Origin of the sequence: Micromonospora rosaria, from assembly GCF_001567585.1 — a bacterium.
Classification (GTDB): domain Bacteria; phylum Actinomycetota; class Actinomycetes; order Mycobacteriales; family Micromonosporaceae; genus Micromonospora; species Micromonospora rosaria.
In genome coordinates this window covers 1-54,435 of sequence record NZ_LRQV01000034.1, presented here as the reverse complement: position 1 = coordinate 54,435, position 54,435 = coordinate 1, and the positions used below count along the sequence as shown (strand labels likewise).

The following is a 54,435-nucleotide window of genomic DNA, read 5'->3' as shown; positions in this document are numbered from 1 at the left end:
GGCACCGGCCGCCTGGCGGGCGGCCGGGCGGGCGCGGAGGGCGGCGGCCACCGGCCCGGCGCGACCGGCAACGCCCCGGCACACCGCGCCGGCATGATGGGCGGCACCGCCAACCGGGGTGGCGTGCTCGGCGGCCGGGGCAGCGGCGACCAGGAGGACCCGGACGGCCGACTGACCTGGCTGACCGAGGACGAGATGGTGTGGCAGGACGCCCGGTCCACCGCCCCGGCGGTGCTCGACGGGAACTGACCCCTCACGACGTCACCGGCGGCGCTCCCGTGACCGGGGGCGCCGCCGGTCGTCGTCCGGCCTCCCCCGAACGTCCATGTCGGACAGTGGTACCGGTCACGTGATCCACTCCGTGCGTCCGGCTGCGGGGGTGGCGCCCGGGAGATAGGTTGGTCGGGTGCCGCCCATGACGTCCGCCCGCCCCCGTGGCCGGGCGGCGCTGCGCGCGTTGCGGGACCTCACCCGCCTGGCGGTCACCCTCCTGGTGCTCGCCATCGGTCTCAGCGGCGTGACCGCCGCGCTGGCCGGTGCGCCGTCCGCCGCCACGGCCACGGCCGCTCCCAGCGTGTCGACCGGGCGCGTCGCCGAGCTGCGGTCGGACACCTCGACGGTGGTGCGGGAGGCCGAGTCGGCCCCGCAGCCGTCGGCCCCTGCGGGCGACACCGTCTCCGCCCCGCCGGCCGCCGTCCGCGCGCCGTCCACCGTGACGGCCGCGGCCCCGCCCCCGGGTGTCCCCGGCCGGCGCGGCCCGCCCTCCGCCTGACCAGCCGCCGCCGCGCACGGCGGTACGCGCCGGCGCCGACGCGGACCCGCCGGGCACCGGGCACCGTCGCGGTGACCGTCGTCGCCGCCCCCGCGCCGGCCAGCCCTTCCCGCCGTCGGATCGACGGCCCCCGGCCCGCCACCGGGCCCCCCGACCGTCTTCCCCCTCCTTCGAGTCCGAGGTGCTGGTGATGCAGACCGTCCGCTCCGCCGTACTGATCGACGTCCCGCAGGCCGCCGTGATCTGGCTGGTCCTCCTCGCCGTGGTCGGGGTGACCGTCGCCGCGCTGGTCGTCGTCCGACCGGGCCGGCGTCGGCTCGACGTCGCCAGCCGGATCCGCGAGGCCGCCATGCCGGGCCGCCTGGAGGAGGCCGAGGAGGAGCGGGAGCGGCGACGGTACGCGCAGGAGGTGGCGGTGGCCGCCGAGCGCGCCGGCACCACCGCCCAACGGCGGCGTACCGAGTGGCTGGCCGCCCAGGAGGCGGTGGAGGCCGCCTGGCAGGCGTACCAGGAGGCGGAGGAGGACGTCCGCCGGTTGACCGCCGCCGCCGCGATGCCCCTGCCCCGGACCGCCCGCACCCCCGCCGAGTACGCCGACCGCGAGCGGTTCCTGCACCGGACGGCGATGGAGGCGTACCGGCGGCAGGAGCTGTCGGTGGAGCAGCTCGGCGACGCCTTCGCGTACCGCAACGGGTGGGACCCGCGCCGGCACCCGGTGGAGCAGGAGCTGTTCCTGCGCCGGGCGGTACGGGACAACCTGCTCGCCCGGCACGAGGCCGCCCGTGAGCAGGAGCAGGCCGCCTGGCGGGCCGCCGAGCTGGCCGTCGCCGCCGCGGGCAGCCTGCGTGCCGAGGCCTTCGCCGCCACCGAGCCGGCCCCGGCCACGGAGTCCTCGCTGCTGCCCGGCTCCGACACGGCGGAGTTCCCGGTCACCGTCCGGGAGAGCACGCCGCCCGCCCGGGGCGCCGCCGCCGTTCCCGTCTACTGACCGTCCCCGACACCGGGTCGCGCCGGTCCCGCCGTCGGGCCGGGTCGGGCGCTGGCCGGTATCCGACGGGTCCGGTGGACGCCTGATGTCGCCGGCTTCCGCTAGCGTGGGGAGCATGTCCCAGGAGACGTGGCTGCTGGTCGTGCTCGGCGGCATCGTGGCACTCGCCACCCTCGCCGGTGCGGTGGTGTTGGCGGTGCGGGTGGTCCGCACCCGGCGGATGCTCGGCAGCCTGGGGGCCAGCGGAAAGGTCGCCTTCTACGGCGCGCTGGCCTACACGGTCCTCCCGGTGGACCTGCTCCCCGACCCGATCTACCTGGACGACATCGGGGTGCTGGCCGCCGCGCTGATCTACCTGACCCGGCTGGCCCGGCGGCGCGGGGTCACCGACCGACCAGTCTCCGGCGTGCCGGACGCGGGCCGGGTGCACCGGCCCGTGCCATGATCGGGTCATGCCACGACGGGTCGACCACCGCCTGGAACCGCACGACGACCGGGTCACCCGGTTCTGCCGGGAACGTCACCTGGCCACGCTGACCACACCGCGCCCGGACGGCACCCCGCACGTCGTACCGGTCGGGGTCACCTACGACGCCGACGCCAACCTGGCCCGGGTGATCACCTCACGGAGTTCCCGCAAGGCCCGGCACGTGGCCGCGACGCCGGACGCCCCGGTGGCCGTCTGCCACGTCGACGGGCGACGTTGGCTGACCATCGAGGGCCGCGCGGTGGTCCGGGCCGAGCCGGACGCGGTGGCCGAGGCCGAGCGCCGGTACACCGAGCGGTACGGGACGCCCCGGCCGAACCCGGAACGGGTGGTCATCGAGATCACCGTCACCCGGCTCCTCGGCAACCTGTAGGTGTAAGGAAGGGCCCCCTGTTAACGCATTCCGGATAGCAGGGGCCCCTTCCAAACCGCTGTGTCTTCCGGACCGCTGGGCCCGAACGGCCGCTGGGCCTGACCGCGCGCCGGCTCAGGGCTCGGGTGCCACCTGGGCTCAGGGCTCGGGTGCCACCTGGACCCCGGTGACCACGTCGAACACCGTGATCGCTTCCATCGGGCAGGAGTCGGCCGCGTCCCGTACCGCCTCGTCCGGCTGGATCCGTTCGGCCAGCGGTTGGGACAGGCCGTCATCCAGCGCGAAGTGGGACGGCGCGGTGCTCGCGCAGATCCCGGCACCGATGCACAGGCTCCCGTCGACCCGTACCCGCCACCCGTTCTCCCCCATTCGGTACACCCCTCCTACCAGGACACCGGCAACGCGGTCAGCCCGCGTACCAGTAGGCCGGACTTCCAGGTCAACTCCGACTCCGGGACCGCCAACCGCAGCCCCGGGGTCCGCTCCAGCAACGTCTCCAGCACCACCTGAAGCTCCATCCGGGCGAGCTGCGCGCCGACGCAGTGGTGCGCCCCGTGCCCGAACCCCAGGTGCGGGTTGACCGCCCGGGCCAGGTCGAGGGTGTCCGGCTCGGTGAAGACGGTCTCGTCCCGGTTGGCCGAGGCGATCGAGACGAGCACCGGCTCCCCGGCCCGCACCAGCACCCCGCCCAGCTCCACGTCCTCCAGCGCGTACCGGGCGAAGCCGGCGGTCGCGCCCAGCGGCACGTACCGCATCAGCTCCTCGACCGCGCTCGGCACCAGGCCCGGGTCGGCACACAGCCGTGCCCAGCCCTGCTCGGCGGTGAGCAGCACGTACACGAAGTTGGGGATCTGGGTCACGGTGGTCTCGTGGCCGGCGGCGAGCAACCCGGCGGCGAGCTGGATGACCTCGTCCTCGGTGAGCCGGTCGGCGTCGGCGTCCCGGGCCTGCACCATCGCGGTGAGCAGGTCGTCGGCCGGCTCCCGCCGGCGCTGTTCGATCAGGCCGGTCATGTACCCGAAGAGGTTGTCCAGGTACCGCTGGACCTGCTCGCCGCTGAGCGAGGTGGTCGAGACGATCGCCTCCGACCAGGTGTGGAACTTGTCCTGGTCGGTCACGGGGACGCCGAGCAGGTCGCAGATCACCCGGATCGGCAACGGGGTGGCGACGTGCGCCACCAGGTCCGCCGGGGGGCCGGCGGCGAGCAGCCCGTCGACGAGTTCGTGCGCGGTCGCCCGGGTCTGGCCGCGGAGCTGCTCGACCCGGCGGGCGGTGAACGCCTTGGCGACCAGTCGGCGCAGCCGGGTGTGCTCGGGCGGGTCCATGCCGAGGATGCCGTTGTCCTGTCGCCGTTCGGTGTTGCGCGGCTCGTCTCGGCCGGCGGCTACGGCCCGGCTGAACCGGGCGTCGCCGAGCACCGTCCGCACGTCGGCGTGCCGGGTGGCCAGCCAGACCGGCTCGCCGTACGGCAGGCGGACCCGGACCAGCGGCTCCTCCCGGCGCAGCCGGGCGTACCGGGGGTCGAGGTCGAGGCGCTCGGGGGGACTGAAGGGGTAGCTGGGCGGGGTCGCCACGTGGGATGCACCGGTCAACGAGGACTCCCTGTCGTCTCCGGCACCGCACGACGGTGGCGCCGGTCCGTCGTCATGACTCGACGGCGAGTCATGCCCCGACTGCGCATGGTAGCGACCCGCGTCGATCCTGACCAGGCCCCGCACCATGGCGCGACCGCACGGTCACCGAACGGAAACCTCCGGCGGGTGCCCGAACCGGGCCGACCGGGTGTCGGACCGGCACGGGCCGGGTAACCACCCCGCCGGACATCGAGGAGGTTCGGCGTGACGCAGGACGACTCTCCCCGCCGTACGCCCGAGCCGGTGGCGGACGGGGCGGGGCCCCGGCAGACCTGGGCGGCCCTGCCCTGGCTGGTCCGGACGGCGGTGGTGTGGAGCGCGTGCCTGGTGGTCGTGGCGGCCGGGCTCTACCTGCTGGGGAAGATCGCGGTCCTGCTGGCGCCGCTGGCGATCGCGCTGGCCGCCACCGTCTTCCTCACCGCCCTGCTCGACCCGGTGCAGTTGCTGCTGCGCCGGCTGCGGCTGCCGGCCGCGCTCGCCGCCCTGCTCACGGTGCTGTTCCTGTTCGGCATCCTGGTCGGCGTCGGCACGCTGGTCTGGAACCTGACCGCGAGCCAGTTCGGCGAGCTGAGCCGGGAACTGGGGCAGGGTCTGCAACGGTCCCGGGACTTCGTGACCTCCACCCTGCCGGTCACCGACGAGCAACTGGACCGGCTGATCGAGCAGGGCAGCCAGGCGTTCGGCCAGGGCACGGTGGACCCGCTCGCCGGGGCGCGGACCGTCGGCGAGGTGCTCGGCGCCGCGCTGCTCGCCCTGGTGCTGCTCTTCTTCCTGCTCAAGGACGGGCGGTCGATGTGGCAGTGGGTGCTGCGCCGCACGACCGGCCCGAACCGGGAGGTCGCCGCCGAGGCGGGCCGGACGGGCTGGCGGACGCTGGGCGCGTACAGCCGGGGCACGATGATGATCGCCGCGATCGACGCCGTCGGCATCGGGCTGGCCCTGGTGCTGCTCGGGGTGCCGCTGGCCCTCCCGCTGGCGTTGATCACGTTCTTCGGCGCGTTCGTCCCGATCATCGGGGCCACCGTGGCCGGGGCCGTCGCGGTCCTCGTCGCGCTCGCCGCCAACGGACCGACCAGCGCGCTGCTCACCCTGGGCGCGGTCATCCTGGTCCAGCAGACCGAGGGGAACCTGCTGGAGCCGCTGATCATGAAGCGCCAGGTCCGGCTGCATCCGGCGGTGATCCTGGTGGTGGTCACCGGCGGCACCCTGCTCGGCGGGATCGCCGGGGCGTTCGTCTCGGTGCCGATCGCGGCGGTGGCCTACCGGGTCGTCGACACCGTGCAGCGCCACCGGGCGGAGGCCGCCCGCGCCGAACCGGGCCGGTCCGATTCGAGCGGCACCCAGCCGGGCCGGTCCGAGGCGGGCCGCGCCCAGCCCGGCGGGTCCGAGGCGAGCCGCGCTCAGCCGGACGGCCGCGCTCAGCCGAGCTGACCGGCGAACCAGTCGGCCGCGTGGTCGGCGACCTGCTCCAGGGTGCCGGGCTCGGCGAACAGGTGGGTCGCGCCGGGGACCACCCGCAGCTCACCCACCCCCTCGGGGAGCAGCGCCAGCGCCTCCTCGTTGAGCGTCCGCACCTGCTCGTCGAACCCGCCGACCAGCAGCAACGTCCGGGCCCGCACCTGGGACAGGGCGGGGCCGGCCAGGTCCGGCCGGCCACCCCGGGAGACCACCGCGGCCACCCGGTCGGACCGGTTCGCCGCGGCGACCAGCGCGGCGGCGGCACCGGTACTGGCGCCGAAGAGCCCCACCGGGAGCCGGGTGAGGGTCGGCTCGGCCCGCATCCAGTCCACGATCGCGGTCAGCCGGTCGCCGAGCAGGCCGATGTCGAACCGCAGCTCGGCGGTGCGCTCGTCCACCCGCTCCTCCTCGGGGGTGAGCAGGTCGACCAGGACGGTGCCGAGCGACCGCCCGTTGAGCACCCGGGCGACGGCCGTGTTGCGCGGGCTGTGCCGGGAGCTGCCGCTACCGTGCGCGAACAACACCACACCGGTGGCGTCGGCGGGGACCACCAGGTCGGCCGGCAGACCGGCACCGGCCACCGGGATCGTCACCGCGCTGCTGAGCGTGTCCATCTGCGTCCTCCCGACCGCCGGTCCCGAGCCCGGCTGTGGCTGGGCTTACCCGCCCGGAGCACCGGATTCACCCGTTGCCTTGACGCCGACGACAAGGTCTAGCGTGGCGAAGGAGCACTGCTGAGGGAGGATCGGATGCGGATCGGCGAACTGGCTGAACGCGCCGGTACGAGCACCCGCGCGCTGCGCTACTACGAGGCGCACGGGCTGGTCCGGGCGGAGCGGGGCGCCAACGGCTACCGCCGGTACGACGAGGCGGAGCTGCGGGTGGTCCGCGAGATCCGGGCCCTGCTGGCCGTGGGGTTCGGCCTCGACGACATCCGTCCGTTCGTGGCCTGCCTGCGTGCGGGCAACCCGTCCGGGGACGTCTGCCCCGATTCGGTGGCCGTGCTGCGGCGCAAGCTCGCCGAGGTGGACGCGTACCTCGACCGGCTCGGCACGGTCCGGCGGCAGTTGCAGACCCAGCTCACCGAGGCGATCGCACACCGGGAGGAACAATGTCCGCACCGCCGACCCCAGCCCTGCTCGCGGTAACCGACGACACCTTCGCCACCGCCGTGCTGGCCAGCGACCGACCGGTGGTGGTCGACTTCTGGGCGCAGTGGTGCCCGCCCTGCCACGCGATCTCCCGCAGCCTCGCCGAACTCGCCGAGGAGTTCGCCGGCCGGCTGCGGGTGGTCACCCTGAACACCGACGACAACCCGGACTGCACCCGGGCCTACCGGGTGCTGTCCCTGCCGACCCTGCTGGTCTTCGACCGGGGCGAGGTGGTCGGCTCGGTCGTCGGCTCCCGCCCGAAGCAGCACCTGCGGTCGGCGCTGAGCCGCCACCTGCCGCCCTTGGTGGGGTAGCCGGCGGGCGGGGCCGGTTTGCCCGGCAGCCGGCCGGGTAGCCGGCAGGCGTCCAGGGAGCGCAGCGAGCAGAGCGCGGGGGATCTTTCGATGGCGAAGCAACAGGGTAAGTCCAGGAAGCAGGACGACCGGGACCAGCGCGAGTCGGCCGAGAAGTCCGGCCGGGACTGGGCGGACGAGGCCGCGCAGGCGCGGACCGCCGACGATCCCCGGGCGGTGGCGCCCCACGACGCCGCCGGCCGCCCCTCCATCGGCAACCCCTGACCCGCCCCGGACGCCCCACCTGACGAGGGCGCCCGGTCGGGCACCGTGAGCCAGGCGCGCGGTCGGCCCCGGCGCGCTGTCGAGCCCAGCGGTTAAGAAGGGGCCCCTGCTCTACCGAATGCGTTAACAGGGGGCCCTTCCTTACACCACCTACATCGGGGTGGGGGGCGGGTGCAGCAGTGGCGCCCGGCCGGCGGGCTGCTCCGGAACCGGCGCGATCGGCTCGGCCGGCGGGTTGGGCAGGGTGATCGGCTGGTCGCAGGTGGCCGACACGGTCTGGCCGTGGTGCCGCAGCTCCAGCACGGAGTCCGGGCTGCCGGCCCGCAGCGCGTACGAGGTCTGGTCCGGGCGGACGTCCACCCGCAGCCGCAGGTGCCGCCACTGGAGGCTGAACTCCAGCCGGGTCAGCCGGCTGGGCAGCCGGGGCGCGAAGGAGAGCGTCCCGTCGTGGTCGCGCAGCCCGCCGAAGCCGGCGACCAGGGCGATCCAGGCGCCGGCCAGGGACGCCATGTGCACCCCGTCGCGGGTGTTCTCGTTGAGGTCGTGCAGGTCCATCAGGGCCGCCTCGCGCAGGTAGCTGTGGGCCAGCTCGGGGTGGCCGACCTCGGCGGCGAGGACCGCCTGGGTGCAGGCGGACAGGGACGAGTCCCGCACGGTACGCCGCTCGTAGTAGGCGAAGTTGCGCATCTTCTCCGGCCCGGTGAACGCGTCCCCGCGCCAGTGCATCGCCAGCACCAGGTCCGCCTGCTTCACCACCTGCTTGCGGTACAGGTCGAAGTACGGGTAGTGCAGCAGCAGCGGGTACTTCTCCGCCGGGGTGTGCTCGAAGTCCCACTCCTGCAACCGGGTGAAGCCCTCGACCTGCTGGTGCACCGCCGTCTCGTCGTCGTACGGAATGGTCATGGCCTGGGCGGCGTCCCGCCAGGAGGCGGCCTCCTCCTCGGTCACCCCGAGGGCGAGCGCCTCGTCGCGCAGCCGCATCGCCACCTCGGCGGCGGTGAGCAGGTTCCGCTGCGCCATCAGGTTGGTGTAGATGTTGTCGTTCTTCACCGCCGTGTACTCGTCGGGGCCGGTGACCCCGTCGAGGTGGAACCCGCCGCGCCGGTCGTGGTGGCCCAGCGACAGCCACAGCCGGGCGGTCTCCACCAGCAGCTCCAGCCCGATCTCGCGTTCCAGCTCGGTGTCCCCGGTGGCCAGGACGTACCGGCGCAGCGCGTCGGCGACGTCGGCGGCGATGTGGAAGGCCGCCGTCCCCGCCGGCCAGTACGCCGACGACTCGGGCCCCTCGATGGTGCGCCAGGGGAAGGCCGCCCCGTGCAGGTTCAGCGTCCGGGCCCGGTCCCGGGCCTGTTCGAGGGTGGAGTGCCGCCAGAACAGGGCGTCCCGGACCGCGTGCGGGTGGATGTAGGTGAGCACCGGCAGCACGAACATCTCGGTGTCCCAGAACGCGTGCCCGTCGTACCCGGGCCCGGTCAGGCCCTTGGCGGCGATCGGCCGGCGCTCGGCCCGCGCGCCGGCCTGGAGCACGTGGAACATGCCGAAGCGGACCGCCTGCTGCACCTCCGGGTCGCCCTCGACCACCACGTCGGCGGCGTCCCAGAACTCGTCGAGGTACTCCCGCTGGGCCTGGCGCAGGCCGTCCCAGCCGTCCAGCCGGGCCGCCGCGAGGGCCGCGCCGACCTGGTCGCGCAGCGCCGGCAGCGACCGTCGGCTGGACCAGCCGTAGGTCAGGTACTTCACCACCCGCAGCGTCTGGCCGGGGGCGAGCACGCAGCCGACCGTGGTCCGGACCCAGTCCTCGTACCCCTCGCTGTCGACGGTGGTGCGCTCCGGGCCCTCCACCTCGTGCGCCATGGCGGCGGCCACCCGCAGGCCGGAGACCTTGGTGCGGTGGATCAGCAGGCCGCCGTCGGCGGTGGTCAGCTCCTCCTCGGCCTGCAACGGCGATTCGAGTACGGCCGCCACCCGGGGGTCGCGGCTCTGCGCCGGCAGCGCCTCGTTCGCCACCAGTTCGGACTGGAGGATCAGCCGCAGCGGGCGCTCCACCGCCTCCACCTCGTAGCTGATCGCGGCGACCGAGCGCTGGGTGAACGAGACCAGCCGGGTGCTGCGCACCTTCACCTCGCGGCCGGCCGGGGAACGCCAGTGCAGCCGCCGCTGCAGGGTGCCGGCGCGCAGGTCGAGGACCCGCTCGTGGTCGAGGAGTTCGCCGTACCGCACGTCGAGCGGTTCGTCGTCGACGAGCAGCCGGATCAGCTTGCCGTTGGTGACGTTGACGATGGTCTGCCCGGACTCGGGGAACCCGAACCCCGCCTCGGCGTACGGCAGCGGGCGCAGTTCGTAGAAGGAGTTGAGGTACGTGCCGGGCAGGCCGTGCGGCTCCCCCTCGTCCAGGTTGCCGCGCAGCCCGACGTGCCCGTTGGAGAGCGCGAAGACCGACTCGGACTGGGCGAGCACGTCCATGTCCAGCCGGACCTCCCGGACGTGCCACGGCTCGACCGGATACGCCCGTTCGCGGATCATGCGCTGGTCCCCCCGTCCACCGGGGCCGCGACCTCGCCGCCCAGCAGGTCCGCGAGGTCGTCGACGACGACGTCCGCGCCGTGCGCCCGCAGTTCGTCGGCCTGGCCGGCCCGGTCCACCCCGATCACGTACCCGAATCCGCCGGCCCGCCCGGCGGCGACCCCGGCCTGCGCGTCCTCGAAGACGGCGGCGTGGGCCGGCTCGACCCCGAGCAGTTCGGCGGCGCGCAGGAAGGTGTCCGGGTGGGGCTTGCCGCGCAGCCCCTCGGCCCGCGCGACGAGGCCGTCCACCCGTACCTCCAGCAGCGGCGCCAGGCCGGCGGCGGCGACCACCTCCCGGCAGTTGGCGCTGGCCGAGACGACCGCCCGGCGCAGCCCGGCGGCGGCCACCCGCTCCAGGTACGTCACCGAGCCCGGGTAGACGTCGACCCCGTCGCTGCGCAGCCGGTCGAGCAGCACGACGTTCTTCTGGTTGCCGACGCCGTGCACGGTCGCCGCGTCCGGCGGGTCGTCCGGCTCCCCCTCGGGCAGCACGATCCCCCGGGAGGCGAGGAAGGCGCGCACCCCGTCGGCGCGCGGCCGGCCGTCGACGTACCGGTGGTAGTCCGGACCGGGGTCGAACGGCCGGAACGGCTCGCCGGTGGCCTCCGCGCGGGCGCGCAGCACCCCGTCGAAGGTCTGCTTCCAGGCCGCGTTGTGCACCCGGGCGGTCTGCGTCAGCACACCGTCGAGATCGAAGAGACAGGCGGTCACGTGAGCGGGTAGACCCAGCACCTCTCGACACTATCCATCCGGATCACCCGCCAAACGCCGATCGCGGGTAAGGAAGGGCCCCTTGTTAACGCTTACGGTAGAGAAGGGCACCCCTCTCACACCCCGCACGGCAGGACCTGCCGGGCGGTCGGCGGGTGGTCACCGCCAGCCGACGTCGATCCGGTCGCCGCGCTCGTCGAAGAAGTGCACCGCGTCCATCCGTACCGAGACGGCCAGCGGGTGCCCGCCGGCCACCGCCGGGTACGGGGCCAGCCGGACGGCCAGTTCCGCCGGGCGGCGGTGGTGCCGGCCGGGGTCGCTGAGCACGCTGCCCCGGCCCCCGTCACCGGCGGTGGGGACCGTCGCCGTACCCACCGACCGGCCGGCGAGCCGCTGCACGACCTGTCCGAACCGGCGCAGTCCCCGCTCGCCGGGCAGGCCGGTGGCGACCGGACCGGCCATCTCGTCCACCACGATCGCGGTGGCCCCGATGTCGAGGTACGCCAGCGACTCGTGCCCGTGGTGCTCCAGGTAGCGGATGCGGCCCCGGAGCACCTCGCCGGGGGCGTCCGGCGCGACCGGGGTCAGCGCCTCGGCCCGCATCCCGACCACGATCCGCTCCCCGTGGTAGTGCGCGACGGTCCGGCTGCGGATGTCCGACCAGGGCAGGTACAGCGACTGCTCACCGAGCTTGAGCTGGACGTACCGGTCCAGGTGCACGTAGACGGAGGCCTCCAGCAGGTTCATCCGGGGGCTGCCGAGGAAGGCCGCGACGTAGAGGGTGGCCGGTCGGCCGTACACCTGGGTGGGGGTGCCGACGTCCTGGAGGACGCCGCGCCGCATGATCGCCACCCGGTCGGCCATGGTCAACGCCTCGGCCTGGTCGTGCGTGACGTAGATGGTGGTGACGCCCAACTGCCGGGTGAGCGCGGAGATCTCGGCGCGCAGCTCGGCGCGGAGCCCACTGTCCAGGTTGGACAACGGCTCGTCCATCAGGAACAGGCCGGGCCGGCGGACGATCGCCCGGCCCATCGCCACCCGCTGCCGCTGGCCGCCGGAGAGCTGGCTCGGCCTGCGGCCCAGCACGTCACCGATGCCCAGCGCGCTGGCCACGTCGGCGACCCGCTCGTCGCGCGGGTTCGGCTCGATCCCGGCCAGCCGCAACGGGAAGGCGATGTTCTCCGCCACGGTCATGTGCGGGTAGAGCGCGAAGTCCTGGAAGACCATGGCGACCCGCCGCTCACCGGGCGGCAGGTCGTTGGCCAGTTCCCCGTCGAGCAGGACCGCGCCCGAGGTCGGCTCCTCCAGGCCGGCGACCATCCGGAGCACGGTGGACTTCCCGCACCCCGACGGGCCGAGCAGCACCATGAACTCGCCGTCGGTCACGTCGAGGTTGACGTTGTCGACCGCGCGTGCTCCGCCCGGGAACACCTTGGTGACGTCCTTCAGCGCGACGGTGGTCACCGTCTCCTCCCAAAGCTGATCGCCCGATTCGGAAATGACTGTGACCAGGATCATCCGATCCGCACATCGGGTAAACGTGCCATGTTGGGCTCGTGACAGCTTTATTACCTGTTACCGATCGGTACCAGCGTGCGGCTGCTCGCCGAGGAAGACCCGGCGCACCACCCGCTCGGCCGCGTGCCCGTCGTCGAGGGCGCAGAACCGGGCCCGGAACCGGCGCCGCGCCGCCTCCGCCGCCGGTGACCGCACCGCCCCCGACCGGAACAGGTCGAGCAGCCCGGCGAAGTCCGTCGCCACCGCCCCCGGCGGCTCGGCGGTGACGTCGACGTAGACCCCCCGGGTCAGCCGGTACGCCGCCCAGTCCGGCGCGTAGACCACGATCGGGCGGTCCAGCACGGCGTAGTCGAACATCGCCGACGAGTAGTCGGTGACCAGCACGTCGGCGGCCAGGTACAGCTCCTCCACCCGGTCGTGGTCGGTGACGTCGAGCACCCGGCCGGACCCCACCTCCACCTCCGACGCCCGGTCGGCCGGCTCCCGGTCGTGGAAGTAGTGGCTGCGCAGCAGCACCCGGGCCCCGGGCCCGAGCACGTCGAGCAGCTCCGCCGGGCGGAACGGCGGGCGGTACCCGGGCAGGTGCTCCCGGTGCGTCGGGGCGTAGAGCATCACCGGCTCGTCCCCGCCCACCCCGAACCGCGCCCGGATCCGACGCACCTCCTCGGCGGTCGCGGTGACCAGCCGGTCGTTGCGCGGGTACCCGTACTCCAGGGTGGTGTACCCGGCCGGGTACGCCCGCTCCCACTGCTGGGTAGAGAAGCTGTTCGCGGTGACGCTGTAGTCCCAGCGGTCCACCCGGCGCAGCAGGGCGGCGAAGTCCATCCCGAGCGCCCCGAGCGGGTACCGCTGCTGGTCCAGCCCCATCACCTTGACCGGGGTGCCGTGGTGGGTCTGCAGGTGCACCGAGCCGGGGCGCTTGCGCACGGCGTCGGGGAAGTTGACGTTGTTGACCAGCCAGCGGGCCCGCGCCAGCACCCGGTGGTACGCGCGGCTGCCCGCCACCACGTACTCGACCCCGGCGGGCAGGGTGTGCACCCGGTCCCGCCGGACGATCCACACCCCCCGGACCTGTGGCGCGAGCCGGCGGGCCGCCTCGTACACGGCCGCCGGGTTGCAGGCGTACCCCCGGTACCAGTAGGCGGCGTAGACCGCCAACGCCGGGTCGAGCGGCCGGTGCAGTTCGGCCCGGTAGTAGGCGTACCCGGCGGCGTCCCGGGCGGTACGGGCCACCGGGACGGCCCGCCGGCCCGCCGCGCGGACACCCCGGCCGGCGGTGTCCCGGACCCGCCCGGCCACCCGGAGCGCGGTGAAGGTCCGCCAGTGCCCGCCGGCCACCAGCCGCTGCTTGAGCCCCGGCACCCCGGGCGGCACCGGGTAGCCGGCCGGTGGCCGCCAGCGCCGCATCGCGGCGGTGATCCGGGCGAAGAAGACCGGCCGCAGGTGCGGGTCGATCCGCTCCCCGTTGCCGAGCACGGTCAGGCAGTGCCAGACCATCCGCTCGTAGACCGCCGGCCACAGGTCGTCGAGGGCGGGCCGCCGCGCGACCAGCCAGCGGAACACCCGGTCCCACTGGTCGAAGACCTCGACGTGCCGCTCGTCGCGGGTCCGGGTGATCGCCCCGGCCCGCCGCTGCCGGTAGTTGACGCAGACTCGGTCCAGCGCCCCGATCCGCCCGGCGGCCAGCAGGGTCGGGTACGTGAACGACACGTCCTCGTACCACCCGGGGGCGAAGCGCAGCCCCTGGTCGAGCAGGAGGTCCCGGCGCAGCACCCGGTTCCAGGCGACGTGCAGCAGCCGCAGCACCTCCGGCCGGTCCCGCAGGGCGAAGGTGCCCGTCCCCACCCCGTCGGGCAGCACCCGGGCCCACGCGCTGGGGCTGGCCGAGTCGTCCCAGTGCCGCCGGACGTGGTCGACCAGCAGCACGTCCGGGGTACCGGCGCGCAGTCGGGCGGCCACCGCCGGCAGGCACTCCGGGGCCAGCCAGTCGTCGGAGTCGAGGAACCAGACGTACTCCCCGCCGGCCCGGTCCAGCCCGGCGTTGCGGGCCGGGCCGAGACCGGCGTTCTCGGGCAGCCGGAGCACCCGGACCCGGGGGTCCCGGGCGGCGTACCCGGCGAGGATCTCCCCACCGGCGTCGGGCGAGCAGTCGTCGACCCCGATCACCTCAAGGTCGGTGAAGGGCTGGTCGAGGATCGAGTCCAGGCACTCGCGCAGGTACGCCTGCACCCGGTAGGCCGGCACGACGAAACTGATCAGGGTCATCGGCCGGCCCCCTCACGTCAGCCGGGCGGGCGGCTCCCCACGGCCAGCGGACCGGCCGCCGGCCGGGTGGCGTGGGCCGGCCGGACCACCCAGGCCAGGACCACACTCGCGAAGAAGCCCACCAAGAGGTACACACCGAGTGTAAACAGGCCGATGCTGGCAATTCCGGCGATCGTCGCCACCGCCAGCAGCGCGGAGCGCCCCTCCCAGCCCAGCGTCCCCCCGTGCAGCGGGGGCGCGGCCTGCCGCTTCTCCAACCGGGCGACCAGGTCGTAGTGGTGCAGGGTCAGCACGAAGACGTACCCGAAGACCAGCCAGGCGGGCGCACCGGCGACCACCCCGACCGCGATCGCGAACAGGTACTCCCCGGCCCGCAACGCCGCCGGCACCAGCCAGTCCAGCGGACCGTTGTGCGCCGCCCCCGCGCCCAGCCCGGCGAGCAGCAGCACCAGCAGCACGGCCGGCACCGCCCAGCGCAGCCCGGCCGACCCGGTGACCAGCGCGGCCACCAGCAACCCGGCCGACCCGAGCGCCCCGAGCACCGCCAGGGTCAGCGGCCCCACCGGGCGCAGCACCGGCAGCCGGGCGGCCAGCGGACCGTCGTCGCGGTGCAGCGTCGCGTCGACGGTGTCCAGCACCGGCACCCACATCCAGCGGGCCCGCAGGGTCCGCAGCGCGCCCGTGTAGGCGAACGCCAGCGTCCCCCAGACCAGCACCGCCAGCAGCGCCACCCGGGGGCTGAACAGCGCGGTGGCGAGCGCGATCAACGCCCACCGCTCGCCGATCGGGAAGACCACCGTCCGCTTCAACCAGTACGACACCGAGCCGGTGTCCGCCTGCACCCGGGTCGACGCGGCGTTCAGCCTGTCGCCGATCCCGCCCCCACCGGCGCCGACCGTCTTGGGCCGGCGGGCCGCCTCGTCGTGCAGCACCCCGTACCAGGCGTCGGTCATGTGCCGGACGGTCTGGAGGGTCATCGCGGCGATGGCCAGCGCCCAGCCGTACTCGACGCCGGCCGCCGTGGCGCCGTACCCGAGCCCGGCGTAGACCAGGTACTCCTTGGCCCGGTCGGCCATGGTGTCCAGCCAGCCGCCCCAGGCGCTGAAGTGCCGGGTGTAGCGGGCCACCTGCCCGTCCACGCAGTCCAGCACGAACCCGAGGTAGAGCAGCAGCCCGCCGAGGACCAGCGCGGGGCGGTCCCCGGTGGCGAAGAGCAGCGCGGCAGCCACCGCGAAGGCCACCGAGATCATGGTGACCGTGGTCGGGCCGAGCCCGAGCCGGGCACACGCCTTCGTCACGTACGGCGACCAGGTGCTGACGAAGTACGTGGTGAAGAAGTCGTCCTTCTCCTTCACCGACAGCCGCAGCTCGGCCCGGTCCTCGTCGACCGCCGCCACGGCGGCGCTGGCGGCGGCCAGCCCGGCGGCGTCGTCGACCCGGTGCGCGACGAGCAGGCGTACCCGGTGGGCGAAGGTCAGGGTGCCGAGCGCGGTGAGGCCGGCGAAGAGCCGGTCCACGGCGGGCCCGGCCGCCGGGCCACCCCCGGCGAGCCCGGTCGCGCCGGTCGCGGCGGCACGGGCGGCGGCGGCCAGCGTCGGCAGGTCCCCGGCACCCACCCGGACCGCGCCACCGAAGATCCCGGTGGCCGCGCCGTCGAGCTCCGTCGGCGGCCCGGCGTCCACCACCTGGCCGCGCTCCTCGCGCACCGCCGTCCGGCCGGAGCCGGGCGGGTCGGTGAGGACCAGCGCCACGGTCGGCCCGACCGGACTGGTGGCCAGGTGCCGCAGGACGGCGGTGTGCGCGACCAGGTCGGCACCGCTGACGATCACCGGCCCCGTCGCGTCGTCGACCAGGGCGGCCAGTTCCCCCAGGTCGGCGGCGAAGCGCACGTCGCGCGCCCCGGCGGCACGCCACTGCGTCGCCAGCCGGTCGGCGAGCCGCTGACCCGAGTCCGTGGGCAGGCCCGCCGCGGGCGTACCGGCGGCGAGCACGATCGCGAGGGTCACCGGGGAACCGCGTCGTGGTACGCGGCCAGCGCCTCGGCCACCGTGCCGTCCACGGTCAGCCGGCCGCCGTCGAGGTAGAGCCCTCGACGGCAGAACCGGGTCAGGTCCTTTTCGTTGTGTGACACCAGCACCAGTGTGCGTCCCTCCCCGAGAAGTCGGTCGATCGTCGCATAGCACCGCTGGCGGAACTCCGCGTCCCCGACCGCCGTCACCTCGTCCATCAACAGGATCGGATGCGGCAGGTGGGAGATGATGGCGAAACCGAGGCGGACCTTCATCCCCGACGAGTAGTGCCGTACCGCCGTGTCGATGGCCCGTTCCACCTGCTCACCGGCGAACGACACGATCTCGTCGAAGTGCCGCCGCAGGTAGCCGGTGGAGAGCCCGTGCAGCCCGCCGACCAGGTACAGGTTCTCCCGGCCGGTCAGGTCGTTGGAGAAGCCGGCGGAGAGTTCCAGCAGCGGGGCGACGTCCGCGCGGACCCGGATCCGCCCCTCGTCGGGGATCAGCACCCCGGCGATCAGCCGCAGCAGGGTGCTCTTGCCGGTGCCGTTGCGCCCGATCACCCCAACCGTGTCCCCGGGCGCGACCTGGAACGACACGTCCCGCAGCGGCCAGAACCGGCCGGTTCCCGCGCCCGCTTTCCGGCGGATGAGCAGGTCGCGCAGGCGCAGTTGCCGGCGCCGGTTGCGGACGAACTGGATGCCGAGGTGCTCCGCCTCGATGATCGGCTCGGTCATCACAGTTCCTTGAGCACCGCGGGTTCGAGCCGGCGGAACGCCCACCAGCCGGCGAGAAGCACCAGCAGGCTCACCGCCACCGTGGTCGCCAGCAGCCGGGCCGGGGGGAACTCGTCGGGGTACCAGACCGCGTGGTGCAACTGGAAGATCCCCACCAGCGGGTTCAGCTCGTAGCCGGTCTTGAGCCAGCCGGGCAGGTCGGAGTCGCGGACCAGGGCCAGCGGGTAGATGATCGGGGTGGCGTAGAAGAGCACCCGGATCACCAGCCGCATGAACCGCTCGATGTCGCGCATCAGCACGTTGAACGCCGAGAGCAGCAGCGCCAGCCCGATCAGCAGGGTGGCCTGGACCAGCACCGCCAGCGGGAGCGCGAACAGCGACCAGCCCGGGTCGATCGTGCCCTGGGCAGCGTAGAAGGCGGCGATCGCGGCCAGGATCGGCAGGCCGGCGGCGTACTCGGCGAACCGGCCGGTGACCCGGCCGATCGGGAACGCCTGCCGGGGCACGTTCATCGTGGTGATCAACCGCGCCTGGCCGGTCAGCGCGTTGGTCGCCTCGCTCAGCGCGGAACTGGTCCACATCCAGGCGAAGATCCCGGTGATCAGGAACAACGGGTACGAGTCGGCCGCCTCGCCGAGGTGCCGGCCGGTGTCGCGGGAGTAGAGCACGCCGAAGACGAACCAGTAGATCGCGCCCATGCCGAGCGGCTCGATCAACGACCAGAAGTAGCCGAGGAGGGACTGCTGGTACTTCACCGCGAGGTCCCGCTTGACCAGGATGCGCAGCGCGTTGCGGTGCGACCACAACGCCCCGACGCCAGACGTCACCGTCGCCTCCTCGTTGACCGCGACACAGGCTAGCAGCAGGCCCGGGGGCCGAGCCGGGGCTTCGCCGAGATGCGGCACGGCCGGGAGCCGGCCTGTGCGGGCCGGAGCCGGCGCGACGCGGACGGGAGCCGGCGCGACGCGGCCGAGAGCCGGCCCTGTGCGGCCGGGAGTCGGTGGGGCACGGCCGGGGTAAGCACCTACGGGTACCGGGGTGACGGCTCCACCCTGCGGCCGAGGGCGCGGCGGTGGCCCGTTCCTACCGTGGAACCAGAGGCGGCTTGACGCCGCAGAGTGGGAGACGACGATGAGTCGCAAACTGGTCCGGCCCCGGGAGGGGCGCATGTTCGCCGGTGTCTGCGCCGGCCTGGCCCAGCGGTTCGGCATGTCGGCCGGGATGGTCCGACTGCTGTTCCTGCTGTCCCTGCTCCTGCCCGGCACCCAGGTGATCATCTACCTGGTGCTCTGGGTGCTGATGCCCAACGAGGACCGCTACGCCATGCGCGCCGGGTACTGATCGCCGGGCCGCCCCGGCCTGGGACCGCCCGGTGTGCCCCCGTGACCCGAGCGCCCGCCCCGTCGCCGGGGCGGGCGCCGCCTGTCGGGCGTCGCCGGTCAGGGCGCGGTGTACGTGATGGTCACCGTCTGGTAGCCGAGCGAGCGGAGCAGCCCCTCCAGCATCTTGCGGGTGTTCTCCTCGGCGCGGGCGCCGAGACCGCTGTCCCGGGCGGCGGCGGTGATCCGCTCCTCGGCCATCCGGTACACCTGCTGCTGCCGGTTCGGGTCGCCCTCGATCAGGTCGCCGATCCGGTTGAGCAGCCCCCGCTCCTGGGCGACGACGTAGCTCTTCTCCATGTCGAGGTTGGTCTTGCCGAGCTGCGGGGCGGGCAGCTTGATCTCCACCGACCTGTTGTCCGCCGAGGTGACCACCGCCCCCTCGCCGATCCGGGCGAAGTCGACGTACGCCTCGACGCTGCCGCTGCCCACGAAGAGGGTGCGCTCGTTGAGCAGGAAGTCCGGCACGTTGCGCCGGTCGTTCTGCAGGTCGACGACGACCTGGAAGTTGCCCTCGGCGGCCACGTACCGGCTGAGGTCCTGGATCGACTTGAGCAGCGGCGGCTGGGTGCGGTCGGTCTGCTCCTGCGCGAACGGGTTGCGGAAGTTCGGCAGGATGCCCGTGGTCTGCACGCCGAGCAGCACCACCACCGCCACCGCGGCGGCACCGAGCACCGCGAGCAGGCCCCGCACCGGCCCGCGCGAGCCACCGGACGGGGCCGGTGGTGGAGCGTCGTACCGGGCACCGGAGCCGGGCTCCGGGAACGTGCTGGTGGGCTCGTCGACACTGTCTCGTGGCATGCCCCTCACCGTCCTCCTGGCGAGTAACGTCACCTGAGGAGACGGTACGTCCCCGGTACGACACTCGCGCGCCGAGCGCCCGAACCGGACAGTCGCCCCTGGTCAGGCGAACGCGGAGAGCCCGGTGAGGCGCTGGCCGACGACCAGTTGGTGGATCTCCGAGGTGCCCTCGTAGGTGAGCACGCTTTCCAGGTTGTTGGCGTGCCGCATCACCGGGTACTCGCCGGAGACGCCGTTCGCGCCGAGGATCGTGCGGCACTGCCGGGCGATGGCCAGCGCCTCCCGCACGTTGTTCAGCTTGCCCACGCTGACCTGGTCGGGCCGGACCCCGGCCCCGTCGGCGAGCCGCCCCAGGTGCAGCGCCAGCAACTGGCCCTTCTGCAACTCCACCACCATGTCGGCGAGCTTGGCCTGGGTGAGCTGGAAGCCGGCCAGCGGCCGGCCGAACTGGGTGCGGGTGGTCGCGTACGTCAGGGTGGTGGCCAGGCAGTCACGGGCCGCGCCGAGCGCGCCCCAGACGATGCCGTACCGGGCCTCGGTGAGGCAGCTCAGCGGGGCCTTCAGCCCCTCCGCGCCGGGCAGCCGCGCGTCCGCCGGCAGCCGCACGTCGTCGAGGACGATCTCCCCGGTCGACGAGGCGCGCAGGGACATCTTGCGGCGGATCTCCCGCGCCGTCACCCCCGGCGTGTCCATCGGCACGACGAACCCGCGGACGCCCTCCTCGGCCCGCGCCCAGACCACCGCGACCTCGGCGACCGGCGCGTTCGTGATCCACATCTTGCCGCCGGTGAGCACCCAGTCGTCGCCGTCGCGGCGGGCCCGGGTGGCCATCGAGGCCGGGTCGGAGCCGTGGTCCGGCTCGGTCAGCCCGAAACAGCCGATCGCCTCGCCGGCCGCCATCGCCGGCAGCCACCGCTGCTTCTGCTCCTCGCTGCCGTACCGCCAGATCGCGTACATGGCCAGCGAGCCCTGCACCGAGACCAGCGACCGGACACCCGAGTCGCCCGCCTCCAGCTCCAGGCAGGCCAGCCCGTACGCGACGGCGGAGGCCCCGGCGCAGCCGTACCCGGTCAGGTGCATGCCGAGCAGCCCCAGCCGGCCGAACTCGCGGGCCAGCTCGCGCACCGGCACCTCGCCCCGCTCGTACCAGTCGGCGACGTACGGGCGTACCCGGTCGTCGACAACCCGGCGCACGACGGCGCGGATCTGCCGCTCCTCGGTGTCGAGGGCGGAGTCCAGGGCCAACAGGTCGAGCGGGTCGGTCACTCCGGCGCCCCGGCGAGGACGAACACCCGCGCGTGGATCTGGTTGCGCTGCTGGAGGGCGGCGCGCAGGGCACGGTGCAGCCCGTCCTCCAGGTAGAGGCCGCCGTTCCACTGGACCACGTGCGGGAAGAGGTCGCCGTAGAAGGTGGAGTCCTCGGCGAGGAGCTTGTCCAGCGCCAGCTCCCGCTTGGTGGTGATGAGCTGGTCCAGCCGCAGCGGCCGGGGTGGGATCTCCGCCCACTGCTTCAGGGTGAGGTTGTGCTCCGGGTAGGGCCGCCCGTCCCGAACCGCTCTGAAGATCACGACGGCACGCACCCCTCCCCGTGACCGGACCGACCCGCGACTCCGGGCCGGGTCGCGGGCTGGCACCGCGTGACGCGGCGCCGATGACCCTGCCAGCCTAACCGGCCCTGCCACACCCCGTTCCGCTCCCTCGCGCCGGGCCCGCCGGCCTCGGGCGACCGGGCGGACCCGGCCCGGCGGGCGGCAGCCCCGGCCCGGCGGCGCACCACCGGCGGACCGCACCGGGTCACCGCCACCGCCCCCGGTGGAACACCTCGTCGACCGGCCGCCGCCCCCGCCGCAGCGACGGGGACCGGTGGTCGGGAGCCCGGTAACCGACGGTGATCGCACCGACCGGGTCGTACTCCGCCGGCACGCCGAACGCCGCCCGGTACGCCTCGGTCCGCTGCGGCGGGATGCCGAAGAAGCACGCCCCCAGCCCCTCGTCGACGGCGGTCAGCAGCATCAGCAGCGCCGCGAAGCCGGTGTCGACGTACCAGTACGGCACCGGCCAGCGGGCCGTCGCGCGGTCCGTCCAGCCCTTGTCCGGCTCGGCGTACCGCTCCAGGTAGGCCGCGCGGTGGGCGTGCGGGACGACGATCAGCGGGGCCCGCCGCATCCCGGCCAGCCAGCGTTCCCGGCCGCCGCCCTCCGGGGTGGCCACCGACCAGAACCGGTCCCGGTCCGCCGGGGTCTCCAGCACCAGGAACCCCCAGCCCTGGGCGAACCCGGCCGACGGGGCTCGGGTCGCGTGGTCGAGCAGCCGGTCCACCACCTCGGGCGGGACGGGCCGGTCCGGGTCGTAGTTGCGCACCATCCGGCGACGCCGGACGACCTCGGCGAACTCCATGTCGCTGCCGCCCGGCCCGGTCAGGCCCCGGGGCGGATGCCCCAGACCCCGCGCCAGGTCGCGCCGGGCGCCAACTCGATCACGTCCCGGCCGGACCGGAACGCGTCGGGCGGGCAGGTCATCGGCTCGACCGCCACCGAGCGGCGGTGCCGCTTGCCGGTCAGGGCGTCCCCGGTGAACACCTGCCACCAGCCGAACTCCCGGTCGGCCCAGATCCGGACGCCGGCCGAGCCCTCCGGGCCGGTCAGGGTCACCGACGAACCGCCGTCGTCGTCGCGGATCAGCTCGCCGAAGGTCGTGTCGAGCTGGGCCCCGCCGATCCGGCGCGGCTCGGTGTAGTCGTGCTCGGTGCCGGCCACCAGGCTCGCGCCCACCGGCAGCAGCCGGCCGTCCACCACCAGGCGGCGGTGCGCCGGCACCCGCATGGTCAGGTCGTCCACGGCCACCCCGGGCAGTTGCAGGTACGGGTGGACGGAGAAGCCGAACGGGGCCGCCGTGGTGGCGAGGTTCGTCGCCTCGTGCTCGACCCGCAGCCCGTCCGCCCCGACGCTCCACCGGCCCCGAACCCGCAACGCCCACGGGTACGCCGGGTGGGGCGGCAGCTCGTACTCCACGGTGACCGCGTCGTCGGCCTGCTCGACCAGCCGCCACCGCACCCAGTTGACCAGGCCGTGCAGGGCCACGTGCCGGGCCGGCTCGGTCAGCGGCAACTGGTACGTCTCGTCACCCACCGTGTAGAGACCGTCCCGGATCCGGTTCGGCCACGGGGCGAGCACCTGGCCGGCGCTGCCGGGGCAGATCTCGTCCGCCTCGTACCCGTCGAGATAGTCGACCCCGTCGTGGCGGTACGCCCGCAGACCACCGCCCACCTCGACGATGACGGCCTCGTGACCGGCGGCGGCAATGGTCCACTGTGCCCCGGACGCAGGGCGCGGCTCGACGTTGTTCATGTCGGGGACCTTAACCGGTCGGTGCCGCTGCGCGCTCGGCACGTCACCTTCCGTCCCGCCCAGCGGGTCACCGGCGGTAGCGACGCAGCGGGTCACCGGCGGTAGCGACGCAGCGCCGGGAAGGCGACCGCCAGCAGCACGGTCAGCACCACCGCCAGCAGTCCCCCGCCGACCCAGGCCACTCCGGCGCCCAGGAACCCGGCCGTCGCGCCGGCCCGCAGTTCGCCGAGGCGCGGCCCGCCCGCGACCACCGCGAGGTTGACCCCCTGGAGCCGGCCGCGCAGCCGGTCCGGCGCGTAGACCAGCAGCATGGACTGGCGCAGCACCGCGCTGACCAGGTCGGCGAGGCCGGCGACGGCGAGCAGGACGACCATCAGCCAGAGGTTGCGGGCCAGCCCGGCCAGGGCGATGGCAGTGGCCCAGCCGACCACGGCCAGCACCAGGGCGAGGCCCTGCCGGTGCAGCCGGCCGATCCAGCCGGAGGTGAGCCCGCCGAGCATCGCCCCGATCGCCATCGCGCTGTAGAGCCAGCCGACGGCCGCGCCGTCGCCGAACCGTTCCACCGCCACCTCGGGGAAGAGCGCCCGGGGCATGGCCAGGATCATCGCGATCAGGTCGATGGCGAAGGAGAGCAGCAGGACCGGGGTGGTGGTCAGGTAGCGCAGGCCGTCCAGGACCCCGCCCAGCCCGCCCCGGTGCGCCTCCCCCTCGGCGACCGGCTCCGGTGGCATCGCCGGCAGCCGCAGGGTGGCCGTGATCAGCCCGAGGAAGAGCAGGGCGTCCAACGCGTACGCGATCGGCAGGCCGGTGTCGGTGCCCCAGACGGCGAAGACCAGCCCGGCGCCGAGCGGCCCGACCACCGCCGCGGCGGTGAAGGTGGTGAAGTTCAGCGTCATCGCCGCCGGGAGCAGTTCCGCCGGGAGGATCCTGGGCAGCGCCGCGCTGCGCGCCGGTGAGCTGATCGCGAAGGCGATGGAGTGCACGGTGACCAGCGCCAGCAGCAGCGCCGGGCTGCCCACCCCGAGCAGGGCCTGGGCCAGCAGCGCCAGCACCGACGCCCAGAGCAGCGCCGAGCCGACCAGCAGCACCCGCCGCCGGTCGCGGGCGTCGGCCACCGCGCCGGCCCAGAGCCCGAAGACCAGCAGCGGTACGAACGACGCCACGCCAAGCAGGCCGACCCAGAACGAGTCCCGGGTGAGCGCGTACATCTCGACCGGGACGGCCACCGCGGTCATCTGGAAGCCGAACATGGCGATCGCGTTGCCGAGCCACAGCCGCCGGTACGTCGGCACCCGCAGCGGGCTCAGGTCGATGGCCCAGCGCCGGGCGGCGTTCGACCGGCCCGGCTTGACGGCGGTCACGGGGCGAGCCGCTCGGTGACCCACTCCCCGGGCGCGGCCAGCCGGTAGCGCAGCCGGTCGTGCATCCGGTCGGGCCGGCCCTGCCAGAACTCCACCGCGTCGGGTCGCACCCGCAGCCCGCCCCAGTGCGGCGGGGCGGGGACCGGCTCGACGTCGGCGAAGCGCCGCTGGACCGCCCGGTAGCGCTCCTCCAGCACCGACCGGTCGGCGACCACGCTCGACTGGGTGCTGGCCCAGGCGCCGAGCTGCGAGCCGCGCGGCCGGCTGGCGAAGTACGCCTCGGTCTCGGCCCGGTCCAACCGGTCCACCCGGCCGGTGACCACCACCTGCCGCTGCATCCCGAACCACGGGAAGACCAGACTGGCGTACGGGTTGGCCGCGAGGTCGCCGCCCTTGCGGGAGGCGTAGTTGGTGAAGAACACGAAGCCCGCCGGGTCGTACCCCTTGAGCAGCACGGTCCGGCCGCTGGGCCGGCCGTCGGCGTCGGCGGTGCCGACCACCATCGCGTTCGGCTCGGGGAGCCCGGCGGCGACCGCGTCGTGGAACCAGCGGTCGAACTGGGTGTGCCAGTCGGCCGCCAGATCGTCCCAGGAAAGCGTTTTCTCCTCGGCATACTCGTTGCGCATCCCGGCTGGCCTCACTGTGTCCCCCGTCACATCGCCGCCCGTCCACCGCACCCGGATCGCCCCCCATCACGCTGACCAGCGCTTTCCGCCGTGTGTTACCGGGGCGTTGCCGACTGGCACGGGCCCGGGTGTCGTACGTAGCACACTCGCCGTGGGTCGCAAACCCTGTTATCCAGCAGGCAAGATGTCACGAACACATCCATGAGCCGCACCGGCGCCCGAGGACGGGCGCACCGACGAAGCCGCGGGAGAGAGCACATGGCCGACTTCAAACCCGGACTGGAAGGCGTCGTCGCCTTCGAGACCGTGATCGCCGAACCCGACCGCGAGGGCGGCGCCCTGCGCTACCGCGGGGTCGACATCGAGGACCTGATCGGCCAGGTCTCCTTCGGCAACGTCTGGGCGCTGCTGGTCGACGGCCGGTTCGGCCCCGGCCTGCCGCCGGCCGAGCCGTTCCCGGTGCCGGTGCACTCCGGCGACATCCGGGTCGACGTCCAGTCCGCCGTGGCGATGCTCGCCCCGTACTGGGGGCTCGACCAGTTCCTCGACATCTCCCACGAGCAGGCCCGCGCGGACCTGGCCCGGGTCTCGGTGACGGCGCTCTCCTTCGTCGCCCAGTCCGCCCGGGGCCTCGGCCTGCCGGCCGTGCCGCAGAAGGAGATCGACAAGGCGGAGACCATCGTCGAGCGGTTCATGAAGCGCTGGCGGGGCGAGCCCGACCCCCGGCACGTCAAGGCCGTCGACGCGTACTTCATCTCCGCCGCCGAGCACGGCCTGAACGCCTCCACCTTCACCGCCCGGATCGTCGCCTCCACCGGCGCGGACGCCGCCGCCTGCATCTCGTCGGGCATCGGCGCGCTCTCCGGGCCGCTGCACGGCGGCGCCCCGTCGCGGGTGCTCAGCATGCTGGAGGCGGTGGAGCGCAGCGGCGACGCCGAGGGGTACGTGAAGAGCGTGCTGGACCGGGGCGAGCGGCTGATGGGCTTCGGGCACCGGGTCTACCGGGCCGAGGACCCGCGCGCCCGGGTGCTCCGGCGCACCGCCCGGGAGCTGGGCGCGCCCCGCTTCGAGGTGGCCGAGGCGCTGGAGCGGGCCGCGCTGGCCGAGTTGCAGGCCCGCCGCCCGGACCGGGTGCTCGCCACCAACGTCGAGTTCTGGTCCGCCGTGGTGCTGGACTTCGCCGAGGTGCCGGCGCACATGTTCACCTCGATGTTCACCTGCGCCCGGATGGGCGGCTGGAGCGCGCACATCCTGGAGCAGAAGAAGCTCGGCAGGCTGGTCCGCCCCTCCGCCCGGTACGTCGGCCCCGGCCCGCGCAAGCCGCAGGAGGTCGACGGCTGGGACGCCGTCCCGCACGGCGTGTAAGGAAGGGCCCCCTCTTAACGCCCACGGTCGAGAAGGGCACCCTTCTCACACCCCCGCACCCACCTGCCCGGATGCCGCTCTGTGGCGCAGGACTCAGGGTGTGTTGGACACCTCAGCACCGGGGACGGGACCAGCCACCGGCCGGCCCGTCCCGGGTGCGAGGATGGGGACTCGGCAGTGCCGCCAGACCTGGCCCGGATTCGGCCCACCGTGCGCCGAGGCGTACGTGCCGCCGACGGTCCGCGCCGGCCAGCTCACCCGGGCCCCCGCCCATGCGGAAGGATCTTCGATAACCGTGGCTGACGTTTCGACCATCCGGATTCCTGACGACATCAAGCCCGCCGACGGGCGGTTCGGCTGCGGGCCGTCCAAGGTCCGTCCGGCGGCCGTCTCCGCCCTCGCCGACGTGGCGACCAGCGTCCTGGGCACCTCGCACCGGCAGAAGACCGTCCGTGACCAGGTGGCCCGGCTGCGGTCCGGCATCGCCGAGTTCTTCTCCCTTCCCGAGGGGTACGAGGTCGTCATCGGCAACGGTGGCACCACCGCCTTCTGGGAGGTCGCCACGTTCGGGCTGGTCCGGGACCGGGCCCAGTTCGCCAGCTTCGGCGAGTTCGGCGCGAAGTTCGCCAAGTCGGTCAAGGACGCGCCCTTCCTCGGTGAGCCGACCGTCCGCAAGGCCGACCCGGGCAGCGCCCCGGCGCTGGCCGCCGAGGCCGGGGTGGACGTCTACGCCACCCCGCAGAACGAGACCTCGACCGGCGTCGCGGTGCCGATCAGCCGGGTGGCCGGCGCCGACCCGGGCTCGCTGCTGCTGGTCGACGCCACCTCCGGCGCGGGCGGGCTGGACGTCAACGTCGGCGAGACCGACGTCTACTACTTCGCCCCGCAGAAGTGCTTCGGCTCCGACGGTGGCCTCTGGCTGGCCCTGATGTCGCCGGCCGCGCTGGAGCGGGCCGCCGAGATCAAGGGCTCGGGGCGGTACATCCCGGCCTTCCTCGACCTGGTCACCGCGATCGACAACTCGCGGCTGGAGCAGACGTACAACACCCCGGCGCTGGCCACCATCTTCCTGGCCGCCGAGCAGACCGACTGGATGAACTCCCAGGGCGGGCTGGCCTGGGCGGCGAAGCGCACGGCGGAGAGCGCCGGGATCGTCTACGGCTGGGCCGAGCGCTCCACCGTGGCGACGCCCTTCGTCACCGACCCGGCCCTGCGGTCGAACGTGGTCGCCACCATCGACTTCGCCGACGGGGTGGACGCCGCCGCGATCGCCAAGGCGCTGCGCGCCAACGGCATCGTGGACACCGAGCCGTACCGGAAGCTGGGCCGCAACCAGCTCCGGGTGGCGCTCTTCCCGGCCGTCGAGCCGACCGACGTGGAGGCGCTCACCGCGTCGATCGACTACGTCGTCGAGCGCCTGTAGCACCGCGCGGTCTCGTCGCGCGGCATCGACGAGGCGTACCGTCGAAGGGGCCGCCGCCGACCGACGGACGGCGGCCCCGACTGACTGATCAGGCTGGTCATCCGCGACATGCGGGCGTGGCGTCCCACAACCTGACCCGGATGGGCGTACCGTGGGGCGAGACGCCCGGGTGGCCGACTCGTGGCGTGCGGCCAGCGAAGCGGGACGGAGGCAACGCTATGCGCCCAGTACGCTTCGTCGCCCTCTCCGAGGACGGCCAGGCTCTGGTGCTCGCCGACGAGGTCGGGCGACTGCTCGCCCTGCCCATCGACGAACGGGTCGCCACGGCGATGCACGCCGAGCCGGGCAGCGCCCCGCCGCTGACCGTGGCGTCGGCCGGGCCCGCCGCCGACCCGGTGCCGTCGCTCTCCCCCCGCGACATCCAGGCCAAGATCCGGGCCGGCGAGTCCGCCGAGGACGTCGCCCGGATCGCCGGCGTGCCGGTCGACCGGGTCCTGCGCTACGCCGGGCCGGTGCTCCAGGAGCGGGCCATGCTCGCCCAGCACGCCCGGCGCACCCGGCTCAAGGGCGCGGAGAAGCCCACCCCGCTCGCCGAGGTGGTCAACGGCCGGCTGGCCCAGCACGGGATCGACACCGAGAAGATCTCCTGGGACGCCTGGCGGCGTGACGACGGCACCTGGCGGATCGTCGCCACCTGGCCGTCGGGCAAGGCCACCGCCCAGGCCGTCTGGGACCTGGACAAGACCCGCCAGCAGGTCGCCCCGCACGACGACATGGCACAGTACCTCTGCGCCGAGCGGCCCACCCCGATCCTCGGGCAGGAGCCGGCGCCGGAGCGGGGCGGACACGCCCTGCCCGGCCCGTCGCGCGGCGAGCCGAGCCGGGGCGGTGGGCACGGCCTGCCGACGCCCGCCGAGCCGGGCCGCCCCGGGCGGGACCCGATCCGGGCCGGCCGGGACGCCCTGCTCGCCTCGCTCGACCGGCCGCTCGGCTCGACCTCGGGCCGGGGCCTGGAGCCGCGTACCCCGGCCGCGCTGTCCGGGCCGGACCAGTCCCGGCAGCGGGCCGTCAGCGGTGGGGCCGCCGCCCTGCTCGGCGGCGGCCAGGGTTCCGCGTTCGACGACGACTCCGACGCGCCGAAGGAGGTCCCGGCCGTGCCGTCGCTGGCGGTGCTCCGGCCCCGGCGCACGGGCGCGGCGACGGCGGCGACCGAGTCGGCCGAGGGTGCCGGCAAGCCGCGCAAGCGCCTGCCGAGCTGGGACGACGTCCTGTTCGGCAGCGGCCCGGCGGCCCGCGAGTCCTCCTGACCGCGCGCCGCAGGCCCCGGTCCACCGCGTCGGGTTCCGCGCGCCCGCGCCCGGCCCGGCGTGCTCAGAGGGGCCAGGCGGCGAGCCGCTGGTAGCCCGGCTCGACGCCGGGCCGGCTCTGCACCAGCACCAGTTCGGTGGCCGGCCAGGGTGGCCCGAGGTAGCTGTCCAGGGCCGCCCGGTCGGCCTCGACGTCGGCGTGCGGCATCCGGTCGGCGGGGCGGGCGATGGTCAGGTGCGGCCGGAACGGCTTGTCGTCGGCGGGTACGCCGATCGCGGCCAGTCCGGTGCGGACCGTGCCGGCCAGGGTCGTCAGGCGGGGCAGGTCGCCGCGCACGTCCACCCAGAGCACGGTGGTACGTCCCCAGCCGAACCGACCGCCACCGCCCAGGCGCAGGACCGGCGGCCCCGACGCCTCGCCCCGGGTCTGCTCGGCGGCGAGGTCGAGCGCGTGCTCCACCCCGGGCAGCCGCTCCGGGTCGACGTCGCCGAGGAAGGCCAGGGTCAGGTGCGCCCGGGTCGGGTCGGCCAGCCGGACGTTCGTGCCCGCGGCGGCGGCCACGCCCACCCGGAGCCGGGCCACCTCGGCGCCGAGATGCTCGACCGCGCCAGGGGGTGGGAAGACCCCGACGAAGAGCCTCAACCGGAGCCGCCCGTCGCCGGGACCAGCGCCGCCACCGGGGTCACCGGTGCCGCTCGCCCTGCTCGGCCCGCGCGGCGGGCAGCGCGATCCCGGCCCGGTGCAGCAGGCCCTCCACCCGGACCCGCTCGATCTCCAGGTCGACGCCGGTCAGCTCGGTCAGGTGCTCGTCGATGCCGAGCGCCCGGCAGGCGGCCCGCAGCCGGCTGTCGTACGCCTCGACCGTGCCGCCCTTCCAGACGGCGGCCCGGCCGACGGCCGTGGTCCGGTGGGTGCCGAGGTTGCGCAGCTCGGCGGCGATCTGTTCGAGCGGGAGGCGGTCCGCCCGGTCGAGTTCGCGCAGGTCGATGTCGCGGGTGAGCGCGTCCGCCCCGACCGCCCGGTCCAGCCGGGCGATGGTCCGCCGTTCCCGGCGGCGTTCCCGCCACTCGGAGACGGCGCAGACCAGCCGGTCGAGGATCTCGTCGGCGCAGCAGACCAGGGCGATCAAAACCGGCAGGCAGGCCGCCGCGAAGAGAGCCAGGATCACCCAGAGTGTTCGATCGACTCCCACGCATCGACGCTACGGCCCGGACGCGGCGACCGCCACCGCTTTCTTGCCATCCGCGCCCTCCGGTCCCGCCGACTCCGCCCCACCGGCCCCACCCGCCCCAGCAGACTCACCAGCCGCAGCAATCCCAGCAGCTCAGGGCCGCTGCCTCAGCAGTCCGGGGAGACGACGTAGAAGCGCGGGGTGGGCAGCATCCGCAGCCGCAGCCGGGCCCCGTCGCGGCGGAGCTGCCAGGCCAGCGCCAGCAGGGTGGCGGCCAGCGAGAGCAGGCCACCGGTCCAGATGCTCGCCCCGGCGCCGAAAGTCTCCGCGACCCAGCCGATCAGCGGGGCACCGACCGGGTTGGTGCCGAGGAAGACGAGCACCCAGAGCGCCATCACCCGCCCCCGGAAGGCGGCGTCGACCCCGAGCTGGACCCGCTGGTTGGCGGCCTGCGCGAAGTAGACCATGAAGAAGCCGGTCGGCAGCAGCAGGAGCACCACCATCCAGTACGCCGGGGCCAGCCCGACCATGGTGCCGAAGACCGCGACCCCGACCGCCGCGCCGAGCACCACCCACACCGAGGGGCGGCTGCGCCGCCCGGTGCCGGCGAGCGCCCCCGCCAGCGCGCCGACCGCCAGGGCGGTGCTGAACAGGCCGAAGGTGGCGGCCCCGGTGTTGAAGACCGTCTTGGCCAGCGCCGCGAGGGTGAGCTGGAAGTTGAACAGCGTCATCCCGACCACCGACATCACCGCCATCGGCAGCAGCAGGTCCGGGCGGCGCCAGACGTACCGGAGCCCGTCGACCACCTTCGCCGAGTCGCGCTCCTCCAGGGGCGGCAGGGCCGGGCGGTGCAGTTCGGTCGAACGCATCCGGACCACGTTGACCAGCGGGGCGATCGAGCTGAGCGCGGTGACCAGGAAGACCGGCCCGACGTCGACGGCGGCGATGGCCAGGCCGGCCACGGCGGGGCCGATGATCCGGGCCGAGTTGAACACGGCCGCGCTCAGCGACAGCGCGTTGGGCAGCAGCGAGGTGCCGACGAGTTCGGAGACGAACGCCTGCCGGACCGGCGTCTCCACCGCGTTCGCCACGCCGAGCAGGGCGGCGAAGGCGAAGACGTGCCAGAGCCGGACCAGGTCGGTGATGACCAGCAGGGCCATGGCGAGCGCCAGCACGCTCCAGAACGCGTTGGCGACGAAGAGCAGCATCCGCTTGTCGTACCGGTCGGCGAGCCGCCCGGAGAGGAGCGTAAGCAGGAGTACCGGGGTGAACTGGAGGGCCACCACCACGCCGAGCGCGGTGGCGGAGTCGTCCGAGAGCTCGAGCACGAGCCAGTCCTGGGCGACGAACATCATCCAGACGCCGATCAGTTTGATCAGTTGCCCGGCGGCGAAGAGTCGGTAGTTGCGGACCTGTAGGGACTGGAACATCGTGCTCAACCTGGCCTGCACTCTTGGTGCGCCTCCTCGGCTCGTACGCGTCATCGACGGCGGACGGCGCGGCGCGGTGGCGCGGGCGCGCGAGGGCACGCGCGGGCTCGGCCCGTCGGTACGGGCACGGCCCGGTGGTCCGGGCGCGGTCGGGCGCGGTCAGGCGCGGGCCAGCCCCTGGAGGATCTCGGCGGCCCGCCGTAGCGTGTCCCGGTCCTCCTCGGCGAGTGCGGCCAGCCGGTCGGCCAGCCACTCGTCACGGGCCCGTTCGAACTGGTCGAGCACCGTCTGACCCCCGTCGGTCACGGCCAGGATGACCTGCCGGCCGTCGGTCGGGTGGGGGGTACGCCGCACGAGGCCGCGTTCCTCCAACTTGCCGACGATCCTGGACATCGTGGGTGGTTGTACCCGTTCGATGTCGGCCAGTTCCCGAGGGGTCAGCGCGCCCGCCAGCCGGATGCTGGTGAGCGCGGAGAGCTGGGTGACCGTCAGGTCACCGACCGGCCGGGCCTGGCGGACCCGTCGGTTCAGCCTGGTGATCGCATCACGCAACTGGGGAGCCAGTTGCGCCGGTGGCACGCGTCTCGCCGTCACCGTCCGCTCCGTCACGATAGTTAGCCTAACTAACAAGCATGGCCGAGGAGCCATGATGAGACCATGCTCACCCAGGGCCCGAAACGGGAACAGGCCGGGGCACCCCGTACGGAGCCCCGGCCCGGTCGATCCCTTACCGCAGCCCCTACAGCAGCACGGACTCGATCGGCCCGCGCAGGAAGTACAGCACGAAGAGCGCGGCCACCGCGTACAGCAGCGGGTGCACCTGCCGCGCCTTGCCCCGGGCCAGCTTCATCACCACGTAGACGATCAGGCCGGCACCGATACCGTTGGAGATCGAGTAGGTGAACGGCATCAGCACGATGGTGAGGAAGGCCGGGATGGCGATCTCGTAGTCCGACCAGTCGATGGTCCGCACCGCAGTCATCATCAGGAAGCCGACCACCACCAGGGCGGTCGACGCCGCCTCGAACGGCACGATCACCACCAGCGGGGCGAAGAACATCGCCAGCAGGAACAGCACCCCGGTGACCAGGTTCGCCGCCCCGGTCCGGGCCCCCTCCGCGACCCCGGCCGCGCTCTCCACGTACGCCGTGTTGCTGGACACGCTCGCCGTGCCACCGGCCACCGCGCCGATCGAGTCGACCAGCAGGATCTCCTTCGCCCGGGGCGGGGTGCCCTGCTCGTCGAGCATGCTCCCCTCCTGACCGACCGCGACCATCGTGCCCATGGTGTCGAAGAAGTCCGTGATCAACAGCGTGAAGACGAACATCAGCACGACCAGCCAGCCGGCCCGGCTCCACGAGTCGAGCACGTTGAAGTTGCCGAGCAGGGACAGGTCCGGCACGTCCACGACCGTCGTCGGGATCTCCGGCACGTTCAGCGACCAGCCCTTGGGGTTGGACACCCCGTCCACCACCGACGGACCGATGTTGAACAGCGCCTGCATGACGATCGCCAACGCGGTCGCGGAGAGGATGCCGATCAGGATCGCCCCCCGGACCCGGCGGACCACCAGCACCAGGGTCAGCAGCAGCCCCACCACGAAGACCAGCATCGGCCAGCTCACCAGCTTGCCGCCGATACCCAGCCCGACCGGCACGGTGGTGTTCGCCGCGTCCGGGATGCGCCGGACGAAACCGGAGTCGACCAGACCGATGATGGTCAGGAAGAGCCCGATCCCGACCCCGATCGCGGTCTTCATCTGGGTGGGCACCGACCGGAACACCGCCGTCCGCAGGCCGGTGAGCACCAGCACCGCGATGATCACGCCCTCGATCACCACCAGGCCCATCGCGTCCGCCCAGGTCATCTCCGGGGCGATCTCGTACGCGACCAGCGCGTTGACGCCGAGGCCGGCGGCGACCGCCAGCGGGAACCGGCCCACCACGCCCATCAGGATGGTCATCAGGCCGGCGACCAGCGCGGTCGCCGCCGCCAGCGCCGGCATGGCCAGCCGTCGGCCGTCGCCGTCCACGGCCGCGCCGAGGATCAACGGGTTGAGCACCACGATGTACGCCATCGTGAAGAACGTCGCCAGGCCGCCCCGGACCTCCCGACCCAGCGTCGAGCCACGCGCGGTGATCTCGAAGTACCGGTCGAAACCGTTGCGGGGATGAGCGGGATCGGGTGCGACGCCCTTGTCGGGCGGAGCTACTGCCATCGGGTCCTCACACTGATCATCGATTGGTCGCGCGCATCGTCGCAGATCGACGGCGAGCGGGGAAGGTGGATCGCGTACCCTCGGTGCCGTGGCACAGGAGCAGATGCCGCGGCCCGAGCCGCTCGACCCGCCGATGGTCCCGTTCGCGGTCGCCGGGCTCGTCGCCTGGGCGGCGGCCGGTCTGGTCCTGCTCCTGTTCCGGGACTGGCTGGCCGAGCACGGGCGCGAGAACTGGCTGTGGACCTGCCTGGCCGGTTTTCTGTGGGGCTTCCCCGGTTTGGCGGTGATGATGCGACACGACGCGAAACGGCGTCGCCGCCGCGCCGCCGCCGGCCGGGACTAGCTCAGCACCGGCCAGCCCGCCGGCTGCCGGTCAGGAGTGCCCGTACGGCTCCGCCGGCTCGGCGGACTCCACCGAGCCGGGCGCCCGGCTCACCGACACCGGCTCCACGGCGCTGTCGTCGTACACCGTGGGCAGCTCGTCCACCGGGGTCTCCCCCGTCTCGACCAGCGTCTCCGAGTGCGCGCCGCACCCGTGGTCGGCGCTGACCACCCGGCCGTCGTCGGGGGCGTAGAAGTTGCCGCACGCCCCGAAGGACTGCCGCAGCGCACCGGCCAGCGGCAGGTAGAAGCCGCAACTGCCGCAGCGGGCGGCGGTCGGCGCGGCGACCGAGATCGGCGCGGCGGGACCGTGGTCACCGTCGTACCACCGCTGGGCCGCCTCGGACCGGCCCTCCCGGGAGAGCACCCGGGGACGCCCCAGGCCCAACTCCCAGGCGACCTCCTCGACCGCCGGGTCGTCGGAGAGGACGTACCCGGGGGCGAGCCGGTCGTCGTCCGCCGGGGTGGGGAGCAGGTCGCCGGGGCCGAGGTCACCGGGCTTGAGCCGCTCCTGCCAGGGCAGCCAGCCGGGGGCCAGCAGCGCGTCCGGGCCGGGCAGCAGCACCGTCTCGCAGATCGTCACCTTGCGGCTGCGCGGCACCCGGGTGACGGTCACCCCCCACTGCCAGCCCCGGTACCCGGCGAGCCGGCACTCGAAGTAGTGCGTGACGAGCCGTTCGCCCTCGGCGACCGCCTTCAGGTGGTCGCCGACGTCGTCGGGCCCCACCTCGGTGATGCCGGCACGGGCCGCCTCGACGGCGGCGGCGCAGACCTGGTCGAGGCGGGCGGCGCGGGTGCTGGCGGGCCTGGTCACCCGTCCATTGTTCCCCATGGGCGGTACCGGGTGACAGGGACTCCCCGGCAACGTTCTTGCGACGGTGGTGCGCACTCGGGGGGCGGATGGGCGAGGATGGTGCACATGCCGCTGTTCTCCCGCTCCGAGCGGTCCGTACTCGGGCGGACCGTCGGCACCGGCATCCGCGCCACCCGCCTGCTGTTCCGGGGCTCGGTCAGCTCCGGACGCTGGGTCACCCGGCAGGCCGGGCAGGCCCGTGCGCGGGGCGCCGGGGGCGAGACCGGGATGGTCCGCCTGTTCGACCTGCACGCCGTCTCCTGCGCCGGGGACACCCTGATCGCGATCGGCCTGGCCGGCACGATCTTCTTCAACGTCCCGCTGGGCGAGGCCCGCAGCAAGGTCGCGCTCTACCTGCTGGTGACGATGGTGCCGTTCGCCATGCTGGCGCCCGTGGTCGGCCCCCTGCTCGACCACTTCCGGCACGGCCGACGGTACGCGCTGGCCGTCACCATGCTGGGGCGGGCCTTCCTGGCCTGGTTGATCTCCGACTACATCCACGGGTTCGGCCTCTACCCGGCCGCGTTCGGGGTCCTCGCGCTCTCCCGCGCCTACGGGGTGGCCCGGTCGGCGGCGGTGCCCCGGCTGCTGCCCGACGGGCTGGGGCTCTCCCAGGTCGGCGCGCGCGCCAGCGTCTACGGCACGATCGCCGGCGCGCTGGTGGCCCCGATCGGGCTGGCCGCGTTCTGGTTCGGCCCGCAGTGGCCGCTCCGGGTCGCCTCGGTCATCTTCCTGGTCGGCATGGTCATCGCGTTGCGACTGCCCCCGAAGGCGGACTCCGAGCCACCGGAACGGGTGCCCCGCCCGCTGCGTGCGCTGCGCCGCGACCGGGACCGGCCGCTGGGCCGGGGACGGCCGGCGGGCCGGCTGGTGATCGCCACCCTCGCCGGGGCCGCGACGCTGCGCGCGCTCTACGGCTTCCTGCTGCTCTTCCTGGCGTTCGCGCTCAAGAAGGGTGACCTGGACACCAGCGTCCTCGGCCGGGACCTGGGCCCGGAGGTCGCGCTCGGCCTGGTCGGTGGGGCGCTCGCCACCGGCACCTTCCTGGCCACCGCGATCGGGACCCGGCTGCGCATCCACCGGCCCGCCGCGATCCAGTCCAGCGGCATCATCGTGGTGGCCGGGGTGGCGATCCTCGCCACGCTGAGTTTCTCGCTCGCCATGGTCGCCCTGCTCTGCCTGGTCACGGCCATGACGAGCGGCATCGCCAAGCTCGCCGTGGACGCGTCGATCCAGGAACGCATCCCGGAGCGGCTCCGGGCGAGTTCGTTCGCCCACTCGGAGACCGCGCTGATGCTCGCCTTCGTCGCCGGTGGCGGGCTCGGCCTCGTACCCTTCGACGGCCGGACCGGGATCGCGGTGGTCGCCGCCGTCGGCGTGCTCGCCGCCACCCGGGGCGTGGTGGTGGCCCGCCGGCTCCGCGCCGAACGGCTGCTCGGCCGCCCCCTGGCCGACGACGAACTCACCGCCGCCACCGACACCGACAGGACCGACACCGCGACCAGCGGAACCACCACCAGCGGGACCGCCGCCACCGACCGCACCGCCGACCCCGCCGTCGGACCGGACACCAGCCCGGACGCGGACGACCCCACCCCCACGTCGCCCGCCCCGGCCGGGGGCCGGACCGAACCGGCGGACGGCACCCCGCTCGCCCCGCCGGGCTACCACATCTACCGCCCCTCCTCCGCCGTCGGCGGCTCCGGCGGCGCGGACGACGGCAACCGCCGCGAGGCCCCGGGCCCACGCGGGTGACCAGGCCATCCATCACGGACGCCCGCCCCTCCGCCACGGACGCCGGCCCTTCCGTCGCGGGCTCCGGCGTCTTCATGGCGGAGACCCCTGCCTCCGTGGCGGACGCCGGCCCCTCCGTGACGGCCGGACTGCTCGTGGTGACGGCGGTTCCGGTGGAGGCGGAGGCCGTCCGGGCGGGCCTGACCGATCCGAGCGTGACCGTCGCGCCGGTGGGTGTCGGCCCGGCCGCCGCCGGTGCCGCCACCGCCCGGCTCCTCGCGCTCGCCGAGGCCGCCGGCCGCCCCTACCAGGCGGTGATCAGTGCGGGAGTGGCCGGCGGCTTCACCGGCCGGGTGGCCGTGGGTGCCACCGTCCTCGGCGACCGCAGCATCGCCGCCGACCTGGGCGCCGAGTCGCCGGAGGGCTTCCTCCCGGTCGACGATCTGGGCATGCCGCCGGAGGTGCTCGGCGGCGGCAGCGACCTCCCCGCCGACCCGGCGCTCCTGGCCGGCCTGCGGGCCCGGCTGCCCCGGGCGACCGTCGGCCCGGTGCTGACGGTCAGCACGGTGACCGGCACCGCCGCCAGCACCGCCGCGCTGACCGCCCGGCACCCGACCGCCGTGGCCGAGGCCATGGAGGGGTACGGCGTCGCCGTCGCCGCCGCCCAAGCCGGTCTCCCCTTCGCCGAGCTCCGCACCATCTCCAACCCGATCGGCCCCCGCGACCGGTCGGCGTGGCGGATGCGGGAGGCGCTCACCGCGCTGACGGCTGCCGCGGCGGCCCTGGGCTGAGCGGGGTCCGCAGGCACAGCGACACCGGCCGGCTCGCCTCGATGGTGAAGCCGCACGCCACCAGGAAGCCGTCGGCGAACTCCGCGACCGCGCGAGCCGTCGGGACGCCGGCCCGCTCCATCTCCGCGACGAGCAACCCGACCAGGCGACGCCCGATGCCCAACTCCCGGAAGTCCGGTGCCACCAGCACCCCGTCCAGCACGATCTCGCGCAGGTCGCCGAAATCCTGCCCGGCCACCAGGTCCTCGCTCCGCTCATGGGCCCGCAACTCACCGATCAGCCCGCCGTCCGGCAGCTCCGCCACCAGCCGCCAGGAGCTCTCCGGCAGCCCCTCGTCCACCCGGCGGACCCGGACCCGGTCACGGACCGACTCGCGGAAGCGCCGCCGGTCACGCCGGTCGCGGTCCAGGTCGTAGGTCGCCTCCGGCACCCGCAACGGCCAGCGTTCCGGTGGCAGCGTGTACCAGTGGGCCCACCACGCACCCGGCCAGTCCCGGAGCGTGCGTACCTCCCGGACGTCCAGGTGCGCCGGATAGCGCCGCCCGCCCTCGTCCCGCCGCTCGTCGTGTGGCACCGGTGGCACCGGCACCACCCCGCTCTCTCCGCTCGGCCCGCCCTCGCGGCCCGTCTCGCCGAGGCCCACCGAGACGACGCCGCCCGCCGCCCGCACCAGCCGCCGCACCGTGCGCCACCTGGGGTCCTCGACTCGATACGAGCCACCGTGGCCTGTGGCACGCCGGCCCGTTCCGCCAACTCCCGCTGACTCAGGTCCGCCCAACGACGCAGCGACCGGATGGTGGCACCAAGATCGCCCTCGGCCCCACTCCCGCTCGCGTTCCCGTTCTCGCTGCTGCCCTCACCCTCGCTCGCCGCCTCCACACCTGGATGGTTCCCGGACGTCACTTCGCGCTCAAGGAGCCACCCGCACCCTGTGGAAAATCCTGTGGATAACTGCCCCCGGCTGCGCCCCGACGCCTGCTTCCACACGCTGTCGAGCTGACTCGTTCACGACATCGCGGGTCATGCCAGGCACAGCCCTCCGCCACCGCCCCACGACCATGGGCCGCGAAGGCCGTGGGTCGATGCAGGCCGGAACTACCGGAGGCGGTCAAGGCCCTTGCCGTGGAGCCGTGACAGCCGACGCGCGAGAACGAGGGCCGGGAGGCGAAGCCAAGGACGGGGGATGGGCGGCGAGGGCCGGAGCGTGAATCGTTTGCGACATCAGCTCGACAGGGGCGGAGACAGGGTGTCGGCCCTCGGACGCAGTCGCCCCTCCGGCGCCGGACGCTCGACCCGGCCCGGACGCGCGATTGCGGTTGCGTCGTGGGTGGTGCCCGGCTGGTGGTGGAAGGGCGTGGTCGGGGGCGGGCTACGGTGGGGGTGTGGCGCTCTCCCTGGCGATCTCGCCCTGCCCCAACGACACGTTCGTCTTCCACGCGCTGGTGCACGGGCGGGTGCCCGGGGCGCCGCCGGTCGAGGTGACCTACGCGGACGTGGACGTGACCAACACGGCTGCCGAGCGGGGGGCGTTCGACCTGGTCAAGGTGAGCTACGCCGCGCTGCCCTGGCTGCTCGACGACTACCACCTGCTGCCCTGCGGCGGGGCGCTCGGGCGGGGCTGCGGGCCGTTGGTGCTCACCCGGGGCGACGGCGGAAGTGTCGACCTCAGCGGGGCGACCGTCGCGGTGCCGGGTGACCGGACCACGGCGTACCTGCTGTTCCGGCTCTGGTCGGCACAGCGGCCACCGGCGCGGATCGAGGTGGTGCCGTTCCACGAGATCATGCCGGGGGTGGCCGCCGGCCGGTACGACGCCGGGCTGGTGATCCACGAGGCACGGTTCACGTACCCCCGGCACGGCCTGACCGCCCTGGTGGACCTGGGCGAGTGGTGGGAGGCCGACACCGGCCTCCCGATCCCGCTCGGCGCGATCCTGGCCCGGCGCGGCCGGGTCGACCCGGAGGCCGCCGCCGGATGGATCCGCGAATCCGTCCGGCAGGCGTGGGCCGACCCGGACGCCAGCCGTGGGTACGTCCTGACGCACGCCCAGGAGATGGAGCCGGACGTGGTGGACCGGCACATCGGCCTGTACGTCAACGAGTTCACCGCGGACCTGGGCGAGGCCGGGCACGCGGCGGTGGCGGCGCTGCTGGATCGCGCCGCCGACGCCGGGCTGGTGCCTCAGACCTCCAGTTCGCGGGCGACCGCGTGGACGAGCTGAGCGATCTTCTGCGCCGTCTTGCGATCCGGGAACCGGCCCCGGCGCAGGTCCGGCTGGACCTTCGCCTCCAGCACCTTGATCATGTCCTCGACCAGGCCGTGCAGCTCCTCGGCCGGACGGCGACGCAGCTCGGCCACCGACGGCGGGGCGTCGAGCAGCTTGACCCCCATCGCCTGGACGCCCCGACGGCTGTCCACCACGCTGAAGTCGACCCGCTGCCCGCCCTTGAGGTCGGTGACGCCCGCCGGCAGCGCAACCTTGGGCAGGAACACGTCGCCACCTTCGTCACTGGTGACGAACCCGTATCCCTTGGTCGCGTCGTACCACTTCACTCGGCCCGTCGGCACCTTCAGATCCCCTGCTTCGCTCGGAACGACTACTCCTGCAAGGCTAGCCGGAGCACGCCTGCCAGCGCCGCCGGGAATCCGGTGAGATCATCCAGCACCAGTTCCGCCCCGGCGGCCCGCAACTCCTCCGCCGAGCAGGGCCCGGTGGCGACCGCGAGCCCCGGCACCCCGGCCGTGCGGGCGGCCACCATGTCGGCGACGTGGTCGCCCACGTAGTGGGTCGCCCCGTGGGCGCGCAGCGCGGTCGCCTTCTGCTCGGCGAACAGGTCACCGTCCACCTCGTCGACGGCCAGGCCGAGGTGGTCCAGGTGCAGCCGGGCGAGGCTGCCCATCTTCGCGGTGACCACCAACACCCGGCCGCCCTGGGCGTGCACCGCCTCGATCGCCGCGACCGCGCCGGGCATCGGCACGGTCGGCGTGATCGCGTACGCCGGGTACAGCTCCCGGTAGGCCAGCGCGGCGGCCTCCACCTGCTCGGCCGGGAACCAGTGGGCCAGTTCGGTACGCAACGGGGGACCCAGGCGGGACACCACCGCGTCGATGTCGACGTACACGCCGGTACGGGCGCTCAACGCCCGGAACGTGGCGGCGATGCCGGGGCGCGAGTCGACCAGGGTCATGTCGAGGTCGAAGCCGACCGTCAGAAGGGGCATGCCGCGACGGTACCTCCCGGCACCGGTCCTCCCCGGATGTCCGAGGGGCGCGAGGACCCTCCGGCGGGCTAGCGTGGAACGACGATGACCACCTCACTCGCGGACCACCTGCGGTCGCTGCCCGACGACTCCCTCGCCGCGCTCCTTCAGCAGCGGCCGGACCTGGTCGTACCGGTCCCGGCCGACCTCGGCGCGCTCGCCACCCGGGCCCGGTCGCGGGTCTCGGTGGCGCGTGCCCTCGACGGGTTGGACCAGTTCACCCTCCAGATCCTCGACGCCGCCCGGCTGACCCGGCACCCCGACGAGGGCACCACCACCGTCGAGGCGGTGCTCGCCACGGCCACCGCCGGGCCGAACCCGCCCGCCCCCGACACCGTCCGCGCCGCGCTGCGCCGGCTGCGCGACCTGTTCCTGCTGTACGGCCCGGAGGGCGGCCTGCGGGTGGTCGAGTCGGTCGACGAGGTGTCGCCGTACCCGGCGGGTCTCGGCCGACCCGCGTCGGAGCTGGACCCGGCGACGGCGGCGCTCTGCGCGGACCCGGCGAAGCTGCGCCGGACGGTGCTGGCCGCGCCGGCCTCGGCGCGGGCGATCCTGGACCGGCTGGCCGCCGGACCGCCGGTGGGCAGCGTGCCGCCGGGCGCGTTGCAGGCCCCGGCGACCGGCGCGGAGGGAAGCGTCCCGCCGGACCCCACCAACGGCGGCGCGCCCACCGGCTCCCCGGTGCGCTGGCTGATCGACAACCGGTTGCTGGTGCTGGTCTCCGGCGGTCGGGCCGGCGCGACCGGCACGGTGGAGCTGCCCCGGGAGGTGGGGCTGCTGCTGCGGCGGGACACCGGCCCGCTCGGCCCGCTGCGGACCGCCCCGCCGCCGGTCGCCGCCGCGCCGCGCGAGCCGAAGGCCGTCGACTCCGCCGGCGCCGGGCAGGCCATGGAGGTGGTCCGGCACACCGAGGCGCTGCTGGAACAGCTCTCCGTCGAGCCGGTACCGCTGCTGCGCTCGGGTGGCCTGGGCGTCCGCGAGCTGCGCCGGCTGGCCCGCGCCGTCGGGCTGGACGAGCCGACCACCGCCCTGCTGCTGGAGGTGGCGTACGCGGCGGCGCTCCTGGGCGCGCTGGACCTGCCCGGGGCCACCACCGGCCGGTACGGGGCCGACCAGCAGGTGCTGCCGACCGCCGGGTACGAGGTGTGGCGCACCGGTTCCCTGGCCCAGCGCTGGGAGCAGCTCGCCCGGGGCTGGCTGGCGATGTCCCGGCAGGCCGGGCTGGTCGGCCAGCGCGACGACCGGGACCGCCCGATCACGGTGCTCTCCCCCGAGGCGGAACGGGCCGGCGCGCCGGCCGCCCGGCGGGCCGTCCTCGGGGTGCTCGCCGACCTGGCGCCGGCGACCGCCCCCACCGTCGACGAGGTGCTGGCGCTGCTGGAGTGGCGCTCGCCCCGGCGCAGCCGGGGCCGGGAGACCGCGCACCGGCAGGTGCTCACCGAGGCGGCCACGCTGGGCGTGACCGGGCTCGGGGCGCTCACCTCGTACGGTCGGCTGCTGCTGGCCGAGGTCACCGCCACCGACGAGCGGGGGCAGGAGGACCCGCTGGGGCTGCTCGCCGAGGGGGCGGGCGGGGAGCCGTCGACCGCCGTGCGGGCGCTGGACGCGCTGCTGCCCGCCCCGGTGGACCACTTCCTCGTCCAGGCGGACCTGACCGTGGTGGTCCCCGGCCCGCCCGAGCCGGCCCTGGCCGGGGAACTGGAGGCGGTCGCCGAGCCCGAGTCGGCCGGCGGGGCCAGCGTCCACCGGCTCACCACGGCGAGCATCCGGCGGGCCCTGGACGCCGGGTACTCCGGTGACGACCTGCACGCCCTCTTCGCCCGCCGGTCCCGGACCCCGGTGCCGCAGGGGTTGACGTACCTGATCGACGACGTGGCCCGCCGGCACGGCGGGCTGCGGGCCGGCTCGGCCGGCGGGTACCTGCGCAGCGACGACGAGGCGCTGCTGGCCGAGGTGCTCGCCGACCGGCGGTTGGAGTCCCTGGCGCTGCGCCGGCTCGCCCCGACGGTGCTGGTCACCCCGTACCAGAGCAAGCTGCTGCTGACCACGCTGCGCGACGCCGGGTACGCGCCGGTGCCGGAGGACGCCAGCGGCGCGGCGGTGCTGGCCCGGCCGAAGACCCGGCGCGCGCCGACCCGGGTGCCGGCGTCCCGGGCGGTGGACCCGCTGGCCACCCCGCGCCTGGCCATGCCCCGCCTGCTCGGTGTGGTGGAGCAGATCCGGCGCGGCGAGGCGGCGGCGCGGGCGGCCCGGCGGGCCCCCGCCTCGGTCCGTACCGCCGCCGGGGCGCGGACCGGCCCGGTGCCGGTGCACAGCCACGCCGACGCGATCGCCGTGCTGCAACAGGCGGTCCGGGACAAGGCGCTGGTCTGGGTGGGGTACGTCGACGCGCACGGGGCGACCGCCTCCCGGCTGGTCCGGCCGGTGTCGATCGGCGCGGGTTACCTGCGGGCGGAGGACGAGCGCACGGAGATGCTGCACACCTTCGCCCTGCACCGGATCACCGCCGCCGTGCGGGAGAAGTAGCGGCCGGGAGAGGTAGCGACCTGCGCCCCGGGCGGGTCAGCGGCGGCTGCGCCGGTAGCTGCCGATGATGGTCACCGCCAGCAGCAGGGCGAACCCGGCGCCGGCGGCCTCCCCGACCGAGGCGACGAAGCCCTGCTGGAGCACCAGCCACCCGAAGAGGAACCAGCCGAACAGGACGACCGCCGCGCAGCCGTACGCGACCATGGTGGCGGTGGACACCTCGTCGGTGACGCGCCGGTCCTTGCCGGGGATCGCCTCACGGTCGGCCGTCATCGTCCCTGCCCTCCCCCGTCCGTCCGGCATCGACCCTTCCAGGGTGTCACCGGTGGGGCCGGAGTGACAGGGCAGGCCGCGGGACGTGTCGGGATCCGGCCGTCGACAGGTCGACCGGGGCGTGCCGTTCACCCCCGTTTCCGCGCGCTCGAACGTGCACGCCCCGGCCCGGTCTGCCGCCCCGCCAGCGCCGCCGGGCGTCCTGGACGGCGGCCTTCGTCTTTCTAGACGCCTGCGGGACCACCCAGGTTGCCCCGCACGCGCGGTTTTCCCGGGCTCCTGCGGATTCGTGCAACACTGGTGGGTCGGCCTGAAGACCTGGCGAAAGGACCCTGGGGTGAGCGGTGGACCACTGATCGTGCAGTCGGACAAGACCCTGCTGCTGGAGATCGACCACCCCGACGCCCAGGCCTGCCGGATGGCGATCGCCCCCTTCGCGGAGCTGGAGCGCTCCCCCGAGCACGTGCACACGTACCGGCTGACCCCGCTGGGGCTGTGGAACGCCCGCGCCGCCGGCCACGACGCCGAGGGCGTGGTCGACGCCCTGATCACGTACTCCCGCTACCCGGTGCCGCACGCGCTGCTGGTCGACGTGGCCGAGACCATGGACCGGTACGGCCGGCTCCAGGTCGCCAACGACCCGGTGCACGGCCTCGTCCTGCGCGGCCTGGACCGGCTGGTGCTGATCGAGGTCGCCAAGAGCAAGAAACTCGCCGGGATGCTCGGCGCGAAGATCGACGACGACACCATCGCGGTGCACCCGTCCGAGCGGGGGCGGCTCAAGCAGGCGCTGCTCAAGCTCGGCTGGCCGGCGGAGGACCTGGCCGGGTACGTCGACGGCGAGGCGCACCCGATCGAGCTGGCCGAGGCCGGCAAGAACGGCGGGAAGCCGTGGACCCTGCGGTCGTACCAGCGGGAGGCGGTGGAGGCGTTCTGGGCCGGCGGGTCGGGCGTGGTGGTGCTGCCCTGCGGCGCGGGCAAGACGCTGGTCGGGGCGGCGGCGATGGCCGAGGCGAAGGCGACCACGCTGATCCTGGTCACCAACACGGTCGCCGGCCGGCAGTGGAAGCGGGAGCTGATCGCGCGTACCTCGCTGACCGAGGACGAGATCGGTGAGTACTCGGGCGAGCGCAAGGAGATCCGCCCGGTGACCATCGCCACGTACCAGGTGCTCACCTCGCGACGCAAGGGCGCCTTCACCCACCTGGACCTGTTCGGGGCCCGGGACTGGGGGCTGGTCGTCTACGACGAGGTGCACCTGCTCCCCGCGCCGATCTTCCGGTTCACCGCGGACCTCCAGGCCCGCCGCCGGCTCGGCCTGACCGCCACCCTGGTCCGGGAGGACGGCCGGGAGGGCGACGTGTTCAGCCTGATCGGCCCGAAGCGGTACGACGCGCCGTGGAAGGACATCGAGGCGCAGGGCTGGATCGCCCCGGCCGAGTGCACCGAGGTCCGGGTCACCCTCACCGACGCGGAACGGCTGGCGTACGCCACGGCGGAGGCCGAGGAGCGGTACCGGATGGCGGCGACGGCCCGTACCAAGCTCCCGGTGGTCCGCGCCCTGGTCCGGCGGCACGCCGACGACCAGGTGCTGGTGATCGGCGGCTACATCGACCAACTCCACCAGCTCGGCGAGTACCTGGACGCCCCGATCGTGCAGGGCTCCACCACCAACAAGGAGCGGGAACGGCTCTTCGACGCGTTCCGGGCCGGCGAGATCCGTACCCTGGTCATCTCGAAGGTGGGCAACTTCTCCATCGACCTGCCCGAGGCGGCGGTGGCGATCCAGGTGTCGGGGACCTTCGGCTCCCGGCAGGAGGAGGCGCAGCGCCTCGGCCGGGTGCTGCGCCCGAAGGCGGACCGCCGGCAGGCGCACTTCTACACGGTGGTCTCCCGGGACACCATCGACACCGAGTACGCCGCGCACCGGCAGCGCTTCCTCGCCGAGCAGGGGTACGCGTACACGATCGTCGACGCCGACGACGTCCTCGGCCCCTCCCTGCCCACCGTCGACTGACCCCGCCCGGCGGGTGCCGCCGGGCCGCCGGGAAGCCGGTTTACCAGGCAGAAAGGCTTTCGCAACGCGAGCGAGACAGCTCGTCGTGACGATCTTCCCGCAGCGCCGACTCGGCGTCTCGGGCCGCCTCACCGGCCCGCCGAGCCGGCAGGACGGGAGCCTTCATGCTCGACAGAGCACACGCCACCGCGACACCCTCCACAGCCGACGGCCCCCGGTCGGGGGTCAGCCGCCGGTCCCTGCTCGGTGGCGGCGCCGCCGCGGCGGGTGCGACGGTGGCCGGCCTGGTCCTCGCCGAACCCGCCGTGGCCGCGCCCACCGAGACGCAGGACCTGCTCAAGCAGCTACCCCCGGTGGGCCAGATCCCGAAGCGGGCGCGGATCGTCGACTACGAGATCGCCGAACTGATCGTGCTGCTGCGGGCCAAGCGGCTGACCTCGGTGGAGCTGACCGAGGCCTACCTCGACCGCATCGACACGCTGAACGGCCCGTTCGAGGTGTACGGCGACAACGGCGGGTACAACGCGTTCGTCCGGATCGACCGGGCCGGCGCGCTGGCCCAGGCCAGAGAAGCGGACAAGCTGCTGCGCCGCCCCGGCAAGGCCGGCGCGCTCTGCGGCATCCCGTTCGGGATCAAGGACTCCGTCGCGGTCAAGGGACTGGAGGCGAAGAACGGCACCCACGCGTACAGCGGGAACATGTCGCACCGCGACGCGACCGTGGTGGCCCGGCTGCGCGAGCAGGGGGCGGTGATCATCGGGCACACCGTCGCCTCGGCCTTCTCCGGCAGCATCGCCGGGACGTTCGCCGGCAACGCCTGGAACCCGCGCTTCGTCCCGGGCGGGTCGAGCCAGGGCTCGGGGGTGGCGACGTCGGCCCGGCTGGCGGCGGCCACCATCGGTGAGGAGACCGGCGGCTCGATCATCATGCCGGCGGCGGCGAACGGCGCGAGCGCCATCAAGCCCTCGCTGGGTCTGGTCTCGACCGCCGGGGTGATGCCGCTCTCCCCCGGGTACGACGTGCTCGGCCCGATCGCCCGCTCGGTCCGGGACGCCTCGCTGGTGCTGGCCGCCGTCCTCGGCCCGGACCCGGCACCCGACCCGCTGACGCTCGCCGCGCCGCAGCCGTTCCCCGCGCTGCCGATCAAGGCACGGAGCGGCCAACGCCCGCTGGCCGGCACCACCATCGGCATCCCGCAGACCGACTGGATGACGCGGGGCGGCACCGGCACCCCGCCCGCCGAGACGTACGACGCCGACCACCGGGCCGCCTTCGAGCGGTTCAAGGCCGAACTGGTGGCGCTGGGCGCGACGGTCAAGGAGTTCCCGGGCCTGGACGTGACGGTGGCGGAGAACGACCCGTACTTCCGTACCAGCGACCGCCTCCCGCTGCCCAACGGGACCGTGGTGTCGCCGGCCTCGGCGGTGCTCAGCCCGAACCGGTACGAGATCCGCTACTGGCAGGCGGTGGAGGCGTTCGCGACGGCGCACCCGGCGAACGCCGCCGCGCTGACCCGGCAGTTCGGCAACCTCGCGCAGGCGGCGGCCAACGCCGGTGCCATCCCCGCCTCGGTACGCGACGAGGGTGAGCGTCGCCGGCGGACGTTGCAGGCCAACTACCAGCGGGCGCTGGACGAGGCCGGGGTCGACTTCATGCTGGTCCTGCCGATCGGCGGGCAGATCGGGCCCCGGTTCGGCGGCACCCAACTGCCCAACTACCGCACCTTCTTCCAGCTTCCGAACGCGCTCACCTGGCCGATGGTGACCTTCCCGATCGGGTACGACAGCACCGAGGGGCTGCCGGTCAACGCCGCCTTCTGGGGGCCGCGCTTCTCCGAGCCGGCGCTGGTCCAGGCCGCGCTGGACTACCAGGACCGGCACCCGGAGCACCACCGCGCGGCCCCGGTCGACCCGGTCTTCCCCCCGGCGCAGGCGCGGCGGTCGGCGCCCGCCGAGGAGACGGTGCCGCCGGAGCTGTCGAACGACCCGCTGGTCGCCGAGGAGGCGTGGTCATGACCGAGCCGTACCTGACCGTGGACTGGCAACCGCTGCTCAACGCGGGTTTCCCGGTGCCGGACCCGACAGCCGGGTCCACCCCGGCGATGGCCGTCGGCTGGGAGCCGAAGCTCGGCACGAGCTGGTACGCCTACGGTGACCACCTCACCGAGGAGGCCGACCCCCGGTGACACCCGCCCGCCCGCCGGCCGCTGACGGGCCGACGGGCGGGCGTGGCATCCCGTCCCGCCACGCTGTTCGCCCGCCGTTCACGACGGCGACAGCCGGCGCTCGACCGTGCGTGTCAGCCTCCGTCCGAATCCGAACAGACGGAGGATCAGTGACAGCGAAACGATCGTTCCCCGCGATGGCGGTGGCCGGCGCCACGGTCGCCGCCCTCGTCGTCGCGGGCACGGCCCAGGCCGGCACCGGCTCCGTGCCCCCGGGGCCGGCGAAGTTCTTCGACCGCACCGCCACCTACCCGGTCTTCGAGAACCGTCCCGCCGGTGAGGACCCGGCCACCGAGACGGTCGCCGAGATCTCGGCGGTCAGCGGCGACGGCCGTACCCTGGTCTACACCGACGCGGCGGCCCGCCGGATCGGCTTCCTCGACATCTCCCGGGCCGAGCGACCGCGCGGGCTCGGCACCCTCTCCCTGGCCGGGCTCGGCGACGCCGAGGACGAGCCCACCTCGGTCGCCGTGGTCGGCCGGCACGTCCTGGTCGTGGTGAACACCAGCGCGAGCTACACCGAGCCGTCCGGCCGGCTCGACGTGATCGACCTCCACACCCGGGAGCGGGTCCGCAGCCTCGACCTGGGCGGCCAGCCCGACTCGATCGCGGTCAGCGCGAACAAGCGGTACGCGGCGATCGCCATCGAGAACGAGCGGGACGAGGAGGCCACCCCGCCCGGCGGCGAGGAGGGCGACCTGCCCCAGGCCCCGGCCGGGTTCGTGCAGATCCTGGACCTGCCCGCCGGTGACCCGGCCGGGTGGGGGCTGCGGACCGTACCGCTGACCGCCGCCGACGGCAGCGCCCTGCCCGTGCTGACCGCCGCCGGGATCACCGAGCCCACCGACCCGGAGCCGGAGTACGTTTCGATCAACCGGGGCCACCAGCTCGCGGTGACCCTCCAGGAGAACAACGGCATCGTCCTGGTGGACCTGCCCAGCGGCCGGATCACCGGGGCGTTCTCCGCCGGCACCGCCTCGGTGGACCGGATCGACACGGTCGAGGACGGCATCATCGACCTGACCGGCAGCATCACCGACGTGCCCCGGGAGCCGGACGCGGTGGCCTGGCTGGACAACCGGTACCTGGCGACCGCGAACGAGGGCGACTGGCGGGGCGGCACCCGGGGCTGGACGATCTTCGACAGCCGGACCGGTGCGGTGACCTGGGACGCCGGCAACAGCTTCGAGTGGCTGGCGGTCCGGCACGGCCTGCACAACGAGGACCGCGCGGAGAACAAGGGCGCCGAGCCGGAAGGGCTCTCCGTCGCCGAGTACGGCGCGACCCGGTACGCCTTCGTCGGCTCGGAGCGGAGCAACTTCGTCGCCGTCTACGACGTGACCCGGCCGACCCGCCCGGTGTTCCGCCAGGTGCTGCCCACCACGAACGGGCCGGAGGGGCTGCTGCCCATCCCGTCGCGGGGCCTGCTCGCCGTCTCCAGCGAGACCGACGAGGCGGCGGTGGGCGTACGCGCCTCGGTGTCGCTGTTCCGGCTCGGCGAGGACACCCCCGCCTTCCCGAGCCTCGTCTCCGCCCCGGACGCCACCGGCGCGCCGATCGGCTGGGGTGCCCTCGGCGCCCTCTCCGCCGTCCCGAAGCGCCCCCACCTGCTGTACAGCGTGACCGACGCGGCGTACGCCACCACCAGCATCGTCACCATCAACACCCGGCAGAGCCCGGCGGTGGTCACCGAGGTGCTGCCGGTCCGCGACGAGCGGGGCGAGGCGGTCGGGTACGACGCGGAGGGGATCTTCGCCCGCCCGCAGGGCGGCTTCTGGCTGGCCGTCGAGGGGGCCACCGGCCCGGAGAACAAGCTGGCCCGGTTGGACGCCGACGGGGTGACCCGGCAGGTCGTCCCGCTCCCCGCCGACGTGGCCGCCGGCCTGGGCCGGCAGGGCTTCGAGGGGGTCACCGCCACCATGGAGCGCGGCCGGGAGATCGTCTGGGCGGTACTCCAGCGCGAGGTCGCCACCGACCCGGCCGGCGTGGTCCGGATCGGCCGGTACGACGTGACCGCCGGGACGTGGAGCTGGTTCGGCTACCGGCTCTCCCGCACCGACGTCCCCGGTGACTGGATCGGCCTGTCCGAGGTGACCGTGGTCGGCGGCCGGCTCGCCGTCATCGAGCGGGACAAGCTGAACGGCCCGGCCGCCCGGGTCAAGCGGATCTACACGGTGGAGCTGCCCACCGGTCCGGCCGCCCCCGGCCGGCTGCGGGTCCTGCCGAAGCAGCTCGCCGTGAACGTGCTGCCGGCGCTGCGCGCCACCAACGGCTGGACGCAGGAGAAACTGGAGGGGCTGGCCGTGGCCGGCAACGGCCAGGTGTACGCGGTCACCGACAACGACGGCGTCCAGGACGCTACCGGCGAGACGGTGCTGCTCCGCCTCGGCCCCGCCGACACGGTCTTCGGACCGCGCTGACCGGTCGAGCTGACCCGTCGACGATCCGGCCGGCCCGGTGCCTCCACGCACCGGGCCGGCCGCCCTCGTCCAACGGCCCCTCGGCGTCGGGGCTTCCGCTCAGAGGACCCGGGTGACCTGCTCGGCGGCGACCAGCGCGTCCCGGCGGGCCGGGTCGAGGCCCGCGCAGAGCACCACCGACGCCCCCGCGAACAGCGGGGTCAGCAGCCACTTCACCGGATGCTCGTGCTCGGCGGCGTCGACCAGCAGCCGGTCACCGGCCCGCAGGTCGAACTGGTCGGCCAGGGCATGCGCGAGCCGCCCCCACTCGCCGTAGCTGGTGCCGTCCGGGCTGGCCGGGTCGTCCGGGTGGATGGCGTGGTGCGCGGGCGGGGCGTCGGTGTGCCGGCGCACCTCGGCGGACCAGTCGAGCCAGCCCACCGGCACCTCGGACAGCGGCTGCGGGCCGGTGCCGACCAGGTACCGGTGCACCCCGTCGGGGACGTCCTCCAGCCAGTCGTCGAGGCGTTCCGGCGTGACGAAGACCGCGTCGTACGGCCGGTCGCCGCCCGGCTCCAGCACCGACAGGCCAGCGGTGGCCCGGGGGTGGAACGACACCGCCATCCCCACCGACCAGGCCCCGAGCAGCACCGCGGCGGTACGCCAGTGCGGCGGCAGCAGCACCGCCACCCGGCTGCCCGGGGTCAGCGCGCAGCCGTCCCGCAGCAGCCCGGCCGTCCGGGCCGCCCAGCCGCCCAGGTCGGCGGCGGTCAGGTCGGCCCGTTCCCCGGTCCGGTCGTCGAGGTACGTCAGCAGCGGCCGGTCGAGCCCGTCGACCGGACCGGCGGCGGTGAGCATGGGCGGTGCGGCGTTCATCCGGTACGTCCTCCCGACGGGAACCCTGGGTGCGGCCACGGTCACGGCCGGCTCAGCCTACGCCGGGGCGTCGAGGGGATCGCTTGCGCCGAGCGGAGCACGCGACCCGGTGTCCAGCGCCTCGGCGAGGTTGCCGATCCCGGCGCGGATCATCGTCCCGTACCCGTCGTCCGGCAGGTCGTCGACCGTCTCCCGGGCCAGGTCCAGGTGCTCACGGGCCGACCCGACCTCGCCGAGCCGGCGGTACCCGTCGGCGAGGTTCAGGTGCAGCGACGGCAGCAGGCCCCGGACCTGCCACGACGTGTGGAAGCGCCGGGCCCGCTCGTCGGTCAGGTCGGTGACGGCGGCGAGGGCCCGCCGGTCCCAGGCCAACTCCGCCGCCACGTCCTCCTGGAGGTCGGCCAGGTAGTGCGCGATGGTGCAGCGGTGCAGGGCGTCCCCGTCCGGGCCGACCCGGGTCCAGAGCGCGTCGAGCGCGTCGCGGGCCTCCGCCCGGTGGCCGGAGGCGCCGAGTTCGACGGCCCGGTGGACCGCCGCCATCGTCTCGTCGGTGTCGTCGTGGGTAGCTGCGCTGGTCATGCCGCCAGAGTGGCCCCTCAACCAGGACGAGGGTCAAGTCACCGACGGTCCTGCCACTCGTCCCGGCTCACGGACCTGGTCGACAGGGGTGAACGGATGCACCGCGCAGTTTCCGACGCGACACGCCAGTGAAGGCGTCGGAAAGCGCGCAACGTTCGGCGTCACTCCTCGATCGCGCCGCCGACCGCCCGCAGGTGCTCCCGGAAGGTCGATGCGGGCCGGTCCCGCCGCGCGGCGAGGTAGTCGGCGAACCGTACCTGCGCGCGCAGGGTGTCCCCGGCGCGGATGCGGTCCGCCTGCCGACGCTCGGTGTCCCGGATCGACTCGGCCACGCCCAGCGCCTCGTCGGCCCGGTCCACCGGCAGGAACAGCACCCCGTCGTCGTCGCCGAGCACCAGGTCGCCCCGGCCGACCGGCCACTCGCCGACGGTGGCGGTGTCGAGGGCGTCCGCCGGGCGGGGGTCGAGCCGCTGCGGACCGGCCGGGGTCGCGCCGAGACTGAACAGCGGCAGCCCGATCGCCCGGATGTCGGCCGTGTCCCGGTGCAGCCCCCAGACCACCAGCCCGGCCAGCCCCGCCACCTGCGCCTCCAGCACCACCAGGTCACCCACGCAGGCTTCGTCGAGCCGGCCGCCGTTGTCGACCACCAGCACGTCGCCCGGCTCCGCCGACTGGTACGCCTCCAGGAAGACGTCCACGCTGCCGACGTGCCGGGCGGGCAGCACCCGGCCGGCGAGCCGGGTACCCGGGTCGACGGCCCGCAGCGGGGCGGGCGCGCAGCGCAGCGGCACCCCGACCCGCAGGCAGCCGTCCGCCACGTGCGCGGTGGTCAGCCCGGAGAACCGGGTACGAAGCTCGTGGTTGTCCATCGGTGGCGGGCCCTTTCCGTCAGGCGATCGTCTTGGCGAACCAGAGTTGCGCGTAGGGGTCGTCGTTGAACGGTGCGACCTCCTGGTAGCCGGCCGACCGGTACAGCCGCGCGGCCTCGGGCAGCGCCCTGTTGGAGTCCAGCCGCAGCAGGTTCGCCCCGTGCTCGGTGGCGGTGCTCTCCAGCTCGGTTACCAGCCGCCGTCCCAGGCCCAGACCGCGCATCGACGCGGCGACCCACACCCGTTTGATCTCCGCCACCCCCTCCCCCCGGAACACGAGCCCGCCGCAGCCGACCGGCTCGCCGTGCAGCCGCGCGACCAGCAGCAGACCGGCCGGCGGCGAGAGGTGCGCGGGGTGTGCGGTGCCCAGGTCGAAGCCGCCCGGGAAGCGCCGGTCCAGCTCCGCCGCGTACGCCCGCAGACAGTGCCGGGCGTCGGCGTGCGCCGGATCGGTGGCGGTCACCTCCACCAGGGAGGCGACGAAGAGCCGTTCCACCTCGGCCATCGCCACGACCAGCCGGTCCCGCTGCGCGTCGTCGAGCGGGCGCAGTATCGAGGCGGCCAGCTCGTCGGAGCGCACGTCCAGCTCGGCACGCTCGACGGCCCCGGCCGGGGTGAGCCGGATCCGGCGTACCCGGGCGTCGGTCTCGTCGGCCTCGACCACGACGAGCCCGTCGGTCTCCAGGGCCCGCAGCAGTCGGCTGAGGTACCCGGAGTCCAGGTCGAGCCGGGCCCGCAGGCTGCGCACCTCGATCCCCTCCGGGCCGATCTCCCACAGCACCCGGCTCTGCCCCAGCGACCGCCCCCGCGCCAGGTACGCGTCGTTGAGCACCCCGATGCGCTGGGTCACCGTCCGGTTGAACCGTCGGACCCGCCCGACCAGACCTGCATCCATTCCCTGACCTTAGTCAGAGAACCAGACGAGCGGAAGAGTCGACTCAGCCGCAGCGGCTGGCGATGAGCGCCGTCAGGGTTTCTAGAACGGTGACCGGCGGGTCGGCTCCGGCAGCCCTTTCGAGCTGCCCCATTCACGAGACCGCAGGACTGGTCACGCACCACACGGCTTACCTGCCCCCAAGGACGGACGCCCGAACCCGCGCCCCTGACGGCATGGCCGACGCGAGCACCCGGTGGTGTCCAAGGCAGACGTAGAGGCGACCCGCGATCGCCACCACTCGGACACCGTCCCCCGAGACGACCGGCAACGATCGACACCCGCTGCAAGCCGAAGGTCTGTCCTGGGGATTCGACCGGGGCGCCCGGCTATTCACCATACGTCGCAAGGCCGATGCGAAGCGGGCCGACACCCGTACGGACGCACGCCGATGATCGGCCAAGAACCTTGAGCAACGCGCCGATTCGGGATCACCTTTCGCCGCTCCGTCCGACCGTGTGGGTGATGGTCCACATTCCTCGTGGTCGCTACCGTCGGTCGCCTTGGGCACCGGAAGTAGTGCCGGAAAGGCTCGGCAATGACGGCATACCGCTTCAACACCCCACCCGGCTGGCCTGCACCACCCGAGGGCTGGATGCCCCCTCCGGGGTGGCGGCCCGACCCCTCATGGCCCTCGCCACCTCCAGGCTGGCAACTGTGGACTCCCATTGGCACTCCGGAAAGTGGAGGCGCCAGCTCCGTACCACCCCGTCCGCCGGTCGTCGCCGATCAATCCCCCGCCACAGCGCCGGTCGAGCCCGGTCATGCCGCTGGTCCCGGACCGACGCCCATCCCGCAGCGGACTGCACGTGTGGGACTTTTCGGTGGCAGGAAGCGGCTTGAGGATGAAAACGACGAGTTGCGTAGACAGCTCACGGCGCTCCTCGGGTTGGATCCTGCCGCACTGGCACGGGAGGCTGCCTCACTACGGGCACAGCTGGAGCAGCTTTGGTCCGACCGCGCGTCGGTCGAGGCGCAGCTCGCGCTACTAAGAGTTCCTAACTAAATGATGATGGGCGTGTCCTTTGGACGTGAGGATCGTTCTGT

52 protein-coding genes and 2 pseudogenes are annotated in these 54,435 nt (G+C 74.2%); 22 read left to right on the top strand and 32 right to left on the bottom strand.

Annotation, left to right across the window (positions count from 1 at the left end; genetic code table 11):
- From AWW66_RS34360 to AWW66_RS12155, 5 genes and pseudogenes are all read left to right on the top strand, one after another.
- Positions 1–249: pseudogene (locus AWW66_RS34360) on the top strand (hypothetical protein); the annotation flags it as partial.
- A 166-nt stretch (positions 250–415) separates the two neighbouring features.
- Positions 416–772, top strand: coding sequence for a hypothetical protein (locus AWW66_RS33640; RefSeq protein ID WP_067364404.1), 357 nt, complete (start codon positions 416–418; stop codon positions 770–772).
- A 190-nt stretch (positions 773–962) separates the two neighbouring features.
- A complete protein-coding gene (locus tag AWW66_RS34845; RefSeq protein ID WP_067364418.1) occupies positions 963–1,760 on the top strand; it encodes a hypothetical protein in 798 nt (265 codons plus the stop codon).
- Between the two features lie 115 nt (positions 1,761–1,875).
- Positions 1,876–2,205, top strand: a complete 330-nt coding sequence (locus AWW66_RS12160) for a DUF1232 domain-containing protein (protein WP_067364401.1) — start codon at positions 1,876–1,878, stop codon at positions 2,203–2,205.
- 7 nt (positions 2,206–2,212) lie between these two features.
- On the top strand, positions 2,213–2,620 hold the full coding sequence (locus AWW66_RS12155) for a pyridoxamine 5'-phosphate oxidase family protein (protein WP_067364398.1): 408 nt from the start codon (positions 2,213–2,215) through the stop codon (positions 2,618–2,620).
- 138 nt (positions 2,621–2,758) lie between these two features.
- On the opposite strand, the gene AWW66_RS12150 is transcribed toward AWW66_RS12155, so the two are convergent.
- Complete coding sequence (locus AWW66_RS12150; protein WP_067364395.1) at positions 2,759–2,989, bottom strand: ferredoxin; 231 nt, start codon at positions 2,987–2,989, stop codon at positions 2,759–2,761.
- A gap of 14 nt (positions 2,990–3,003) precedes the next feature.
- Positions 3,004–4,212, bottom strand: a complete 1,209-nt coding sequence (locus AWW66_RS12145) for a cytochrome P450 (RefSeq protein ID WP_245648191.1) — start codon at positions 4,210–4,212, stop codon at positions 3,004–3,006.
- A gap of 246 nt (positions 4,213–4,458) precedes the next feature.
- On the opposite strand from AWW66_RS12145, the gene AWW66_RS12140 reads away from it, so the two are divergent.
- The gene (locus AWW66_RS12140; RefSeq protein ID WP_245648189.1) at positions 4,459–5,685 is read left to right on the top strand and encodes an AI-2E family transporter; all 1,227 of its coding nucleotides are present in this window, start codon (positions 4,459–4,461) and stop codon (positions 5,683–5,685) included.
- Here AWW66_RS12140 and AWW66_RS12135 read toward each other — a convergent pair.
- Positions 5,673–6,326, bottom strand: coding sequence for a dienelactone hydrolase family protein (locus AWW66_RS12135; RefSeq protein WP_067364390.1), 654 nt, complete (start codon positions 6,324–6,326; stop codon positions 5,673–5,675). The genes AWW66_RS12140 and AWW66_RS12135 overlap by 13 nt on opposite strands.
- A gap of 135 nt (positions 6,327–6,461) precedes the next feature.
- On the opposite strand from AWW66_RS12135, the gene AWW66_RS12130 reads away from it, so the two are divergent.
- The 3 genes from AWW66_RS12130 to AWW66_RS34355 all read left to right on the top strand — a co-directional run bounded on the left by AWW66_RS12130 (position 6,462) and on the right by AWW66_RS34355 (position 7,441).
- A complete protein-coding gene (locus AWW66_RS12130; RefSeq protein WP_067364387.1) occupies positions 6,462–6,860 on the top strand; it encodes a MerR family transcriptional regulator in 399 nt (132 codons plus the stop codon).
- Positions 6,824–7,177 (top strand): thioredoxin, encoded by a 354-nt coding sequence (trxA, locus tag AWW66_RS12125; RefSeq protein WP_067364384.1) that lies wholly within the window; start codon positions 6,824–6,826, stop codon positions 7,175–7,177. Before AWW66_RS12130 ends, trxA begins: the two co-directional genes overlap by 37 nt.
- A 90-nt stretch (positions 7,178–7,267) precedes the next feature.
- Positions 7,268–7,441: a hypothetical protein gene (locus AWW66_RS34355; protein WP_169807097.1), complete on the top strand. Its 174-nt coding sequence runs from the start codon at positions 7,268–7,270 to the stop codon at positions 7,439–7,441.
- A gap of 150 nt (positions 7,442–7,591) precedes the next feature.
- Here AWW66_RS34355 and AWW66_RS12120 read toward each other — a convergent pair whose 3' ends face one another.
- The 7 genes from AWW66_RS12120 to AWW66_RS12090 all read right to left on the bottom strand — a co-directional run bounded on the left by AWW66_RS12120 (position 7,592) and on the right by AWW66_RS12090 (position 18,072).
- Positions 7,592–9,964, bottom strand: coding sequence for a glycoside hydrolase family 65 protein (locus tag AWW66_RS12120; RefSeq protein ID WP_067364381.1), 2,373 nt, complete (start codon positions 9,962–9,964; stop codon positions 7,592–7,594).
- Positions 9,961–10,737 (bottom strand): beta-phosphoglucomutase family hydrolase, encoded by a 777-nt coding sequence (locus tag AWW66_RS12115; RefSeq protein WP_067364379.1) that lies wholly within the window; start codon positions 10,735–10,737, stop codon positions 9,961–9,963. The genes AWW66_RS12120 and AWW66_RS12115 overlap by 4 nt, the downstream gene beginning before the upstream one ends.
- A 138-nt stretch (positions 10,738–10,875) precedes the next feature.
- Positions 10,876–12,180 carry an ABC transporter ATP-binding protein gene (locus AWW66_RS12110; RefSeq protein ID WP_083978418.1) on the bottom strand — a complete coding sequence of 435 codons (1,305 nt, stop codon included), beginning with the start codon at positions 12,178–12,180 and terminating at the stop codon, positions 10,876–10,878.
- A 111-nt stretch (positions 12,181–12,291) separates the two neighbouring features.
- Entirely contained in the window at positions 12,292–14,499 is a 2,208-nt protein-coding gene (locus tag AWW66_RS12105) for a bifunctional glycosyltransferase/CDP-glycerol:glycerophosphate glycerophosphotransferase (RefSeq protein WP_067364373.1), read from the bottom strand.
- Positions 14,500–14,516: 17 nt separating this feature from the next.
- Positions 14,517–16,505, bottom strand: coding sequence for a DUF5941 domain-containing protein (locus AWW66_RS12100; protein ID WP_083978417.1), 1,989 nt, complete (start codon positions 16,503–16,505; stop codon positions 14,517–14,519).
- A complete protein-coding gene (locus AWW66_RS12095) occupies positions 16,502–17,245 on the bottom strand; it encodes an ABC transporter ATP-binding protein (RefSeq protein ID WP_067364370.1) in 744 nt (247 codons plus the stop codon). Before AWW66_RS12095 ends, AWW66_RS12100 begins: the two co-directional genes overlap by 4 nt.
- Positions 17,245–18,072: an ABC transporter permease gene (locus AWW66_RS12090; RefSeq protein ID WP_067364367.1), complete on the bottom strand. Its 828-nt coding sequence runs from the start codon at positions 18,070–18,072 to the stop codon at positions 17,245–17,247. Before AWW66_RS12090 ends, AWW66_RS12095 begins: the two co-directional genes overlap by 1 nt.
- Positions 18,073–18,376: 304 nt before the next feature.
- Here AWW66_RS12090 and AWW66_RS12085 point away from each other — a divergent pair, with 304 nt between their 5' ends.
- The gene (locus AWW66_RS12085) at positions 18,377–18,586 is read left to right on the top strand and encodes a PspC domain-containing protein (RefSeq protein WP_067364365.1); all 210 of its coding nucleotides are present in this window, start codon (positions 18,377–18,379) and stop codon (positions 18,584–18,586) included.
- Between the two features lie 98 nt (positions 18,587–18,684).
- On the opposite strand, the gene AWW66_RS12080 is transcribed toward AWW66_RS12085, so the two are convergent.
- The 7 genes from AWW66_RS12080 to pdxH form a co-directional block, all read right to left on the bottom strand.
- On the bottom strand, positions 18,685–19,425 hold the full coding sequence (locus AWW66_RS12080) for a DUF4230 domain-containing protein (RefSeq protein ID WP_067364363.1): 741 nt from the start codon (positions 19,423–19,425) through the stop codon (positions 18,685–18,687).
- A gap of 102 nt (positions 19,426–19,527) precedes the next feature.
- Positions 19,528–20,691, bottom strand: coding sequence for an acyl-CoA dehydrogenase family protein (locus tag AWW66_RS12075; protein WP_067364360.1), 1,164 nt, complete (start codon positions 20,689–20,691; stop codon positions 19,528–19,530).
- Positions 20,688–20,993: a type II toxin-antitoxin system VapB family antitoxin gene (locus tag AWW66_RS12070; protein WP_067364413.1), complete on the bottom strand. Its 306-nt coding sequence runs from the start codon at positions 20,991–20,993 to the stop codon at positions 20,688–20,690. The genes AWW66_RS12075 and AWW66_RS12070 overlap by 4 nt, the downstream gene beginning before the upstream one ends.
- A 226-nt stretch (positions 20,994–21,219) precedes the next feature.
- A complete protein-coding gene (locus AWW66_RS12065) occupies positions 21,220–21,822 on the bottom strand; it encodes a nitroreductase family protein (RefSeq protein ID WP_067364357.1) in 603 nt (200 codons plus the stop codon).
- A 20-nt stretch (positions 21,823–21,842) separates the two neighbouring features.
- A complete protein-coding gene (locus tag AWW66_RS12060; RefSeq protein ID WP_067364354.1) occupies positions 21,843–22,772 on the bottom strand; it encodes an aldose 1-epimerase family protein in 930 nt (309 codons plus the stop codon).
- Between the two features lie 92 nt (positions 22,773–22,864).
- Positions 22,865–24,133 carry an MFS transporter gene (locus tag AWW66_RS12055; RefSeq protein WP_067364351.1) on the bottom strand — a complete coding sequence of 423 codons (1,269 nt, stop codon included), beginning with the start codon at positions 24,131–24,133 and terminating at the stop codon, positions 22,865–22,867.
- Complete coding sequence (gene pdxH / locus AWW66_RS12050) at positions 24,130–24,759, bottom strand: pyridoxamine 5'-phosphate oxidase (RefSeq protein WP_067364348.1); 630 nt, start codon at positions 24,757–24,759, stop codon at positions 24,130–24,132. Before pdxH ends, AWW66_RS12055 begins: the two co-directional genes overlap by 4 nt.
- Positions 24,760–25,017: 258 nt before the next feature.
- On the opposite strand from pdxH, the gene AWW66_RS12045 reads away from it, so the two are divergent.
- From AWW66_RS12045 to sepH, 3 genes are all read left to right on the top strand, one after another.
- Complete coding sequence (locus tag AWW66_RS12045; protein WP_067364345.1) at positions 25,018–26,124, top strand: citrate synthase 2; 1,107 nt, start codon at positions 25,018–25,020, stop codon at positions 26,122–26,124.
- Between the two features lie 295 nt (positions 26,125–26,419).
- Positions 26,420–27,547, top strand: a complete 1,128-nt coding sequence (gene serC / locus AWW66_RS12040; RefSeq protein WP_067364340.1) for a phosphoserine transaminase — start codon at positions 26,420–26,422, stop codon at positions 27,545–27,547.
- 218 nt (positions 27,548–27,765) lie between these two features.
- Positions 27,766–28,854 carry a septation protein SepH gene (gene sepH, locus AWW66_RS12035; RefSeq protein WP_067364337.1) on the top strand — a complete coding sequence of 363 codons (1,089 nt, stop codon included), beginning with the start codon at positions 27,766–27,768 and terminating at the stop codon, positions 28,852–28,854.
- Positions 28,855–28,918: 64 nt separating this feature from the next.
- On the opposite strand, the gene thpR is transcribed toward sepH, so the two are convergent.
- The 5 genes from thpR to AWW66_RS12010 form a co-directional block, all read right to left on the bottom strand.
- The gene (gene thpR / locus AWW66_RS12030; RefSeq protein WP_067364331.1) at positions 28,919–29,497 is read right to left on the bottom strand and encodes an RNA 2',3'-cyclic phosphodiesterase; all 579 of its coding nucleotides are present in this window, start codon (positions 29,495–29,497) and stop codon (positions 28,919–28,921) included.
- A 40-nt stretch (positions 29,498–29,537) separates the two neighbouring features.
- A complete protein-coding gene (locus tag AWW66_RS12025; RefSeq protein ID WP_067364329.1) occupies positions 29,538–30,047 on the bottom strand; it encodes a hypothetical protein in 510 nt (169 codons plus the stop codon).
- Between the two features lie 146 nt (positions 30,048–30,193).
- The gene (locus AWW66_RS12020) at positions 30,194–31,477 is read right to left on the bottom strand and encodes an MFS transporter (RefSeq protein ID WP_067364327.1); all 1,284 of its coding nucleotides are present in this window, start codon (positions 31,475–31,477) and stop codon (positions 30,194–30,196) included.
- 138 nt (positions 31,478–31,615) lie between these two features.
- On the bottom strand, positions 31,616–32,065 hold the full coding sequence (locus AWW66_RS12015; RefSeq protein WP_211271921.1) for a MarR family winged helix-turn-helix transcriptional regulator: 450 nt from the start codon (positions 32,063–32,065) through the stop codon (positions 31,616–31,618).
- 130 nt (positions 32,066–32,195) lie between these two features.
- Positions 32,196–33,674, bottom strand: a complete 1,479-nt coding sequence (locus AWW66_RS12010; RefSeq protein ID WP_067364322.1) for an NCS2 family permease — start codon at positions 33,672–33,674, stop codon at positions 32,196–32,198.
- A 103-nt stretch (positions 33,675–33,777) separates the two neighbouring features.
- Between AWW66_RS12010 and AWW66_RS12005 the strand changes: the two genes are divergently transcribed.
- Complete coding sequence (locus AWW66_RS12005) at positions 33,778–34,017, top strand: DUF2530 domain-containing protein (protein ID WP_396890421.1); 240 nt, start codon at positions 33,778–33,780, stop codon at positions 34,015–34,017.
- Positions 34,018–34,047: 30 nt separating this feature from the next.
- Here the strand turns inward: AWW66_RS12005 and AWW66_RS12000 are convergent, their stop codons facing one another.
- Positions 34,048–34,887 (bottom strand): DUF3027 domain-containing protein, encoded by an 840-nt coding sequence (locus tag AWW66_RS12000; RefSeq protein ID WP_067364316.1) that lies wholly within the window; start codon positions 34,885–34,887, stop codon positions 34,048–34,050.
- An 87-nt stretch (positions 34,888–34,974) separates the two neighbouring features.
- On the opposite strand from AWW66_RS12000, the gene AWW66_RS11995 reads away from it, so the two are divergent.
- Together AWW66_RS11995 and AWW66_RS11990 are read left to right on the top strand one after the other, a co-directional pair.
- Entirely contained in the window at positions 34,975–36,663 is a 1,689-nt protein-coding gene (locus AWW66_RS11995; RefSeq protein ID WP_067364410.1) for an MFS transporter, read from the top strand.
- A gap of 74 nt (positions 36,664–36,737) precedes the next feature.
- The gene (locus tag AWW66_RS11990; RefSeq protein ID WP_067364313.1) at positions 36,738–37,433 is read left to right on the top strand and encodes a futalosine hydrolase; all 696 of its coding nucleotides are present in this window, start codon (positions 36,738–36,740) and stop codon (positions 37,431–37,433) included.
- Here the strand turns inward: AWW66_RS11990 and AWW66_RS11985 are convergent.
- Together AWW66_RS11985 and AWW66_RS35255 are read right to left on the bottom strand one after the other, a co-directional pair.
- Complete coding sequence (locus AWW66_RS11985) at positions 37,396–38,115, bottom strand: GNAT family N-acetyltransferase (RefSeq protein WP_067364310.1); 720 nt, start codon at positions 38,113–38,115, stop codon at positions 37,396–37,398. The two genes, AWW66_RS11990 and AWW66_RS11985, sit on opposite strands and share 38 nt — an antisense overlap.
- A 62-nt stretch (positions 38,116–38,177) precedes the next feature.
- Positions 38,178–38,312 (bottom strand): annotated as a pseudogene (locus AWW66_RS35255) (hypothetical protein); the annotation flags it as partial.
- 503 nt (positions 38,313–38,815) lie between these two features.
- Here AWW66_RS35255 and AWW66_RS11980 point away from each other — a divergent pair.
- Positions 38,816–39,652: a 1,4-dihydroxy-6-naphtoate synthase gene (locus AWW66_RS11980; protein ID WP_067364307.1), complete on the top strand. Its 837-nt coding sequence runs from the start codon at positions 38,816–38,818 to the stop codon at positions 39,650–39,652.
- Here AWW66_RS11980 and AWW66_RS11975 read toward each other — a convergent pair.
- Together AWW66_RS11975 and AWW66_RS11970 are read right to left on the bottom strand one after the other, a co-directional pair.
- Positions 39,613–39,999, bottom strand: a complete 387-nt coding sequence (locus AWW66_RS11975; protein WP_067364303.1) for a cold-shock protein — start codon at positions 39,997–39,999, stop codon at positions 39,613–39,615. The two genes, AWW66_RS11980 and AWW66_RS11975, sit on opposite strands and share 40 nt — an antisense overlap.
- Positions 40,000–40,028: 29 nt before the next feature.
- Positions 40,029–40,652, bottom strand: a complete 624-nt coding sequence (locus AWW66_RS11970; RefSeq protein WP_067364301.1) for an HAD family hydrolase — start codon at positions 40,650–40,652, stop codon at positions 40,029–40,031.
- An 84-nt stretch (positions 40,653–40,736) separates the two neighbouring features.
- Between AWW66_RS11970 and AWW66_RS11965 the strand changes: the two genes are divergently transcribed.
- Positions 40,737–43,217 (top strand): helicase-associated domain-containing protein, encoded by a 2,481-nt coding sequence (locus AWW66_RS11965; protein WP_067364298.1) that lies wholly within the window; start codon positions 40,737–40,739, stop codon positions 43,215–43,217.
- A gap of 36 nt (positions 43,218–43,253) precedes the next feature.
- Here the strand turns inward: AWW66_RS11965 and AWW66_RS11960 are convergent, their stop codons facing one another.
- Positions 43,254–43,490: a hypothetical protein gene (locus tag AWW66_RS11960; protein WP_067364296.1), complete on the bottom strand. Its 237-nt coding sequence runs from the start codon at positions 43,488–43,490 to the stop codon at positions 43,254–43,256.
- Positions 43,491–43,827: 337 nt separating this feature from the next.
- Here AWW66_RS11960 and AWW66_RS11955 point away from each other — a divergent pair, with 337 nt between their 5' ends.
- The 4 genes from AWW66_RS11955 to AWW66_RS11945 all read left to right on the top strand — a co-directional run bounded on the left by AWW66_RS11955 (position 43,828) and on the right by AWW66_RS11945 (position 50,151).
- Positions 43,828–45,507, top strand: coding sequence for a DNA repair helicase XPB (locus tag AWW66_RS11955; protein WP_067364293.1), 1,680 nt, complete (start codon positions 43,828–43,830; stop codon positions 45,505–45,507).
- A 164-nt stretch (positions 45,508–45,671) separates the two neighbouring features.
- On the top strand, positions 45,672–47,522 hold the full coding sequence (locus AWW66_RS11950) for an amidase (RefSeq protein ID WP_083978415.1): 1,851 nt from the start codon (positions 45,672–45,674) through the stop codon (positions 47,520–47,522).
- On the top strand, positions 47,519–47,692 hold the full coding sequence (locus AWW66_RS33625; protein ID WP_157527400.1) for a hypothetical protein: 174 nt from the start codon (positions 47,519–47,521) through the stop codon (positions 47,690–47,692). Before AWW66_RS11950 ends, AWW66_RS33625 begins: the two co-directional genes overlap by 4 nt.
- 149 nt (positions 47,693–47,841) lie before the next feature.
- Complete coding sequence (locus AWW66_RS11945) at positions 47,842–50,151, top strand: esterase-like activity of phytase family protein (protein ID WP_211271920.1); 2,310 nt, start codon at positions 47,842–47,844, stop codon at positions 50,149–50,151.
- A 99-nt stretch (positions 50,152–50,250) separates the two neighbouring features.
- Here AWW66_RS11945 and AWW66_RS11940 read toward each other — a convergent pair whose 3' ends face one another.
- The 4 genes from AWW66_RS11940 to AWW66_RS11925 form a co-directional block, all read right to left on the bottom strand.
- The gene (locus AWW66_RS11940) at positions 50,251–51,006 is read right to left on the bottom strand and encodes a TIGR03089 family protein (protein WP_067364288.1); all 756 of its coding nucleotides are present in this window, start codon (positions 51,004–51,006) and stop codon (positions 50,251–50,253) included.
- A gap of 57 nt (positions 51,007–51,063) precedes the next feature.
- The gene (locus AWW66_RS11935; protein ID WP_067364285.1) at positions 51,064–51,585 is read right to left on the bottom strand and encodes a hypothetical protein; all 522 of its coding nucleotides are present in this window, start codon (positions 51,583–51,585) and stop codon (positions 51,064–51,066) included.
- A gap of 161 nt (positions 51,586–51,746) precedes the next feature.
- The gene (locus tag AWW66_RS11930; protein ID WP_067364282.1) at positions 51,747–52,454 is read right to left on the bottom strand and encodes an RraA family protein; all 708 of its coding nucleotides are present in this window, start codon (positions 52,452–52,454) and stop codon (positions 51,747–51,749) included.
- A gap of 19 nt (positions 52,455–52,473) precedes the next feature.
- Positions 52,474–53,349, bottom strand: coding sequence for a bifunctional helix-turn-helix transcriptional regulator/GNAT family N-acetyltransferase (locus AWW66_RS11925; protein WP_067364280.1), 876 nt, complete (start codon positions 53,347–53,349; stop codon positions 52,474–52,476).
- Between the last annotated feature and the right edge of the window lie 1,086 nt (positions 53,350–54,435).

Bases quoted from the DNA above. Each gene is read 5' to 3' on its own strand.
- AWW66_RS33640 (WP_067364404.1), top strand. From the start codon at position 416: ATGACGTCCGCCCGCCCCCGTGGCCGGGCGGCGCTGCGCGCGTTGCGG.
- AWW66_RS34845 (WP_067364418.1), top strand. From the start codon at position 963: ATGCAGACCGTCCGCTCCGCCGTACTGATCGACGTCCCGCAGGCCGCC.
- AWW66_RS12160 (WP_067364401.1), top strand. From the start codon at position 1,876: ATGTCCCAGGAGACGTGGCTGCTGGTCGTGCTCGGCGGCATCGTGGCA.
- AWW66_RS12155 (WP_067364398.1), top strand. From the start codon at position 2,213: ATGCCACGACGGGTCGACCACCGCCTGGAACCGCACGACGACCGGGTC.
- AWW66_RS12150 (WP_067364395.1), bottom strand. From the start codon at position 2,989: ATGGGGGAGAACGGGTGGCGGGTACGGGTCGACGGGAGCCTGTGCATC.
- AWW66_RS12135 (WP_067364390.1), bottom strand. From the start codon at position 6,326: ATGGACACGCTCAGCAGCGCGGTGACGATCCCGGTGGCCGGTGCCGGT.
- AWW66_RS12130 (WP_067364387.1), top strand. From the start codon at position 6,462: ATGCGGATCGGCGAACTGGCTGAACGCGCCGGTACGAGCACCCGCGCG.
- trxA (WP_067364384.1), top strand. From the start codon at position 6,824: ATGTCCGCACCGCCGACCCCAGCCCTGCTCGCGGTAACCGACGACACC.
- AWW66_RS34355 (WP_169807097.1), top strand. From the start codon at position 7,268: ATGGCGAAGCAACAGGGTAAGTCCAGGAAGCAGGACGACCGGGACCAG.
- AWW66_RS12120 (WP_067364381.1), bottom strand. From the start codon at position 9,964: ATGATCCGCGAACGGGCGTATCCGGTCGAGCCGTGGCACGTCCGGGAG.
- AWW66_RS12105 (WP_067364373.1), bottom strand. From the start codon at position 14,499: ATGACCCTGATCAGTTTCGTCGTGCCGGCCTACCGGGTGCAGGCGTAC.
- AWW66_RS12095 (WP_067364370.1), bottom strand. From the start codon at position 17,245: ATGACCGAGCCGATCATCGAGGCGGAGCACCTCGGCATCCAGTTCGTC.
- AWW66_RS12085 (WP_067364365.1), top strand. From the start codon at position 18,377: ATGAGTCGCAAACTGGTCCGGCCCCGGGAGGGGCGCATGTTCGCCGGT.
- AWW66_RS12080 (WP_067364363.1), bottom strand. From the start codon at position 19,425: ATGCCACGAGACAGTGTCGACGAGCCCACCAGCACGTTCCCGGAGCCC.
- AWW66_RS12065 (WP_067364357.1), bottom strand. From the start codon at position 21,822: ATGGAGTTCGCCGAGGTCGTCCGGCGTCGCCGGATGGTGCGCAACTAC.
- AWW66_RS12060 (WP_067364354.1), bottom strand. From the start codon at position 22,772: ATGAACAACGTCGAGCCGCGCCCTGCGTCCGGGGCACAGTGGACCATT.
- pdxH (WP_067364348.1), bottom strand. From the start codon at position 24,759: ATGCGCAACGAGTATGCCGAGGAGAAAACGCTTTCCTGGGACGATCTG.
- AWW66_RS12045 (WP_067364345.1), top strand. From the start codon at position 25,018: ATGGCCGACTTCAAACCCGGACTGGAAGGCGTCGTCGCCTTCGAGACC.
- sepH (WP_067364337.1), top strand. From the start codon at position 27,766: ATGCGCCCAGTACGCTTCGTCGCCCTCTCCGAGGACGGCCAGGCTCTG.
- AWW66_RS12010 (WP_067364322.1), bottom strand. From the start codon at position 33,674: ATGGCAGTAGCTCCGCCCGACAAGGGCGTCGCACCCGATCCCGCTCAT.
- AWW66_RS12005 (WP_396890421.1), top strand. From the start codon at position 33,778: ATGCCGCGGCCCGAGCCGCTCGACCCGCCGATGGTCCCGTTCGCGGTC.
- AWW66_RS12000 (WP_067364316.1), bottom strand. From the start codon at position 34,887: ATGGGGAACAATGGACGGGTGACCAGGCCCGCCAGCACCCGCGCCGCC.
- AWW66_RS11995 (WP_067364410.1), top strand. From the start codon at position 34,975: ATGCCGCTGTTCTCCCGCTCCGAGCGGTCCGTACTCGGGCGGACCGTC.
- AWW66_RS11990 (WP_067364313.1), top strand. From the start codon at position 36,738: ATGGCGGAGACCCCTGCCTCCGTGGCGGACGCCGGCCCCTCCGTGACG.
- AWW66_RS11970 (WP_067364301.1), bottom strand. From the start codon at position 40,652: ATGCCCCTTCTGACGGTCGGCTTCGACCTCGACATGACCCTGGTCGAC.
- AWW66_RS11965 (WP_067364298.1), top strand. From the start codon at position 40,737: ATGACCACCTCACTCGCGGACCACCTGCGGTCGCTGCCCGACGACTCC.
- AWW66_RS11960 (WP_067364296.1), bottom strand. From the start codon at position 43,490: ATGACGGCCGACCGTGAGGCGATCCCCGGCAAGGACCGGCGCGTCACC.
- AWW66_RS11950 (WP_083978415.1), top strand. From the start codon at position 45,672: ATGCTCGACAGAGCACACGCCACCGCGACACCCTCCACAGCCGACGGC.
- AWW66_RS33625 (WP_157527400.1), top strand. From the start codon at position 47,519: ATGACCGAGCCGTACCTGACCGTGGACTGGCAACCGCTGCTCAACGCG.
- AWW66_RS11940 (WP_067364288.1), bottom strand. From the start codon at position 51,006: ATGAACGCCGCACCGCCCATGCTCACCGCCGCCGGTCCGGTCGACGGG.
- AWW66_RS11935 (WP_067364285.1), bottom strand. From the start codon at position 51,585: ATGACCAGCGCAGCTACCCACGACGACACCGACGAGACGATGGCGGCG.
- AWW66_RS11930 (WP_067364282.1), bottom strand. From the start codon at position 52,454: ATGGACAACCACGAGCTTCGTACCCGGTTCTCCGGGCTGACCACCGCG.
- AWW66_RS11925 (WP_067364280.1), bottom strand. From the start codon at position 53,349: ATGGATGCAGGTCTGGTCGGGCGGGTCCGACGGTTCAACCGGACGGTG.